Source organism: Sphingopyxis sp. CCNWLW2 (genome assembly GCF_037095755.1).
In the GTDB taxonomy this organism is placed as follows: Bacteria; Pseudomonadota; Alphaproteobacteria; order Sphingomonadales; family Sphingomonadaceae; genus Sphingopyxis.
Genome location: NZ_JBAWKJ010000001.1, coordinates 1,021,470 through 1,078,221, shown reverse-complemented (window position 1 = coordinate 1,078,221; position 56,752 = coordinate 1,021,470). Strand labels below are relative to the sequence as shown.

The 56,752-nt window shown below is 65.6% G+C and carries 49 protein-coding genes and 2 tRNA genes (2 of these 51 only partly in view); 28 read left to right on the top strand and 23 right to left on the bottom strand.

What is annotated here, in order from left to right:
* The 5 genes in view from V8J55_RS04980 to V8J55_RS04960 are tightly spaced (at most 25 nt apart) and all read right to left on the bottom strand, a layout consistent with a single transcriptional unit that may run on beyond the window.
* Positions 1 to 157: the 5' end (the start) of a VOC family protein gene (locus tag V8J55_RS04980; RefSeq protein ID WP_037517288.1), read on the bottom strand. Its footprint begins 227 nt before the window's first position; 157 of the gene's 384 nt are visible here — the first part of the coding sequence; the start codon lies at positions 155 to 157; its stop codon lies off the left edge, out of view.
* A 22-nt stretch (positions 158 to 179) separates the two neighbouring features.
* Complete coding sequence (recJ, locus tag V8J55_RS04975) at positions 180 to 1,949, bottom strand: single-stranded-DNA-specific exonuclease RecJ (protein ID WP_336444607.1); 1,770 nt, start codon at positions 1,947 to 1,949, stop codon at positions 180 to 182.
* A complete protein-coding gene (locus tag V8J55_RS04970) occupies positions 1,946 to 3,460 on the bottom strand; it encodes a PH domain-containing protein (RefSeq protein ID WP_336444606.1) in 1,515 nt (504 codons plus the stop codon). Before V8J55_RS04970 ends, recJ begins: the two co-directional genes overlap by 4 nt.
* Complete coding sequence (locus V8J55_RS04965; protein ID WP_336444605.1) at positions 3,457 to 3,984, bottom strand: PH domain-containing protein; 528 nt, start codon at positions 3,982 to 3,984, stop codon at positions 3,457 to 3,459. Before V8J55_RS04965 ends, V8J55_RS04970 begins: the two co-directional genes overlap by 4 nt.
* A gap of 25 nt (positions 3,985 to 4,009) precedes the next feature.
* Positions 4,010 to 5,971 carry an alkyl/aryl-sulfatase gene (locus V8J55_RS04960; RefSeq protein WP_336444604.1) on the bottom strand — a complete coding sequence of 654 codons (1,962 nt, stop codon included), beginning with the start codon at positions 5,969 to 5,971 and terminating at the stop codon, positions 4,010 to 4,012.
* 65 nt (positions 5,972 to 6,036) lie between these two features.
* Between V8J55_RS04960 and V8J55_RS04955 the strand changes: the two genes are divergently transcribed.
* A complete protein-coding gene (locus V8J55_RS04955) occupies positions 6,037 to 6,525 on the top strand; it encodes a flavodoxin family protein (RefSeq protein WP_336444603.1) in 489 nt (162 codons plus the stop codon).
* Positions 6,526 to 6,629: 104 nt separating this feature from the next.
* A complete protein-coding gene (locus tag V8J55_RS04950; protein WP_336444602.1) occupies positions 6,630 to 7,793 on the top strand; it encodes a serine hydrolase domain-containing protein in 1,164 nt (387 codons plus the stop codon).
* A 136-nt stretch (positions 7,794 to 7,929) separates the two neighbouring features.
* Here the strand turns inward: V8J55_RS04950 and glpX are convergent, their stop codons facing one another.
* Positions 7,930 to 8,898, bottom strand: a complete 969-nt coding sequence (glpX, locus tag V8J55_RS04945; protein ID WP_037517418.1) for a class II fructose-bisphosphatase — start codon at positions 8,896 to 8,898, stop codon at positions 7,930 to 7,932.
* Positions 8,899 to 9,009: 111 nt separating this feature from the next.
* Here glpX and V8J55_RS04940 point away from each other — a divergent pair, with 111 nt between their 5' ends.
* Entirely contained in the window at positions 9,010 to 9,441 is a 432-nt protein-coding gene (locus V8J55_RS04940) for a hypothetical protein (RefSeq protein ID WP_336444601.1), read from the top strand.
* Here V8J55_RS04940 and V8J55_RS04935 read toward each other — a convergent pair.
* Both V8J55_RS04935 and V8J55_RS04930 read right to left on the bottom strand, forming a co-directional pair.
* Entirely contained in the window at positions 9,438 to 10,757 is a 1,320-nt protein-coding gene (locus V8J55_RS04935; RefSeq protein WP_336444600.1) for a homoserine dehydrogenase, read from the bottom strand. The genes V8J55_RS04940 and V8J55_RS04935 overlap by 4 nt on opposite strands.
* Positions 10,758 to 10,987: 230 nt before the next feature.
* A complete protein-coding gene (locus V8J55_RS04930) occupies positions 10,988 to 11,797 on the bottom strand; it encodes a hypothetical protein (protein ID WP_336444599.1) in 810 nt (269 codons plus the stop codon).
* Positions 11,798 to 12,139: 342 nt separating this feature from the next.
* Between V8J55_RS04930 and V8J55_RS04925 the strand changes: the two genes are divergently transcribed.
* The 6 genes from V8J55_RS04925 to V8J55_RS04900 all read left to right on the top strand — a co-directional run bounded on the left by V8J55_RS04925 (position 12,140) and on the right by V8J55_RS04900 (position 16,156).
* On the top strand, positions 12,140 to 12,796 hold the full coding sequence (locus V8J55_RS04925) for an energy transducer TonB (RefSeq protein ID WP_137891529.1): 657 nt from the start codon (positions 12,140 to 12,142) through the stop codon (positions 12,794 to 12,796).
* 58 nt (positions 12,797 to 12,854) lie between these two features.
* A complete protein-coding gene (locus V8J55_RS04920; protein WP_336444598.1) occupies positions 12,855 to 13,667 on the top strand; it encodes a MotA/TolQ/ExbB proton channel family protein in 813 nt (270 codons plus the stop codon).
* Positions 13,668 to 13,794: 127 nt separating this feature from the next.
* Positions 13,795 to 14,316 (top strand): ExbD/TolR family protein, encoded by a 522-nt coding sequence (locus V8J55_RS04915; protein ID WP_093509811.1) that lies wholly within the window; start codon positions 13,795 to 13,797, stop codon positions 14,314 to 14,316.
* Between the two features lie 35 nt (positions 14,317 to 14,351).
* Entirely contained in the window at positions 14,352 to 14,777 is a 426-nt protein-coding gene (locus V8J55_RS04910) for an ExbD/TolR family protein (RefSeq protein ID WP_037517269.1), read from the top strand.
* A 198-nt stretch (positions 14,778 to 14,975) separates the two neighbouring features.
* Entirely contained in the window at positions 14,976 to 15,443 is a 468-nt protein-coding gene (locus V8J55_RS04905; protein ID WP_336444597.1) for a hypothetical protein, read from the top strand.
* 146 nt (positions 15,444 to 15,589) lie between these two features.
* Positions 15,590 to 16,156 carry a superoxide dismutase family protein gene (locus V8J55_RS04900; RefSeq protein ID WP_443030812.1) on the top strand — a complete coding sequence of 189 codons (567 nt, stop codon included), beginning with the start codon at positions 15,590 to 15,592 and terminating at the stop codon, positions 16,154 to 16,156.
* A gap of 91 nt (positions 16,157 to 16,247) precedes the next feature.
* On the opposite strand, the gene V8J55_RS04895 is transcribed toward V8J55_RS04900, so the two are convergent.
* Complete coding sequence (locus V8J55_RS04895) at positions 16,248 to 17,846, bottom strand: spinster family MFS transporter (protein ID WP_336444595.1); 1,599 nt, start codon at positions 17,844 to 17,846, stop codon at positions 16,248 to 16,250.
* A 107-nt stretch (positions 17,847 to 17,953) separates the two neighbouring features.
* On the opposite strand from V8J55_RS04895, the gene V8J55_RS04890 reads away from it, so the two are divergent.
* Complete coding sequence (locus tag V8J55_RS04890) at positions 17,954 to 18,445, top strand: low molecular weight protein-tyrosine-phosphatase (RefSeq protein WP_336444594.1); 492 nt, start codon at positions 17,954 to 17,956, stop codon at positions 18,443 to 18,445.
* Here the strand turns inward: V8J55_RS04890 and thpR are convergent.
* Complete coding sequence (gene thpR / locus V8J55_RS04885; protein ID WP_336444593.1) at positions 18,352 to 18,969, bottom strand: RNA 2',3'-cyclic phosphodiesterase; 618 nt, start codon at positions 18,967 to 18,969, stop codon at positions 18,352 to 18,354. The two genes, V8J55_RS04890 and thpR, sit on opposite strands and share 94 nt — an antisense overlap.
* Positions 18,970 to 19,127: 158 nt before the next feature.
* Here thpR and V8J55_RS04880 point away from each other — a divergent pair, with 158 nt between their 5' ends.
* Together V8J55_RS04880 and V8J55_RS04875 are read left to right on the top strand one after the other, a co-directional pair.
* On the top strand, positions 19,128 to 19,856 hold the full coding sequence (locus V8J55_RS04880) for a Bax inhibitor-1/YccA family protein (RefSeq protein ID WP_037517262.1): 729 nt from the start codon (positions 19,128 to 19,130) through the stop codon (positions 19,854 to 19,856).
* Between the two features lie 75 nt (positions 19,857 to 19,931).
* On the top strand, positions 19,932 to 20,822 hold the full coding sequence (locus V8J55_RS04875) for a DUF2785 domain-containing protein (RefSeq protein WP_336444592.1): 891 nt from the start codon (positions 19,932 to 19,934) through the stop codon (positions 20,820 to 20,822).
* Here V8J55_RS04875 and V8J55_RS04870 read toward each other — a convergent pair.
* Positions 20,819 to 21,460, bottom strand: a complete 642-nt coding sequence (locus V8J55_RS04870; protein WP_336444591.1) for a glutathione S-transferase family protein — start codon at positions 21,458 to 21,460, stop codon at positions 20,819 to 20,821. The two genes, V8J55_RS04875 and V8J55_RS04870, sit on opposite strands and share 4 nt — an antisense overlap.
* A 102-nt stretch (positions 21,461 to 21,562) precedes the next feature.
* On the opposite strand from V8J55_RS04870, the gene V8J55_RS04865 reads away from it, so the two are divergent.
* A complete protein-coding gene (locus V8J55_RS04865) occupies positions 21,563 to 22,324 on the top strand; it encodes a competence/damage-inducible protein A (protein ID WP_336444590.1) in 762 nt (253 codons plus the stop codon).
* Here the strand turns inward: V8J55_RS04865 and V8J55_RS04860 are convergent.
* Positions 22,297 to 23,550 (bottom strand): MFS transporter, encoded by a 1,254-nt coding sequence (locus V8J55_RS04860; protein ID WP_336444589.1) that lies wholly within the window; start codon positions 23,548 to 23,550, stop codon positions 22,297 to 22,299. The two genes, V8J55_RS04865 and V8J55_RS04860, sit on opposite strands and share 28 nt — an antisense overlap.
* Positions 23,551 to 23,610: 60 nt before the next feature.
* On the opposite strand from V8J55_RS04860, the gene V8J55_RS04855 reads away from it, so the two are divergent.
* Complete coding sequence (locus V8J55_RS04855) at positions 23,611 to 24,393, top strand: transglutaminase-like domain-containing protein (protein ID WP_336444588.1); 783 nt, start codon at positions 23,611 to 23,613, stop codon at positions 24,391 to 24,393.
* A gap of 100 nt (positions 24,394 to 24,493) precedes the next feature.
* Here the strand turns inward: V8J55_RS04855 and V8J55_RS04850 are convergent.
* A tRNA-Gly gene (locus V8J55_RS04850) sits at positions 24,494 to 24,567 on the bottom strand.
* A gap of 49 nt (positions 24,568 to 24,616) precedes the next feature.
* Complete coding sequence (locus tag V8J55_RS04845; protein WP_336444587.1) at positions 24,617 to 25,087, bottom strand: Lrp/AsnC family transcriptional regulator; 471 nt, start codon at positions 25,085 to 25,087, stop codon at positions 24,617 to 24,619.
* 97 nt (positions 25,088 to 25,184) lie between these two features.
* Here V8J55_RS04845 and putA point away from each other — a divergent pair, with 97 nt between their 5' ends.
* Entirely contained in the window at positions 25,185 to 28,280 is a 3,096-nt protein-coding gene (gene putA / locus V8J55_RS04840) for a bifunctional proline dehydrogenase/L-glutamate gamma-semialdehyde dehydrogenase PutA (protein ID WP_336444586.1), read from the top strand.
* Positions 28,281 to 28,490: 210 nt separating this feature from the next.
* On the opposite strand, the gene V8J55_RS04835 is transcribed toward putA, so the two are convergent.
* Positions 28,491 to 29,429 carry a tetratricopeptide repeat protein gene (locus V8J55_RS04835; protein WP_336444585.1) on the bottom strand — a complete coding sequence of 313 codons (939 nt, stop codon included), beginning with the start codon at positions 29,427 to 29,429 and terminating at the stop codon, positions 28,491 to 28,493.
* Between the two features lie 158 nt (positions 29,430 to 29,587).
* Here V8J55_RS04835 and gdhA point away from each other — a divergent pair, with 158 nt between their 5' ends.
* The 5 genes from gdhA to V8J55_RS04810 are packed head-to-tail and all read left to right on the top strand — an operon-like array spanning position 29,588 to position 40,661.
* Positions 29,588 to 30,943 (top strand): NADP-specific glutamate dehydrogenase, encoded by a 1,356-nt coding sequence (gdhA, locus tag V8J55_RS04830; protein WP_336444584.1) that lies wholly within the window; start codon positions 29,588 to 29,590, stop codon positions 30,941 to 30,943.
* Between the two features lie 49 nt (positions 30,944 to 30,992).
* On the top strand, positions 30,993 to 32,456 hold the full coding sequence (locus V8J55_RS04825) for a multiheme c-type cytochrome (protein WP_336444583.1): 1,464 nt from the start codon (positions 30,993 to 30,995) through the stop codon (positions 32,454 to 32,456).
* Between the two features lie 4 nt (positions 32,457 to 32,460).
* A complete protein-coding gene (locus V8J55_RS04820) occupies positions 32,461 to 34,434 on the top strand; it encodes a heme-binding protein (protein ID WP_336444582.1) in 1,974 nt (657 codons plus the stop codon).
* 3 nt (positions 34,435 to 34,437) lie between these two features.
* Positions 34,438 to 36,369 carry a hypothetical protein gene (locus V8J55_RS04815; RefSeq protein WP_336444581.1) on the top strand — a complete coding sequence of 644 codons (1,932 nt, stop codon included), beginning with the start codon at positions 34,438 to 34,440 and terminating at the stop codon, positions 36,367 to 36,369.
* 41 nt (positions 36,370 to 36,410) lie between these two features.
* Positions 36,411 to 40,661, top strand: coding sequence for a hypothetical protein (locus V8J55_RS04810; protein WP_336445707.1), 4,251 nt, complete (start codon positions 36,411 to 36,413; stop codon positions 40,659 to 40,661).
* 103 nt (positions 40,662 to 40,764) lie between these two features.
* Here the strand turns inward: V8J55_RS04810 and V8J55_RS04805 are convergent, their stop codons facing one another.
* On the bottom strand, positions 40,765 to 42,858 hold the full coding sequence (locus tag V8J55_RS04805) for a RelA/SpoT family protein (protein WP_037517395.1): 2,094 nt from the start codon (positions 42,856 to 42,858) through the stop codon (positions 40,765 to 40,767).
* Between the two features lie 189 nt (positions 42,859 to 43,047).
* Positions 43,048 to 43,380, bottom strand: coding sequence for a CC_3452 family protein (locus V8J55_RS04800; RefSeq protein ID WP_336444580.1), 333 nt, complete (start codon positions 43,378 to 43,380; stop codon positions 43,048 to 43,050).
* A 125-nt stretch (positions 43,381 to 43,505) separates the two neighbouring features.
* On the opposite strand from V8J55_RS04800, the gene V8J55_RS04795 reads away from it, so the two are divergent.
* The 3 genes from V8J55_RS04795 to V8J55_RS04785 all read left to right on the top strand — a co-directional run bounded on the left by V8J55_RS04795 (position 43,506) and on the right by V8J55_RS04785 (position 46,019).
* On the top strand, positions 43,506 to 44,027 hold the full coding sequence (locus tag V8J55_RS04795) for a winged helix-turn-helix transcriptional regulator (protein ID WP_336444579.1): 522 nt from the start codon (positions 43,506 to 43,508) through the stop codon (positions 44,025 to 44,027).
* Positions 44,028 to 44,091: 64 nt separating this feature from the next.
* Positions 44,092 to 45,216 (top strand): sensor histidine kinase, encoded by a 1,125-nt coding sequence (locus V8J55_RS04790; RefSeq protein ID WP_336444578.1) that lies wholly within the window; start codon positions 44,092 to 44,094, stop codon positions 45,214 to 45,216.
* On the top strand, positions 45,213 to 46,019 hold the full coding sequence (locus V8J55_RS04785; RefSeq protein WP_037517222.1) for a LytR/AlgR family response regulator transcription factor: 807 nt from the start codon (positions 45,213 to 45,215) through the stop codon (positions 46,017 to 46,019). The genes V8J55_RS04790 and V8J55_RS04785 overlap by 4 nt, the downstream gene beginning before the upstream one ends.
* A 39-nt stretch (positions 46,020 to 46,058) precedes the next feature.
* On the opposite strand, the gene ribA is transcribed toward V8J55_RS04785, so the two are convergent.
* The 4 genes from ribA to V8J55_RS04765 form a co-directional block, all read right to left on the bottom strand.
* The gene (gene ribA / locus V8J55_RS04780) at positions 46,059 to 47,114 is read right to left on the bottom strand and encodes a GTP cyclohydrolase II (RefSeq protein WP_336444577.1); all 1,056 of its coding nucleotides are present in this window, start codon (positions 47,112 to 47,114) and stop codon (positions 46,059 to 46,061) included.
* On the bottom strand, positions 47,111 to 47,905 hold the full coding sequence (locus V8J55_RS04775) for an exodeoxyribonuclease III (RefSeq protein WP_336444576.1): 795 nt from the start codon (positions 47,903 to 47,905) through the stop codon (positions 47,111 to 47,113). Before V8J55_RS04775 ends, ribA begins: the two co-directional genes overlap by 4 nt.
* A gap of 356 nt (positions 47,906 to 48,261) precedes the next feature.
* Entirely contained in the window at positions 48,262 to 48,894 is a 633-nt protein-coding gene (locus V8J55_RS04770; protein ID WP_336445706.1) for a LolA family protein, read from the bottom strand.
* 125 nt (positions 48,895 to 49,019) lie between these two features.
* Positions 49,020 to 51,335, bottom strand: coding sequence for an FtsK/SpoIIIE family DNA translocase (locus tag V8J55_RS04765; protein ID WP_336444575.1), 2,316 nt, complete (start codon positions 51,333 to 51,335; stop codon positions 49,020 to 49,022).
* A 125-nt stretch (positions 51,336 to 51,460) separates the two neighbouring features.
* On the opposite strand from V8J55_RS04765, the gene V8J55_RS04760 reads away from it, so the two are divergent.
* On the top strand, positions 51,461 to 52,702 hold the full coding sequence (locus V8J55_RS04760) for an FAD-dependent monooxygenase (RefSeq protein WP_336444574.1): 1,242 nt from the start codon (positions 51,461 to 51,463) through the stop codon (positions 52,700 to 52,702).
* A 96-nt stretch (positions 52,703 to 52,798) separates the two neighbouring features.
* Positions 52,799 to 53,497, top strand: a complete 699-nt coding sequence (locus V8J55_RS04755) for a sigma factor (RefSeq protein ID WP_336444573.1) — start codon at positions 52,799 to 52,801, stop codon at positions 53,495 to 53,497.
* 6 nt (positions 53,498 to 53,503) lie between these two features.
* On the opposite strand, the gene V8J55_RS04750 is transcribed toward V8J55_RS04755, so the two are convergent.
* Both V8J55_RS04750 and V8J55_RS04745 read right to left on the bottom strand, forming a co-directional pair.
* Positions 53,504 to 54,154, bottom strand: a complete 651-nt coding sequence (locus V8J55_RS04750; protein WP_336444572.1) for an LON peptidase substrate-binding domain-containing protein — start codon at positions 54,152 to 54,154, stop codon at positions 53,504 to 53,506.
* Entirely contained in the window at positions 54,154 to 55,065 is a 912-nt protein-coding gene (locus V8J55_RS04745; protein ID WP_336444571.1) for a tetratricopeptide repeat protein, read from the bottom strand. The genes V8J55_RS04750 and V8J55_RS04745 overlap by 1 nt, the downstream gene beginning before the upstream one ends.
* Positions 55,066 to 55,256: 191 nt before the next feature.
* Here V8J55_RS04745 and V8J55_RS04740 point away from each other — a divergent pair.
* The 3 genes from V8J55_RS04740 to V8J55_RS04730 all read left to right on the top strand — a co-directional run.
* Positions 55,257 to 55,331 (top strand) — tRNA-Gly (locus tag V8J55_RS04740).
* A 244-nt stretch (positions 55,332 to 55,575) separates the two neighbouring features.
* On the top strand, positions 55,576 to 56,262 hold the full coding sequence (locus V8J55_RS04735) for a helix-turn-helix transcriptional regulator (protein ID WP_336444570.1): 687 nt from the start codon (positions 55,576 to 55,578) through the stop codon (positions 56,260 to 56,262).
* Positions 56,263 to 56,309: 47 nt separating this feature from the next.
* Positions 56,310 to 56,752, top strand: the 5' portion of a protein-coding gene (locus V8J55_RS04730; RefSeq protein WP_336444569.1) for a class I SAM-dependent methyltransferase. 217 nt of this gene lie beyond the right edge of the window; the window shows 443 of its 660 coding nt (coding positions 1-443); the start codon lies at positions 56,310 to 56,312; its stop codon lies off the right edge, out of view.

Sequence of the window (56,752 nt, the reverse complement as noted above, 5' to 3'; positions counted from 1 at the left end):
CGGGGCCGACGAAGACCTTGGGGCCGGTCGGCGTGCCATAGCCCTTGCCTTCGCTCTGCCGCGCGAATCCGGGATGCCCGAGCACCGCCATGATCGCGTCGTAAAAGGGTTCGGCGCTGGCGAAATCGTCGACGCCGATCGTGGTGTGGCTGTACATCGTTGATCTTCCCTTCGTGCCCTCAGTCGGCCCAGGCTGCGTCCTCGAGGTGGAGTTCGGCGGCGGGGCGGCTGCCCCAGTCGTCGCGTTTCGCGCGGCCCGCGAGCCACAGCTTGCGGCTGCCGCGTGCGTGGAGCAACGCCTGACCCAGTTCGGTCTCGGCGCTGCGGAACGCGACCGCCTTGAAGCGCGCGCCATCGTCGCCCGACACGATCAGGCGGACATGGTCGGTGCCGACGATCCCCGATTCGACGATCCGCACCGGCCCGGTCGCGACGCGCGGCGCGGGCCAGCCGGCGCCATACGGTCCCGCGCTCTCGATTGCGTCGCACCACAAAGGGTTGATCCCGCGCGGCGCGAGCACCGCGTCGATGAGCAGCGACTTGTCGCCGCTCGCGCGCTCGACGTCGGCGGCAAGGCGGTCGTTCAGATAAGCGCCGAGCGCGTCGACCTTGTCCGCCGCCACGGTCAGCCCCGCCGCCATCGCATGCCCGCCACCGGCGACGAGCAGCCCCGTCTCCTTCGCCGCGAGGATCGCGGCGCCAAGGTCGACGCCCGAAATCGAGCGCCCCGATCCCTTACCAACGCCGTCCTCGTCGAGCGCGATGACGATCGCGGGGCGGTGCAGCCGTTCTTTCAGCCGCCCGGCGACGATGCCGATCACCCCGGGGTGCCATCCCTGCCCGGCGACGATCGCGACCGGGGCGTTGCCGCACGCCGCGCTCGCATCGATCGCCTGCTCGAGTACCGCGGCCTCGATCGCGCGCCGCTCCTCGTTCAGCCGGTTGAGTTCGACCGCGATGTCGGCGGCTTCCTGTGGGTCGCTCGTGGTGAGGAGCCGCACGCCAAGGTCCGACTTGCCAACGCGCCCGCCCGCATTGATCCTGGGGCCGAGCGCAAAGCCCATATCGCTCGCGCTCGGCGGCTTGGTGAGGCGCGCGGCGTCCATCAGCGCCGCGAGGCCGGTGTTGCCGCGCCGCGCCATCACCTTCAGCCCTTGTGTCACGAGCGCGCGGTTGAAGCCGGTGAGCCGCGCGACGTCGGCGACGGTGCCGAGTGCGACAAGATCGAGCAGGTCGATCAGCGCGGGCTCGTCGCGGGTGGCAAAGAAACCGCGTGCGCGCAGCGTGCGGAGCAGCGCCGCGCCAAGCAGGAAGGCGACGCCGACCGCGGCAAGATTGCCGTGGATCGCGGCGTCGGGCTCCTCGTCGAGCCGGTTCGGGTTCACCAGCGCGAAGGCCACGGGCAGCGTCGTCGCGCATTGATGATGGTCGACGACGATCACCTCGACCCCCGCCGCCTTGGCTTCGGCAATCGCGTCGAACGCCTGCGCCCCGCAATCGACCGTGACGACGAGTTTCGACCCCGCCTCGCCGATCTTGACGAGCGCGGCGCCCGAGGGGCCATAACCCTCCATCAACCGGTCGGGGATATAGGCGCCCGCGGGCAGCCCGAGCCCGCGCAGCAGCCGCACGAGCAAAGCCGCCGAGGTCGCGCCATCGACGTCATAATCGCCGAAGATCGTCACCGCTTCCTTGCGCTCGACCGCATCGGCAAGCCGCGCGGCGGCGGCATCCATGTCGCGGAACAGCGACGGGTCGGGCATGAAGCCGCGCAAGGTCGGCGTGCGCTGGCGATCGAGGTCGTCGCGCGTCACGCCGCGCGCGAGCAGCAATTGCGTGACGAGATCGTCGGGCGCGAGATTCTCGGCCGCCATGTCGGCGCTCGCGCGCCGCCAGTGCCACGGCTGGCCCTTGATCGAGTGCGTAATGCCCAGCGCCGCTTCGCTCATGGCCGCGCCCTCGCGGCAAGGATGCGGGTGCGCAGCTGCTGCGCGGCGGCGAGCGGGATTGCGGGGATCTCATGCGCGCCAAGCGAACTGCCGCCGGGGACGCCGAACACCAAAGTCGCGAGGCCGAGCGGCCGTAGGATGAAATCGCTCTTGAGGTCGACGCTCTGCACCGACGCGTGCGGCAGCAGCGTCGTCTTGGGCTTCCACGCACCGCGCCGGATCGCGACCTGTTCGCCCAGGTCGGCCCAGCGATGGAAACGGGCGCCGAACAGGGAGCCGGCGCCGATGAGCAATCCCGCCACCGGACCGAGCCATCCGAGATCCTGCCCGAACGAAACGGCGACGAGGCCGCCCATGGTCGCGCCGACCGCGCCGATCAGCCCGCCGAGCGCGACGATGCCGTGGCTCTGCTGCCATGACTGGCCGGCGTCGGGGCGCCGGATCGCGACCTCGTCCAGCACCGGGTCGATCGCGTCGAGCTTCGCAAAGGGAACCACCTGATGGTCATTTTCCTTCCCGCCGTCGCTCGCGAGGCTTTGCAGGCGCAGTTCGTGCCAGCCGAAGCGCTGACGGAACCAGCCGGTGACGAGGATCGCGGCCTGCACGCGCTTCACCGGCACCGCGACGTCGGTGCGCGTCGTGAGGCCCCGGGTGCGGCGCAGCGTGCGCGGCTCGCGTGTCAGGCGGAAATCCCAGTTGGCGAAAAACATCGTCGCGATCCCGCTCGCAAAACCGATGAAGATCAGCGAGATGGCCGCGCCGACGCCCGCGACCCAGCGGTGCGCGATCACCCACTGGTCGAGTCCATAATCCTCGGCGATGTCGATCCAGCCCCTGGGGTTGAAGACGTTGAAATCGAACGGCAGCAGCCCGTCGAAAAACTGCATGCCCGCGCCGACCACCGCGAGCGCGGCGAGCGAGAAGTTGAACAGCCCCGCGAGCAGCAACTGGCGCGGCCCCATCGCAAAGAGCAACCGGTCCTCGGTGGCGGGCGATGCCTCGTGAGCGTCGGTTGCAACAGGGGCCGCCGCTTCGCCGCTGCGATGCACGCGGATCGTCGCGCGCAGCGCCTGCGCCGAATCGAGCGCGATCGCGTCGAGGCTCGCGTCATTCTCCTTGCCGCCCGCGCCGGTCTCGAACCCGACCTTGGCGATGCCGAGCGCGCGCGCGACCAGCCCCTGCTCGATGCTGACGTCCTGGATGCGGTCGAAGGGGATGGTGCGATGCTGGCGCGCGAAAACGCCGCTTTCGATCACGACCTCGTCGTCGCCGACGAGAAAGCGGAAGCGCAGCCAGTGAAACCACGCTGCGAGCAGCGAGAAGAGCAGAAAAGCGCCGATCGCGGGCACGATATACACCCAGTTGCCGGTAAAGCCCAATGCGGCGACCGCGGGCAGGAAGTTGAGCGAGCGCGGCCCGAGCTTGACGACGGCGAGCGCGAGCGTCGCGGGGTGCAGCCGCTGCCAGTCCGGCTCGCTTTCGGTCGCAGTGATGACGGCGCCGTCGCTCATGCGAAATCGGTCTGGATATGCCGGCGGATCGTCTCGCGCATCGCGGCCGCCAGGTCGGCGTGCAGCCCGGGCAGCGTCACCGTGCTGTTATGCGTGCCCGACGTGTGGACGATCAGGTGCGACAGCCCGAACCAGCGCTCGATCGGCCCCTGCCCGACGTCGATATGCTGGACGCGCACAAAGGGCACGATCGTGTCGGTGCGGAACAGCCAGCCGCGCGCGACGCGCAGCTGTCCTTCGCCGATCCTGTACCCCCAGCGCGACACGCGGCGCGAGGGAAAGCTGACGATCACGATCGCCGCGATTACCCACGCGGCGGCGGTGATCAGCCCGTACGGTCCCCCGATATGACGGATCAGCAGCGCGTCGAACACGCTCGCGCCGATCGCGAGCGGGATCAGGTTGAGCGCGGTCGCGATGCGCAGCACCTGCGCATAGGCGGGGTCGACCGGATCGAGCCCTTCGGTGGCGTTGATCGCCTCTGCGTCGAAAGGATCGGTCGGGTGCGCGGGGGTGTCGGTCATGTTCCTCCGATAGTCGGTGGCGGCCCTATGGCACAACCACATTGAAGCGCGGGTCGGCGGGCGGGTGGAGCGCGAACCACGACAGGAACGCCATGCGGTCGCCGTCGATCTTGATCGCGCCCGACTGGAGCAGCGTGGGAAACTGCGCCTGCCCCAGCATCACATCGTCGAGCGTCGCCCGGTTTATTGTGATCGTCGCGGTCGGTGCGGGGTCGGTCATGCCGTACCGCGGCACCTCGACCCCGCCGCCGACGACGATCGCGACCGCTTCCTTGCTGTCGGGCAGGATGAACTGGAAGGTGCCTTTGACCGCGCGCCCTTTCGCAGCGTCGAAGCGCGTCGCGAGCGCGTCGAAAAACACCGCGGTCGGGATCGCGCTGACGAACGACCGGCTCTGGCCGTTGCCCGACAGGCTTTCGACCGCGGTGCCGCGCAGGCTTGCCGCGGCGGCGAGATAATAATTTCGCCACGCGCCTGACTCCGCCTGATAGCCCATCTGGTCATAGGCCGAGGCGAGCGCCGCGCGCGCGTCCTTGTTGTCCGGCTGCGCAAAGACGAGCTTGTTCAAAAGCTCGGCCGCCCAGCGATAGTCGCCCGCCGCGATCGCCGCTTTACCAGCCGCGAGCAATTTGTCGGCACCGCCCGCGAGCGCGACATATTTGGGCGCCGACTGTTCGGGCGGCAGCGGGTTGAAGTTCGCGGGATTGCCGTCCCACCAGCCGAAATAGCGCTGATAGGTCGCCTTCATGTCGTGGTTGACCGTGCCATAATAGCCGCGCGCGCCGAAGTCCGTCGCCTGCCCCGGCGCCTCGGGGGTGACATCGGCAAGCTCGTGGAGCGTCGCGCCGCGGTTGGCGAGGAACAAAGTCCGGTCGTGGACATAACGATAAATGTCGCGCTGGCTGGTGAGCAAGCTGCTGACCTCGCCCGCGCCCCACGTCGGCCAGTGATGCGACGCGAGCGCGACCTCGGCCTTGCCGCCCCAGCGGACGAGCGCGGCGTCGATCACCTTCGACCAGTGCAGCGCGTCGCGCACCTGCGCCCCGCGAAGGGTGAGCACATTGTGCAGCGTGTGGGTGACGACCTCGGTCGTGTGCAAAGCCTTGTACGCGGGGACATAGAAGACGAATTCCGACGGCGCCTCGGTCCCGCCCGCGTCGAGGAATTCGAACGCCAGCCCGTCGATCGTCAGCGTGCCGCCGGTCGCAGCGATACTCTCGGTCGGCTCCATATAACCGATCGTGCCCGACGACAGCTTCGGCCCCAGCCCGGTGTCGACCTGTCCCGTCGGCCCCGGAGCGAGGATCGACCCGAACATGTACAGCGCGCGGCGTCCCATCGCGGTGCCGGCAAGGACATTCTCCGACGTCGCTTCCTCCGAAAAGCCGTGCGGCGCGATGATGCGGATCTTCTCGCGCTTGACCTGTTCGGGGGTGACGATGCCGCCGACGCCGCCGAAATGGTCGCTATGGCTGTGGCTGAACATCACCGCCTTGATCGGCAACTTGCCCGCCTTCGCCTCGACGGTATCGGCGAACAGCTTCCAGCTCGCCGCCGCCGCCTCTTCGGACAGCAGCGGGTCGACGAGTATCCAGCCGCTCTTGCCGCGGATGATCGTCATCACCGAAATATCATAACCGCGAACCTGCCAGATCTTGCCCGGCACGACCTCGAACAGTCCGTGCACCGCGTTCAGCCGCGCCTGCCGCCACAGCGACGGGTTGACCGTATCGGGCGCCGCCTTGGCATCGAGGAAGGCGTAGGGCCGCCGGTCCCACACAATCTTGCCGTCCTTGCCCGTAATCACACCGCCCGGAATTTCGGCGAGCTTGCCGCGCATCACATTGGCCTCGTCGCGCGGGTCATCGAGCGGCAGGCGCGCCGCGATTTCGGCCTGCGCGGTGCGCGTCGCCTCGCTCGCGGCGTCCTGCGCGGCGGCGGCGAAGGGCAGGGTGCCGGCAAGCAGCAGGGCGGTCAGTCGGCGCATGTCATATCTCCCCCATGTTTCGCGGCAGCTTGCGCCGCGTGCCGGTGCTTGGCAAGCTTCGGGCCATGACCGACGCGCCGCACCTCCTGATCGCCTGGCACAGCCGCACCGGTGGCAGCGAGGCGCTTGCGCGGGCTGCGGCCGATGGGGCGGGGGACATGGCGCGGCTGATCGCCGCGGCCGATGTGACGCCTGATGATCTCCACGCCGCCGGCGGCTACCTTTTCGTCGGCCCCGAAAATCTCGCGGCGCTGTCGGGCGCGATGAAGGAGATGTTCGACCGCTGCTATTATCCGTGCCTCGGCCGGATCGAGGGCCGCCCCTATGCGACGATCATCTGCGCGGGCTCCGACGGCGAAAATGCCCAGCGCCAGCTCGACCGGATCGCGACCGGCTGGCGGCTGCGGCGCGTCGCCGATCATATCATCGTCAACACCGATGCGCAGACGCCCGAAGCGATCCTTGCGGCCAAGACGATAGCCCCGGATCGCCTCGCCGAAGCGCGCGATCTGGGCGCGGCCCTCGCCGAAGGATTGGCGGCGGGAATATTTTGAACAACTTTTTCTCGTTTATTGCCGGAGCTTGACGCCCGCGACAGTATTGATACGGCAAGAAAAACGCAGTTGATATACTCCTCAAGCTTTAGGACCATCAAATAATGCTGAATAGAATTTCTGCCGCAATCGGCCTGATTGCGGTCATGGGCGGCCTTGGCGATAGTGTCAGTGCCCGCACACCGTCCGTCGCGGAGGCTGAAAACAAGGCAGCCATTGAACAGCTGGTCCAAAGCGAGATGACTTCTCGCGGCATTCCAGGGCTCCAGTTGACGATCGTGCGGCAGGGCAAGATCCTGTTCACCGGCGCTTATGGCCAGGCCAATATCGAGGCGTCGACCCCCGTCACCGAACAAACCACCTTTCCGATCAACTCGATCAGCAAGGCCGTTGCCGGCGTCGCGGTGATGCAGCTCGTCGAAGCCGGCAAACTTGACCTCGATGCGCCAATAAAAACATATCTCGAAACACTTCCCGAGACGTGGAGCGGCATTACCGCTCGGCAGCTTCTGACCCACACGTCGGGTCTGCCCGAAATCGCGGATGACAATGTTCGGCTGCTCGACGGCGCCGAGCCAGATGCCGCCTGGGCAAAGGTGCAGGAACTTCCCCTGAAACTCTCGCCGGGAACGAAATTCGACTATACCCAGACCAACTATGTCGCGATGGGGAAAATTATCGAGAAGATCACGGGCGAGTCCTACGCTGATTTCGTGCGCGATCGGCAGTTCGATGTCGTGGGGATGAAGCGCACGCGCTTTGCCGACACTACCGGCGCCAAAGCCAAGCCCCAGGCAGCGACGCTCTATACGCATCTGACGCTGCGGATCGAGGGGATGAAGACCGTCGGCGTCGAACGAAGCAAGGTTCCGTTTGCGCGGCACGAACCATGGACAGAAATGGTATTCCCGGCCGGTGGTGTCCGAACGACGTCCACCGATTTGGCAAAGTGGGTCATCGCTCTGCAAAAGCAGAAGCTTGTCAGCAAGGAAGGCCTGCAGCAGCTTTGGAAGCCACAGCCGCAAGCGGACGGCACGTATCGCGGTTTTGGCTCGACCATCAATGGCTATGGATTGGGTTGGCCGTCGGCGCGACGTGCCGATCATCCGGCCATCACGCCGGTCGGCGGAGCCCGCGCCGCCATATTCATCTATCCCGGTGACGATCTCTCGATTGTCGTTCTGACCAACCTGATGGGCGCTTCGCCGGAGAAATTCGTCGATAAGATTGCTGCACGATATATTCCCGGCCTGACCGCCGGGAATTGATGGCAGTCCCCGCGCAAAGGCCGGGCGAAAAGCTGACGCAGGCTGCGTCGTAATATACCGTCATATCGTCGCCCCGGCCTTCGCAGGGGCGACGAATGGTAACGTCGGCAGCGGGCCTCCGCCTGCCGTTTCGCGGTCAGTGCGAGCGATGCTCGCCCTTCACCCAGCGCACCGTGCCCGACGAGGCGCGCATCACCACCGTCTCGGTGGTCATCACGCCGTCGCGGCGGCGCTTGACGCCGCGCAGCAGCGATCCGTCGGTGACACCCGTCGCGGCGAAGATCACGTCGCCCTTGGCAAGATCCTCAAGGTCGTAAACGCGGTCGAGATCCTCGATGCCCCATTTCTTCGCGCGCAGCCGCTCGTCGTCGTTGCGGAAGAGCAGGCGGCCCTTGAACTGGCCGCCGACGCAGCGCAGCGCCGCGGCGGCGAGCACGCCCTCGGGCGCGCCGCCCGAACCCATATAGATGTCGATATTGGTGTCGGGGTTCGTCGTCGCGATCACGCCGGCGACGTCGCCGTCGGGGATCAGTGCGACACCGCAGCCGATCGCGCGCAGCTCGGCGATGATCGCCTCGTGGCGCGGGCGGTCGAGCACGCAGACGATGATCTGTTCGGGCTTGCAGCCCTTTTCGCGCGCGACGGCTTCGACATTCTCGCGCACGCTATTGTCGAAATTGACGATGTTCGGCGAATAGCCGGCGCCGACCGCGAGCTTGTCCATATAGACGTCGGGGGCGTTGAGCAGGCAGCCTTCCTCGGCGATCGCGAGCACCGCGAGCGCGTTCGGGCCGGCCTTGGCGGTGATCGTCGTGCCTTCCAGCGGGTCGACCGCAATGTCGATCTTCGGGCCCTTGCCCGGCGCGTTGCCGACCTTTTCGCCGATATAGAGCATCGGCGCCTCGTCGCGCTCGCCTTCGCCGATGACGATCGTGCCGTCCATATAGAGCGTGTTGAACGCGGTGCGCATCGCTTCGACCGCGGCGGCGTCGGCGGCTTTCTCGTCGCCGCGGCCGATCAGCTTCGCGGCGGCGATGGCCGCGGCTTCGGTGACGCGCACCATTTCGAGCACGAGCACCCGGTCGAGGTTGCTGCTATTCGTCATGTTCGCCACTCTCCGTCTTTACTTGTTCCGCCGCGTCGGCATGGTGGGCGCCATATGGTCGCCCGCGCCACTTGTCGAGAACGCTTCGCCCGATTCGGTGCCGCTTTCGCCATGAGCTGTGTCGTCGTGATGACTGGGGCGATGACCGCGATGGCGCCCGCCGCCGCGCAGACGCAGGGACCGCCCGCGCCGCCGTCGCCGCGCGATGCCGAAAGCGCCGCTGCGAAGGCAAAGGAAATGGTCGACCCGATCAAGCGCTGTAAACCCGCCGAAGACGGTTCGATCACTGTGTGCGGCTCCGACACCGATCTGCACCGCCTGTCGCCCGAACTGCGTGCGATTGCGAACGAAGGCCGCGAGGCACCGCCCAAGCTGCCGCGTGCCGAGGCGACGATGATGATGTGGGACACGCTGCCGCACAACTGGATGTCGCTCGGCGGTCGCATGAAGCGCGGCCCCGAATATAATGCGCTCTATGAAAGCGTGAAGCGCGCGACCGACCCCGAAACCGGCACCCCGCCGACGCCCGAGGAAGAGCCCTAGAGCGCGAGGATCGGCATGTGCATCGGCGCGCCGACGACATGGTCCGACGCGGCGAGAGTGCTCAGCGCCGCATGGATCGTGCTGGCCGGGCCTTCGTGGGTGACGAGTACGATGACGACGCCGCTGCCGTCCTCGCTGCCGCGCTGGATCAGGCTTTCGATCGAGACGCCGGCATCGCGCATCGCCGTCGCGATCTCGGCGAGCACGCCGATGCGGTCCTCGACGATCAGGCGGACATAATGTTTGCCGATCCGCGCGCCGGCGTCGGCGACGGGCGCCTGGTCGAGCGAATCGACCGGCATCGCGAAGGCGGGGCCATATTCGTCGCGCGCGATGTCGATGATGTCGGCGACGATCGCCGATGCGGTCGGTCCCGCACCCGCGCCCGCGCCCTCGAAGAAGAGGCGGCCGACGAAATTGCCCTCGGCGACGACGGCGTTCAATGCGCCGGGGACATAGGCGAGCGGATGGTCGGCGGGGACCAGGCACGGCTGGACATGCTGGTAGAGGCCATTCGAATCGCGCTCGGCCATGCCGATCAGGCGGACGCGGTGGCCGAGCGCCTCGGCCTCGCGAATGTCGGCGGCGATCAGCCCGCGGATCCCGTCGGCGGTCACCGCGCCGATGTCGAGCTTGGTCCCGAAGCATAGCGCCGCGAGGATCGACAATTTATGCGCGGCGTCGATCCCGTCGACGTCGAAGGTCGGGTCGGCCTCGGCATAGCCCTCGGCCTGCGCAGCGCTCAGCGCATCGGCGAAGCTCGCGCCGTTCCGCTCCATCTGCGTCAGGATGTAATTGCAGGTGCCGTTGAGGATGCCATAGACGCGCGCGATCTCGTTTGCCGACGCGCCTTCGCGGATCGCCTTGATCACCGGGATGCCGCCCGCGACCGCGGCCTCATATTTCAGCGGCGTGTCCTTTTCCTCGGCGAGCCGCGCGAGGTCGAGCCCGTGATGCGCGATCATCGCCTTGTTCGCGGTGACCAGCGCCTTGCCCGCGCCGAGCGCATGGCGCGCCAGCGTCAGCGCCGGGCCGTCGGCGCCGCCGATCATCTCGACGATGACATCGACATCCTCGGCCGCGACGAGCGCATCCATATCGTCTTCCCAGCGATAGGGGGTGAGGTCGACGCCGCGATCCTTGTGCCGGTCGCGCGCCGACAGCGCGACGATCTCGATCGCGCGCCCGGCGCGCCGCGCGATCAGGTCGCGGTTCGCCTCGAGCAGCCGGACGACGCCGCCGCCGACGACGCCAATACCCGCGAGCGCGACACGCAGCGGCGGGCGGGGGGCGGTCGGGGCGGAATAAGGCGACATGCGAGGAGCTCCGTATAGACGCGGAGCCGCGCCCCGCCGTTGCGAGCGCCCTATCGGCTTTTGCCATGGAAACAAGCCCGGCGCGGCTAGGGCGCGCCGAAGCTGAGCTTTATCCTGTTATGGAAAGCGGCTCCGGCCCACTCCCCCACCCGGCCTCCCCAACGATAGTAACCTAGGGAGGCCGGGTGGGGGAGTGGGCCGGTGCCGCCCTCGCCGTCAGGCGAAGAAAATCAACCAACCGGCGGCTTGCGCGTGCGCGTGCATTCGCCGAGCGCGCCGAGGATGACGCCATAGTCCGACGCGGCCTTGCGCCGATCCTCGGGGGCGGTTCCCGCCAGCTTGCTCAGCGGCAGCTGGCGCGGCAATCCGCAGGCGAGCCGATACCAGGCGAGCGTATTGCGCGCGGGCACCGCCGCCGACGCGTCGACGATCTCGCCGAACGCCGCCGCCCAGCGCCGTGACCCGTCGGCGGCGGTCAGGATGGTCAGCGACACGGGCTCCCCCGTCCGGGTGTTGAGGAACAGCTGCGTCTCGCCTTCGCCGGGCAAGGTGCCCGGAACGTGGAAGCCGTTCGCGACGCCGGTGATCGCGGGCGGAGCGCCGGGCTTGACGAGTTCGGTCAGCACGGCGCGCAATTGCGCCTCGGTCGCCGGGTCCCACGGCAGCTGCGCATCGGGCGCGATCAGCTGGACGCTGCCGGTGTTGCTGCTTCCCGCCGTCGCCCCGGCGACGGGCCGGGCAAAGAGCAGGACGGGCTGCTTCTTCTTCAGCTTCGCGGGCTTTCCTTTCGCGTCCTGCGGCAAGTCGACGAGGTAGGAGATTCGCGCCGCGAGCGGCCCCGCGCCGCGAATCAGGCTGACAACCTCGGACTCGACATAGAATCGGGTGTGGCCCGCCGCGACTCCGGGTGCCTGGGCCGGTTTGAGCGGCGTGGCCTTATATATACGCGCGTGCAGCGCGATCGGCGCCGCGCTCGCGAGGTCGGCGATGTCGGCATAGCTGTACGGACTGGCCGCCGCCGCCGCCGGGGCCGCCTGCATCGCAGAAACGCCAGGGATTCCAAGAGTTAAGGCGAGAATGCCGGCGATAGCGGCCGGGTGGGGGAGGCGCATGATCGTTCCACTTTCCGTCGTTTATGACACCGGTATCGGCGTTGAAATCCCCATCATGGGACACGGGACATTAACCGCTGATAAAGGGTTTGCGAATGTGCCGCCACCGCGATAGGACGGGCCGCGAAGCGTCCGGCAAAAACATAATAAGCCGAACGTAGCGCCGTCGGGTCTGGCAAAACGCATCGGAAATCATCCGGGCATTTGGCAACCGAACCCGCCGGCAGGGAATTGGTGTCAGGATGATCTAGCAAGGAGCGTCGTCCCTGAATGGCTTATGGTGATAATGTCGACCCTAAAAACAGGGTAGTGGCGATTGTCTTGGTTGGTCTGCTTACAGCGGTTCTGGGCTACGGCCTGGTTAACGGCTTGAATATCAGTATCGTCAAGAAACTCGCCGAAAAATTGGATGTGGTGGACGTAGAAGAGCCGCCGCCGCCGGAGGAACCCCCGCCGCCGCCGCCGCCGGACAATAAATTGCCGCCGCCGCCGCCGGTTGTGACGCCGCCGTCGCCCATTCCGCCGCCGGTGACGACCAACACGGTCCAGTCGGTGCCGAAGGCGCCGCCGACGCCGCCCCCGCCCGTCTATACGCCGCCGGCACCGCCGGCGCCGCCGCCGACGCCTGATCTCAGCGCCGCTGGTACGCCAAAGGGCAACCCGGGCCGCTGGGCGACGAACGACGACTATCCGGCCCGTGCGATGCGCGAAGAGCGCGAAGGCACGACCGGGTTCCGCGTCACCTATGGCGTCGATGGCCGCATCACTTCGTGTGACGTGACCTCGTCGAGCGGCCATGCCGATCTCGATGCCGAAACCTGCAAGCTTATCCAGCGCCGTGGCCGGTTCAATCCGGGCAAGGATCGCGCGGGTAACCCCGTGGGCGGCAGCTACAGCAATCGTATCCGTTGGCAGATTCCGCGCTGATCGCGCGACCGAATCTGTGTTTCGAACTTATCGAATATTTTGAGAGGGATTTTCCAGTATGTTTAATCTGATCGCAAATGCCGCCGCTGCGGCAGCACCGGCCCACGACGCGGGGCTCAGCCTGATGCCCGCCGCGATGTGCGTGAAGGAAGAAGGCGCGAGCCCTTACGGTCTCGTCCCCGCGCTGTGCGAAGGCGGCATCGTCTCGCAGGTCACCTTCCTCGTCCTGCTGATCATGTTCGTCGGCACGCTCTACATCCTGTTCACCAAGCTGTTCGAACAGAATAAGGTGATCAACCAGGGCAAGGCGGTCGATGCCAATTTCTGGCGCGCTCCGACGCTCGCCGACGGCGCTTCGAAGCTCGAAAAGAACAGCGCCTATCGCCAGGTCGTCGAAGACGGTCTGCGCGCCAACGAAGAGCATAACAAGCTCGCCAACCCCGTCGAAGCCCACGACTGGATGCACGGCACGCTCGAGCGTTCGCAGAACCACATCAACTCGAAGCTGAACTCGGGCCTCGCCTTCCTCGCGACCGTCGGTTCGACCGCTCCGTTCGTCGGTCTGTTCGGTACGGTTATCGGTATTCTTCGCGCGCTCGTGAAGATCGGTGCGTCGGGTCAGGCTTCGATCGACACCGTCGCCGGTCCGGTCGGTGAAGCTCTGATCATGACCGCCATCGGTCTGATCGTGGCGGTTCCCGCGGTGCTCGCGTTCAACTGGCTCCAGAGCCGCAACAAGGCGATCGCCCGCCGTCTGTCGACCTTCTCGAACGACGTGCTCGGCTCGATCATGTCGAACGGCCAGGTGAAGCCGGCGTCGCTGACCCCGGCGAAGGCCGCTGCTCCGGCCGCGGCACCGAAGAAGGCCTGATTGGTCTCCTGGATCCCCGCCTTGTCGCCGCGTGGCGAAAGGCGGGGTCCGCTGGACAGGGAAGGCGGGCTCAAGGCACGCCGTCCCGATGTCCGTGACAGAAATTTTGTGACAGGATGCTAATCCTATGGCGATGAGTGTAGGCGACAAGGGCGGCGAAGAAGCCCCAATGTCCGAAATCAACACGACTCCGCTCGTGGACATCATGCTTGTGTTGCTCATCATCTTCCTCATCACGGTTCCCGTGGTGTTGGAGACGGTGAACCTGAAACTGCCCGACGTGGCGTTTGAGGTGACGACGACGAAGCCTGAGAATGTGCTGCTTTCGATCCGTTCGGCTGATACCGACGGCGATGGCGAGCCCAACCCCGAGAGCACGGCGTGTGAAGTATATTGGGGCCAGACCCCGGTGGATTCCAAGCAGTTGCTGGAACGTGGACAAAAGAAGCTCGAGCAGCTGCTCGAAGATATCGGCGGTCCGCAGAATATCACCGAGGAAAACTTCCCCGAAGTGCACATCCGCGGCGACGTCAACACGCCGTACCAGTGCATCGGTGGCGTGATCTACACGATGCAATATGCCGGCTTCCAGAAGATCGGGTTCATTTCGGAACCGGCTCCTGGTTCGGGTACGGTGGGCCGCCTGTAAGGGCGCGCTCCGTTTAGGAACGAAGGAATAATCGCATGTCCATGGCAGTTGGAGATCGGGACGAAAATGAACCGATGATGGACATGAACACGACGCCGTTGATCGACGTCATGCTCGTGCTCCTCATCATGTTCATCATCACCATCCCGGTCCAGACCCACGCGGTGAAGATCGACCTGCCGGTCCCGACCGACAGCCAGAGCAATGTCGACCCCGAAAAGAACAAGGTGATGATCGATCCCGCGGGAACGATCACCTGGAACGGTTCGCCGGTCGACCTCGCTCAGCTGGCGAACTATCTGGAACAGACCAAGGCACTGCCGGTCGAACCCGAGCTGCAGGTTCAGCCCGACCCCTATGCACGCTATATCGTCGTCGACAATGTCATGGCGGTGATCAAGCGCAGCGGCGTCGGCAAGCTGGGCTTCGTCGGCAACGAGCAATACGCCCGCGTCTTCTGATCGTCGATCAGGGCCGTCAGGCAAAAATATGGGGCCGCGAAGCAATTCGCGGCCCTTTTTTTGCGCCCGGCCGATCGGGGTCGAATGGCCGAAGACGACCAATTTTGGTCATAAATCTTGCTACTTGAGTGCCATTTTCTGACATGCTTATGGTATCGCCATGTTTCCTGAAGGCGCATAATAAGAGCGGAATAACCCATGCAGAGCACAGGAGAGGCACACGCTATCAGCCCTCGTCAATCAAGGTTTCCTGCGTTCATAGCAGGTGCCTTGGCGCCTCTGGTGATAGGCGCAGCAGCTATTCTCACATTTCTCATGCTGGCGGCTTCAAATAATGTCGAGTTTGACAAATTTGGCTCGCTGGGATCGCTTGTTCTCTTCCTGCCCGGTACCTTCATAGTGGGCGCAGCGTTTGCTTTTCCCATTTCGTGTGCTCATGTGTTCCTGATGTCATGGCTTTCACGGCAAGCCCCGTGCGTCGATAATGTTTTTTGCTGGTCAATTTTTGGTCCGATATTCACTTTTCCTCTCATACTTCTATTCTGGGATTTTGGCGGCCCAGGCAATGTTCCTGTTTTCCCGTTATTGTTTTTGGCACTAGGCTTGATTGGCGGCGCTGCGGCGGGGATCAAGCGACCCCGTCCTAATTCTCTACACACGGGTTAATAGCTGCCTGCCCGCTTCCTACCCCAAAGCCGACTTATCCCCTTGGAACTCGCGGCAATTGCGGGCATCACCGGCGCAGCGGGATCGAAACGCGCCGTGACGACGTTCTGATTCCGATCCGGATCAAAGGGAGCAGCAAGATGACGATGGGTTCGCACCGTAAACAGATCATGGTCCAGGGGGCCGTTGTCTTCGGGGCGCTCGCGCTCGCCGGCTGCGCCGGGATGGGCAAGAAAGCGACGACGACGCTGCCCCCCGCCGACGCCTATGCCCAGCTTTACGACAATAAGGGCGCCGACCGCGGCCGTGCGGACATCTATCGCGACACGACCGGCCTGCGCGTCGAACTCGTTGCGCGCGGCTTCGCGCCGGGCACTTACGGCATGCACGTCCATGCCGTCGGGCAGTGCAATGCGCCCGATTTCGCGAGCGCGGGTCCGCACTGGAACCCGACGGGCGCCCAGCACGGCCGCGACAATCCGATGGGCGCGCACCATGGCGACCTGCCCAACCTCGTGATCGAGCCCGACCAGATCGGCCGCGCGACGCTGCGCCTCGTCGGCTCGCGTTTCGAGGGCGATGGCGCGCTGCTCGACGCCGACGGCGCGGCATTCGTGATCCACGCCGGTCCCGACGATTACAAGACCGACCCCAGCGGCAACAGCGGCGGGCGCGTCGCGTGCGGCGTGATCGTCAAAGAAGCAGCGAAGTAAGCTCCGCTTTCGCTCCGTTGCTCCCACGGGAGCCGACGGAGGCGGATCTCGAACCTCGATCGACTATCAGGCGGGCGTCTCGACCGAAGGGTCAGGCGCCCGCCGCGCGTTCGGCGATCGTCGCTTCGGCCGCTGGCACCGCGCGATAGGCATAGAGCAGCAGGCCAAGCGCGATCGGCGCGACGCCGATCAGCGACAAGATGCCCGTGCGCAGATCGCCGACCGGTTTGCCGTCGACGATCGTCCCCGCCAGATCCGAAATCTGCCCGACCATATAGGGGCCGAACGACAGGCCGACGAGCGTCGTGCCGAGGAAAAAGGCCGCGGTCGCGGTGCCGCGCATCCGCGGCAGCACCAGATCCTGCGTCGTCGCCGCAGCCGCACCCAGAGCCGCCGCACCAAGCATGCCGGCGAGGAAGTTCATGACATAGAAGAGCGTCGAATTCTCGGTCGTGTAGCCGATCCAGATCGGGATGATCGGGGCGACGACGCCGAAGATGATCATCAGGACGCGGCCCGCCGGATTTTTCGACCGCAGATGATCGGCGAGGCGGCCGCCGAGAATCACGCCGACGAAACCGGCGACCGCGCCGTTCGCGCCGAGGATGAAGGCGAGTTCCTGCTTGGGCAGGCCCAGCACGATTTCGGCATAGGGCGCCGACCAGAAGGCGAGCGCATAGGCGGCGAGGCTGACGAGACCGTAACCGAGCGTCGTGCAGATGAACGCCGGGGTGCCCCAGATCAGCTTGAAGGTCGCGGGGTCATGTGCGCGCAGCGCGCTCGCCCACGAAAAGACCGCATAATAGCCGAGCGCCACCGCCGTCCATTGCGGGAAATTGCCCGTCAGGCGGATCATCCACCAGGCAAAGGCCGCGATCGCGGCGGCAAAGCCGATGTTGATCGCCAGCGCCGCAGGGCCGCGTTTTGCGGCGCCCCACAGCGTCAGCGGCGGCACGATCATCGACAGATCCTTGCCGAACTCGCGAAAGGGGCTCGGGCAGCCCGGGCTCGCGACGCCGTCCATCGCGCCGCGCACCGGTTCGCGCAGGCTGGCGACCCAGAGCGCGAGGAGCAGGCCGGGGATGCCGACCGCGAGGAACGCCGCTTGCCAGCCGACCAGCCCCATCGGCCCGCCCGCAGGGAAATTCCGGTTCCATGCCTCGACGATCAGCGCGCCGATGAACAGTGACACGCCGCCGCCGAGGTAGAGACCCGACGAATAGATCGCGAGCGCGGTCGCTTTCTGCCGCTTCGGGAAATAGTCCGAGATCAGCGAATAGGCGGTCGGGCTCGCCGTCGCCTCGCCGACGCCTACGCCCATGCGCGCAAACGTCAGGCTGAGCTGGTTGTAGGCAAAGCCCGATGCCGCGGTCATCGCCGACCACAGGGTCAGCCCGATCGACAGCAACTTCACACGGTTCCAATTGTCGGCAAGGCGCCCGAGCGGAATTCCGAACAGCGCATAGAAAACCGCGAAAGCCGCGCCGCCGAGGAAGCCCATGTCGCCATCGGTCAGGCCGAGGTCGGCCTTGATATCGACCGCGAGGATGCTGATGATCTGCCGGTCGATGAAATTGAGGATATAGACGACGACGAGCACCGACAGGACGTACCAGCTATATCCGGTGGCTTTCGGTTCGGCCGGAACCGGCGCGTCGGACGTGACATTCTCGCTGGCGGTCTCGGCCATCTGGCAACCCTCTCCCTGACCCATTATCTGTTGTGGCTCATGGCTAGCAGAGCCGGACGAAGGCGCAAGTTGAAAGTCGGTTCAACTTTATGGAGAACATGGTCGATATGCGCAACGATAGACAAATTGCGGGGCCCGCGATCCTCTTCCTCTGCCTCGGCAATATCTGCCGCTCGCCATTGGCCGAGGGCGCCGCGCGCGCGGCCTTTGCCCGCGCGGGCATCGACGCCACGCTCGATTCGGCGGGCACCGGCGACTGGCACATCGGCCGCGCCCCCGATGCGCGTGCGCAGGCCGAAGCGCGCCGCCGCGGCGTCGACATTTCGGCGCTGCGCGGCCGCCAGCTCCGCCGCGCCGATTTCTATGATTTCGACCTGATCCTCGCCGCCGATGCGAGCAATTTGCGCGACGCCCGCGCGATCCGGCCGCCCGACGCGACCGCAGACCTCCGGCTGATGCTCGACCTTCTGCCCGGTCGCGGCGGCGAGGGCGTCACCGATCCCTATTATGGCGAAGACGACGGTTTTGCCGCGACGTGGGAGGATGTCGATGCGGTCGCGGCGGCGCTCGTTGCCGAATTTTCGCCGCCCAAAGGATAACGCGCGACGGGGTGATAGCGCGAGCCGCCATGGCCGAGCTCGCTTTCATACAGCGTGACATGGCTGAATTCGAACGCCGGGCTCGCAAGGTCGCCGTTCAGCGCAAGGAAGGGCGCGACCGGGCCCGAGCCACGGTTCAGCCGCGCGAGCGTGACATGCGGAACAAAGGCGCGCGTTTCGGGCGCGACGCCGACGCGCGCGAGGCGCTGGTCGACCTTGCGGTGCAGCGCCGCGAGCGGCTCGTGCGGCTCGACCCCGGCCCAGATCATGTTGGGCCGGCCTTGCCGTTCGAACAGGCCGACGCCCGCAATCCGCGCCGCAACGCGCGGCGCATGGAGCGCGCCAAGCGCCGCAGCGATATCCTCGGCCGCATGGCGATCGACCTCGCCGATGAAACGCAGGGTCAGGTGGAGCTGCTCGTCATTTTGCCAGCGCGCGCCCGCGATGCCGTGCATCGCGGCGAGCAATATGTCGCGGACCGGGCGTGGCGGGCGCAGCGCGACGAACAGGCGGTGCGTGGACATGGCGGGCAACATAATGGGCGGAGTTTCGGATCGCGACCCCCTAACCGACGGCGAGGCAATAATATTGCTCTTGTCCGGTTTCGCTTGAAACGGGAGGGGAAACGCCCGATATTGCTGCCTACGGCCGGTATGGGCTGGCCGATGATGGAGTAATGACAATGGCGAATTGGAACGACCCCAATATGGCGGCTTCCGGTTTTGGTGCCGGCGCGAACGCAATGGACCAGGCCGTCGATGCCGGCCTGCGGTCGTACATGCTGTCGGTTTACAATTATATGGGCTCGGGCGTGCTGCTGACCGGCATCGTCGCGATGCTGGCGTTCAACAGCGGCTTTACCCAGTCGCTGATCGGCAGCCCGCTGATGTGGGTGGTGATGCTCGCGCCGCTGGCCTTCGTGCTGGTGCTGAGCTTCGGGATCAACAAGCTGTCGACTACGGCGGCGCAGACATTGTTCTGGGTCTATGCCGCGGTGATGGGCCTGTCGATGTCGACGATCTTCCTCGCCTTTACGGCATCGTCGATCGCGACCACCTTCTTCGCGACCGCGGCGGCTTTCCTTGGCCTTAGCCTCTACGGCTATACGACCAAGAAGGATTTGTCGGGTTTCGGCACCTTCCTGATCATGGGTGTTGTCGGTATCCTCGTCGCGATGCTGATCAACATGTTCGTGCAGTCGAGCGCGCTCAGCCTCGCGATCAGCGTGATCGGTGTGCTGCTGTTCGCGGGCCTCACCGCCTATGACACGCAGAAGATCAAGAGCATGTATTTCTATGTTCGCGGGACCGACTTTGTCGGCAAGTCGGTGATCATGGGCGCGCTGACGCTCTACCTCGACTTCGTCAACATGTTCACCTTCCTGCTCAACCTGCTGGGCAACCGCGAATAAGCCGACGGACGACGAACGAAACAAGCGGGCCCGGCGGAGCGATTCGCCGGGCTCTTTCTTTTTTTGGGGGATGGGATGAAATGGTTCGCGGTGCTGGCGTCGGCCGGCTTGATGCTGACGGCGCCGGCGGCGGGGGAGAGCACTGGCGTCTGTACCGTCGCGCGGCCCGCTGGTGACCTGAAGGGCCATGCCGCATCCTTCTTCCCGAAAGCGGGTAATGCCGATCTGGACGCCCTTGCCGCCTGCCTCGGCGATCCCGATCCGGCAATGCGCGACGATTTCGCTTTCACCATGTGGTCCGAAGGGCTGCGCGGCAAATATCTGACGCCCGCGCAGATGCGCTACGCGCTCGGTGTGTTGACGAGGATGGTCTCGGCGCCCGACGATGCCGCGGGCTTTCGCCGACCCTTTGCAGCGCTGACGCTGTCCGAGATCGCGCGCGCCGACCGTGTCGAGGCCTTTCTGACCGAGGCCGAACTTCACGCACTCGCCGAAACCGGGACGACATATCTTCGCGGCGTCACCGACTATCGCGGCTTCATCGCCGGCGAAGGCTGGCGGCATGGCGTCGCGCACGGCGCCGATGTTATGCTCCAGCTGGCGCTCAACCCGCGCTTGTCGCGCGCGGATGCTGACTTGTTGCTCGCGGCTATCGCGGCGCAGGTCGCGCCTCCTGGATCGCACGCCTATGTCCATGGCGAGGCGCGGCGGCTCGCGCGCCCGATACTTTTCCTCGCCAAACGCGCCGACATCGACGATGCCGCTTGGGCGGCATGGTTCCGGTCGCTCCATCCCGATGACGCTCCGCGCTGGAAGGCGCCTTATGCCAGCGAAACGGGATTGGCGGCGGTGCATAACAGCAGTGCGTTCGGCGATGCCGTCTATGTCGCGGCCAGCGAATCGCAGGATCCGCAGGTCCGGCGGCTCGCGCCGTTTGCCGCCGGATTGCTGAAGGCGCTGCCCTAGGCGGGGGCGGTGCCCGCCGCCTGTATCTCGGCGATCAGGCCGTTGTCGATCTCCTTGGCACGCTTGTACGCGGCGCGTGTCCGCAGGGGGGCGACATAGGCCTCGAACGCGGGGCGCGACGCGATCGTGCCGAACTGCAGTCCCCAGTCGATCTGGCTGCCGACATAGACGTCAGCGGCGCTGAAGCGGTTGCCCGCGACGAACGCCTTGCCCGCGACGGCGCTTTCGAGCGCGTCGAGCGCGGCGGGAAGCGAACCGAAACCCGCCATGCGTTGCTGGTCGGCATCGGGCTCGAGCCCGAAATGCTTGGCGGTGATCGCCTGTTCGACGGGCCCCGAAGTGAAGAACAGCCAGCGGTAATAATCGGCGCGGTCGGCCGCATCGGGCGCGAGGCCGGCTTCGGGGAAGGCGTCGGCGAGATAGGCGCAGATCGCCGCGCATTCGGTGATGACCTTCCCATCGTGGACGACTGCCGGGACCTTGCCCATGGGATTGATCGCCAGATAGGCGTCGTCCTTCATAGTCGTTCCATAGTCGAGGATACGCGGTTCATAAGGCGCGCCGACCTCTTCGAGCATCCAGCGGACGATCTGCCCGCGCGACATCGGATTGGTATAGAAAATCAGGTCTTCGGCCATCGCGTTTCTCCCATGCGGTTCGATTCGGATGTGAACATATCAGGAACACCGTCCGGCTGCCAGCGGGCTTGTTTTGTCACCATTCGCAGCTAAGGCAAGGGCATGAGCGACGAACGCATCTGGACCGCCGCCGTGCTGGTGATCGGCGACGAGATTCTCTCGGGCCGCACGCAGGACAAGAATGTGTCGCAAATCGCGACCTGGCTCGACGTGCAGGGCATTCGCCTGCGCGAAGTGCGCATCGTCCCCGATGTCGAGGAGGAGATCGTCGATGCGCTGAACGCGATCCGCGCGCGTTACGACTATGTTTTCACCACCGGCGGCATCGGCCCGACGCACGACGATATCACCGTCGATGCGGTGGCGAAGGCGCTTGGTGTCGGGGTCATCATCCACCCCGCCGCGCGCGCGATCCTCGAAAATTATTACACCGCGCGCGGCAGCGAGCTGACCGAGGCGCGGCTGCGCATGGCGCGCGTGCCCGACGGCGCTGACCTGATCCCCAACCGCATGTCGGGCGCGCCGGGCATCCGCATCGGCAATCTGTTCGTGATGGCGGGGGTTCCGCACATCACCGCGGGCATGCTCGACGCGCTGACCGGCGAGCTCGAGGGCGGCGCGCCGCTCGTCGCGCAGACGATCGGCGCGTGGGCGCCCGAAAGCGAGATCGCCGACCTGCTGCGGCAGGGCGAAAAGGACCATCCGGGGGTCGCGATCGGCAGCTACCCCTTTTTTCGCGACGGCAAGATCGGCGCCAATTTCGTCATCCGTTCGATCGACGGCGAACAGGTCGCGGCGTGCGTCGGGGCGCTCACCGCGGGCTTCGAAGCGCTCGGCTATGCGGTGACCGACGGCGGCATCTGATCGGCGGCATCATCGTCGCTTGTCCGCGTCGCGCGCGGCAGGCGGCGGAGCATCAGGATCGCGAGCAGGCCAAAGATCGCCGCGACGACGAACGCTGCGCCGGGGAAATGCACCGGCGCGCCGTCGGCAGTGAAATAGGCCATCGTCCCGGTGAGGAGCAGCGGCGCAAATAGCTGCCCAAGCCCCATCGCCATCGCCGAAATTCCCTGCACTTCGCCCTGCGTTTCGGCAGTTGCGCGGCGCGACATCATCGCCATCAGCGACGGCTGCACCGGCGCCTGCAACGCGACAGGGATCAGCAGCAGGAAGGCGCCGATCGTTGAGGTGGTGAAGGCATAACCAACATAGACCGCGACCGCGACGAGGATGCCGAGCGTCGCCGCGTCGCGCTCGCCGAAGCGCGCGACCGCGGGGCCGACGACGAAGACCTGGCCGAGCGCGATCATCACACCGACCGCGGCGAGGCTCGCGCCGATCATCCCCGGCGTCCAGCCGAGCTGCGCGATGCAATAGAAGCTCCACGTCATCGGATAGACGAGGCTCGCGATCTGCCACAGCACGAGCACCCCCGCGACGCCGTCCATGCCGGGCAGGCCGCGCATCGTCTTCCACGCGCCGAGCGGATTGGCGCGGCGCCAGTCGAACGCGCGGCGGCGTTCGGGCGGCAGCGTCTCGGGAAAGATGAAATAGCCATAGAGCATGTTCGCCGCGGCAAGGATCGCCGCCGCCACGAACGGCGCGCGCGGGCTGATCTCGCCGAGGAAGCCGCCGAGCGCCGGCCCCGCAACGAAGCCGATGCCGAACGCCGCGCCGACGAAGCCGAAATTGCGTGCGCGCTCTTGCGGCGCGGTGATGTCGGCGATCGCCGCCTGCGCCGCGGCGTAGCTGCCGCCGAAAATGCCCGACAGCGCGCGCGCGACGAACAGCCACGGCAATGTCTCGACGATCGTCAGCAGCGCATAATCGACCGCGAGCCCGCCGAGCGCGAGCAGCAGCACGCGCCGCCGCCCGAAATGATCGGACAGATTGCCGAGCACCGGCGAGGCGAGGAAGGTCGCGACCGCCATGACGAGGCCGATCCACGCGCCGACCTCGATCGCGTGCGGCAGATCGATCTCGCCGACCTCCATCACAAGCTGCGGCAGCACCGGCATGATGATGCCGAAACCGACCGCATCCATGAAGATCGTCGCGACGATGAACGGGATGGTCCGCGCCGGCGTCACTTGCTCTTTCTTTCTGCTGTCCCTAGCGCCACCGAACCCTCCTTCATGCGTTGCCGATAGATGAAACTCGAAATTTCCGCCTCCCTAAATTACCGCCTGTCCGAACCCGTCGACCTGATGCTGCAGATCGAGGCCGCGAACGGGCACGGCCAGCGCGTCCTTGACGCGTCGCTCGACGTCGGCACCCCCGAATTTATCGCGCGCGTCCCCGCGGCCGACGGCATCTGCGAGCCGATCTGGCTGCGCGCCGAGGGGAGTCTCCGTGCCGAATATCGCGCGCGGGTGGAGATCGACCGTCCCGACACCGACTTCCGCTCGCTCGCCGCGGTGCCGCTCCACCGGCTTCCGGCCGGGGCGATCCCCTATCTCAACGAGTCGCGCTATTGCCCGTCGAACAAGTTCCACGCCTTCGTCGAGCGTCGTTTCGGCGACCATGAGGGCGGCGCGAAGATCGGCCGCATGCGCGACTGGATCGAAAGCCGCTTTACCTATGTCTCGGGATCGAGCGATGCCGAGACGGGCGCGCTCGACAGCTTCGTCGAACGCCGCGGTGTGTGCCGCGACTATGCGCATGTGATGATCGCGCTCGCGCGCGCCGCGCATATCCCCGCGCGCATGGCGAGCGCCTATGCGCTCCGTGTCGCCCCGCAGGATTTCCACGCCGTCGCCGAAGTCTATCTCGACGGCGACTGGCATCTCGTCGACGCGACGGGCATGGCCCGCGCGTCCGAAATGGCGCGCATCTGCGTCGGGCGCGATGCCGCCGACATATCTTTCCTGACGGCGTATCGCGATATCGCGTTCGTCAGCCAGTCAGTGAAGGTGGAGCGCGTCGAGGGTTGAAGGGCCCGTCGTGGCGAAGCCACACCGTCGATCCTCGCGGTGCAAAGTCGGCCGAGCTTTGCTGATCGCGATCTAGCGTGGCCTAATTTCTGCGAAAGCCTGGAGCGGGTGAAGGGAATCGAACCCTCGTCGTAAGCTTGGGAAGCTTCTGCTCTACCATTGAGCTACACCCGCGTGGCCTGCGCGATTGGCACAGGCGCGCGCGGCGGTCAATCTCTTGGCGTTAGCGCGCCGATTCGCAGATCGTCTCCATCGCGACGAAGGTCGACGTGCTCGCGACATGCGGCAGGCTCGAAATTTTCTCGCCCAGCACAATCCGGTAACGCCGGATGTCGGGGGTGCGGACCTTGAGCAGATAATCGAAGCTGCTCGCGATCATGTGGCATTCCTCGACCTCGGGAATCTGCCGGACCGCATTATTGAACTGCTTGAGCGCTTCCTCGCGCGTGTCCGACAGCTTGACCTCGGTGAAGGCGACATGGTCGAGCCCGACCTTCGCCGGATCGACGATCGCGCGAAAGCCGACGATCAGCCCGCTGTCGACGAGGCGCTTCACGCGTTGCTGGCATGGCGTTTTCGAGAGGCCGACCTGTAACGCAAGCTCGGTAAAGGTGATCCGCCCATCGCGGCCCAGAATCGCGAGAATCTTGCGATCAAAATCATCCAGTTCGACTGTCGATGAGGTATTTTTCATGCATATCGACTAGGATTGATCCAAAACTTGGTCAATTCATATATCGAACCCGCCAAAACAAGTCGGATCGACTTACGGCAATATGGTATCAGGCGACATGACCCAAAGCCCCGACCGCGCGCCCATTCGTGCCCTCGCCCGCCGCAGCGAATCCGACATCGTCGCCGAGCTGCGTAGCGCCCTTGCCACCTCATCGGCCAGCGTCGAAGCCGTGACGCGGCGCGGGCTCGAATTGATCCGCAAGGCGAAGGCCGAGGGCGAGCGCGAGACGCTCGTCGCGCAGCTGATGAACCGCTATCGCCTGTCGACCGAGGAAGGCGTCGTGCTGATGTGCCTCGCCGAGGCGCTGCTCCGCGTGCCCGACAACGCGACCGCCAATGCGCTGATCCGCGACAAGATCGCCGGGCGCCACTGGAAGGATGGCGAGGATGAGGACAGCCCGCTGATCGTCGCGCTGTCGTCACGCGGGCTTTCGCTCGGCTCGGCGACGCTGATGCTCGACGCGATGGGCAGCCGGGCGAACCCGCTGACGCTCTTGAAATCGATGGTCCGCCGCTCGGGCGAGCCGGTGATTCGGCAGGCGGCGCTCGCGGCGATGAAGATGCTGGGTCAGCAGTTCGTGATGGGCGAGACGATCGACGCCGCGGTCAAGCGCGCCGACAAGGAAAAATCCGAACTCGCGAGCTTCGACATGCTCGGCGAAGCCGCGCGCACCGCCGAGGATGCGCAGCGCTATTTTGAGAGCTATGCCAATGCGATCGCGCGTATCGGCAAGGGTGCGAAGCCGGGCGACCCGCATGCCAACCACGGCATTTCGATCAAGCTCTCGGCGCTCCACCCGCGTTACGAATATCTCCAGCACGCGCGCGTGATCGGCGAGCTGGTGCCGAAGGTGATCGAACTCGCCAATGCGGCGCGCGCGCTGAACATCCCGCTGATGATCGACGCCGAGGAAAGCGACCGGCTGGAACCGCATATGGACGTGTTCGCGGCGCTGATCGACGCGGGGATCGCCGACGGCTGGACCGGGCTCGGCATCGTGATCCAGGCGTATCAGAAGCGCGCGCCGGCGGTGATCGACTGGCTCGCGAACCGTGCGCGGACGCGCGGGGTCAAGTTGTCGATGCGACTCGTCAAGGGCGCCTATTGGGATACCGAGATCAAGCGCGCGCAGACACTGGGGCTCGGCGATTTCCCGGTGTTCACGGCAAAGCTGCACACCGACCTCAACTATATGCGCTGTGCGCAGTTGCTCCGCGATTGCCAGGATTGCATCTATCCGGCGTTCGCGAGCCACAATGCGATGACGCTCGCCTTTGTGTCCGAATTGTTCGCGGGTGCCGACTACGAGCTGCAGCGGCTGCACGGCATGGGCGAGGGCGCCCACGACGCATTGGTCGCGCTGTTCCCGCCGCCGCGCCCGGTGCGCGTCTATGCGCCGGTGGGGACGCACCGCGACCTGCTCGCCTATCTCGTCCGTCGCCTGCTCGAAAATGGCGCCAACTCCAGCTTTGTGCATCAATTCTCGGACCCCGGTGTTACCGCCGAACAGCTTGCGGTCGATCCGCGCAGCGTCGCGAGCGCGGCGTCGTCGAACATTGCGTCCGGTCTCGGCCTGTTCGACCCCGTCCGCCGCAATTCACGCGGCTATGATCTGGGCGAGCCGGGCGTGCCCGAAGCGCTGGTGTCGGCGATCGGCGCGGCGCGGCGGGGCGACCTTGTCGCGGCGCCGATCGTTGGCGGTGCCCCGCGAAAGGGCAAAGCCGAAGCGGTGCGCAACCCCGCAACGGGCGCGGTTGTCGGGCAGGTGATCGAGGCCGACGCCGCGACGGTCGCCGATGCCGTCGCCGCAGCGCAGAAGGCGCACGGCGACTGGAGCCTCGCGGGCGGCGCTTTCCGCGCCGAGCGGCTCGAGCGCGCCGCCGACCTGCTCGAGGAGCATGACGCGCGCTTCCTCGGCCTTGCGATCGACGAGGCGGGCAAGACGCTCGTCGATGCGATCGCCGAGGTTCGCGAAGCGGTCGATTTCCTCCGCTATTATGCCGCGCAGGCGCGCGCCGATTTCACCTACCCCGTCGCCCTCCCTGGTCCGACCGGCGAGCGCAACGAGCTGATGCTCGAAGGCAAGGGCGTGTTCGTGTGCATCAGCCCGTGGAACTTCCCGCTCGCGATCTTCCTCGGGCAGGTGTCGGCGGCGCTCGCCGCGGGCAACAGCGTGCTCGCCAAGCCCGCCGAACAGACCCCGCTGATTGCGCACGCCGCGGTCGAGCTGCTGCTCGAAGCCGGCATCCCCGGCGATGTGCTTGCGTTTCTGCCCGGCCGCGGCGAGACCGTCGGCGCGGCGCTCACGAGCAACAATGACATTATCGGCGTCGCCTTCACCGGATCGACCGAGGTCGCGCGGATGATCAACCGCAGCCTCGCCGGGCGCGACGGCCCGATCGCGACGCTGATCGCCGAAACAGGCGGCGCGAACGCGATGATCGTCGATTCGACCGCACTCCCCGAACAGGTCGCGCGCGATGCCGTCGCCAGTGCCTTCCAGTCGGCGGGGCAGCGCTGTTCCGCGCTGCGGCTCCTCTGCGTGCAGGAAGATGTCGCCGACACGATGATCGAGATGGTCGCGGGCGCGATGGCCGAACTCAATATCGGCGATCCGTCGATCCTCGCGACCGATGTGGGTCCGATCATCGATGACGAGGCGCGGGCGAACATCGCCGCCTATGTCGCCGAAGCGCGCGCCGCGGGCCGCGTGATCGCCGAAGCGGGCCGCACGAACCTGCCCGCCGACGGCCATTTTGTGCCGCCCGTGGCGATCCGCCTCGACCATGTCACCGACCTGAAGCGCGAGATTTTCGGCCCTGTGCTGCATGTCGCGACGTGGAAGGGCGGCGAACTCGACCAGCTCATCGATGCGATCAACGCCTCGGGTTACGGCCTGACGCTCGGCGTTCACACGCGCATCGACGGCGTGGCCGCTCACATTGCTGCGCGGGCACAGGTCGGCAATGTTTATGTGAACCGCAACCAGATCGGCGCCATCGTCGGTTCGCAGCCCTTTGGCGGGCGCGGGCTTTCGGGGACGGGTCCGAAGGCCGGCGGGCCACATTATCTGCACCGCTTTGCCGAGGAAAAATCGATCTCGACCGACATCACCGCGGCGGGCGGCAACGCGGCGCTGATGGCGGGTTAATCCTGCGCCGGCTGACGGGCGGTGGCTTCAGCGAGCTGCGCATCGGCCGACCGGCTCTGACCACGAGGCCCGATACAGAGTGGACAACTGTCCCGGGCAAATACGTCCGAAATCGTCTCGCGGCAAAAAGCCGCGGCGACCCTATGTTATGGTTGCCCCCCGCAGCGATGACGGCGTACCGCTTCGCCGCGCGCGCGCCAATGGGTAATTTTACGCACCCGGCACGCCGAGCAGCTGCGCCTGCGCCTTCAATCGTCCCGCCGCCGCCGGGTTGACTGCAATGCCATCCTTTAGCGCCTGCGCGGCCTTTGCGGTTTCGCCGAGCGTCATGCGGCTACGCATCAGCATGATCCAGCGGTCGACGTCGGCGGGATTGGCCTTGAGCTTCGCCTCGAGCCCGCTCACCATGCCCTGTATCATCTGGTCCTGCTGTCCCTTGGGGAGCTGCGACGCCGCTTCCATATCGGCGCGGCTCGGCCCCGGGATCGCGCGTGCGGCAACCGGCATTTCATCGGCGGTCAGCGGGCGTGCCGCTGTGCTCGCGAGCCGTGCCGCGACGTCGATCTTGTGGATCTGCCCGACCTGCTCGATCGTGCGGCGGAGGTCGGCCTCCCATGGCGCCCCCTGCGGCGTGTCGGCGAGCAGCGCGAACCAGTCTTCGATCGCGCCCTTGTGATCGCCGCCGATATCCTTCTTCACCGCGAGGAAATAGCGCGCGCGCGGGTCCTTGGCGTCGAGCGCGATCGCCTTGTTGAACGCTTCGAGTCCGGCGGCGGGCATCGGGTCGCTGTCGCTTCCCATCACCCGCGCCTCGCCCAGCGCCGACCAAAGACCCGCCGATTCGGGCGAAAGCGCGACCGCTTTCTCATACGCCCCGGCCGCACCCGCGAAATCGCTCATGTCGAATCGCGCCGCGCCGAGCGCGGTCCACGCTTCGGCGCTGTTCGGCTCGCGCCTCGTGCGCGCTTCCAGCTCGGCGAGTTGGTCGGACGGCGCGCCCGTGGCCTGCGCCACGGGATCGGAGACCGAGGGCCCGGAATCGCGCCAGATCGCATAGCCGATGGCGGCGGCCAGCAGAATGAAGGCGGCGATCAATATCGTCCGGTTGGTGCTCGTCATGCCGCCGGCCATCTTGTTGCTCTCGCTCATTTTTGCCCCTCTTGTGCGCGCCGCGAAAAAATGCCGCCTGTGCGCGCAGTCATATTGCCTTTGCTTGGCGATGGTGTAGCCTTTGGCATACAAGGTCGGTCAACGATAAAATCGTCAGGGGTCGCACCGGCTTTCCCAGTCATACAGGGGAGGGGTGCATGGCAGTTTCGGATCACGTCGACTTTTCGACGTTCATGGAAGGCGTGAAAAAGCGCAACCCGGGTCAGCCCGAGTTCGTCCAGGCGGTGCAGGAAGTGTCCGAGGACATCTTCGATTTCATCGCCGACAAGGAAGAATATCACGCGCAGCAGATATTGCGGCGGATCGCCGAGCCTGACCGCGTCGTGTCCTTCCGCGTCTGCTGGGAAGACGACAACGGCAATATCCGCGTCCAGCGCGGCTGGCGCGTCCAGAACAACAACGCGATCGGCCCGTACAAGGGCGGCATCCGCTTCCACCCGAGCGTTACCGAAAGCGTGCTCAAATTCCTCGCGTTCGAACAGACGTTCAAGAATGCGCTGACCGGGCTGCCGATGGGCGGCGGCAAGGGCGGTTCGAACTTCAATCCCAAGGGCAAGAGCGTGCGCGAGATCATGCGCTTCTGCCAGAGCTTCATGACCGAACTCTATCGCCACATCGGCGCCGACATCGACGTGCCCGCGGGCGACATCGGCGTCGGCGGGCGCGAGATCGGCTTCATGTTCGGCCAGTATAAGCGGATCACCAACGAATTTACCGGGGTGCTGACCGGCAAGGGGCTCGAATGGGGCGGCTCGCTGATCCGTACCGAGGCGACGGGTTATGGGGCGGTTTACTTCCTCGCCAACATGCTCGCCGCGAAGGGGCAGGATCTGGTCGGCAAGACTGCGGTCATCTCGGGATCGGGCAATGTCGCGACGCACGCGGCCGAAAAGATCGTCCAGCTTGGCGGCAAGGTGCTGACGCTCTCGGATTCGGGCGGCTTCATCCACGACCCCGACGGCATCACGCAGGAAAAGATCGACTGGGTGAAGGCGCACAAGACGCACCGCCGCGGCCGGATCGAGGAATATTGTGATGAATTTAAGGGCGCGAGCTTCACGCCGGGCAAGACGCCGTGGGGCGTGAAGTGCGATGTTGCTTTGCCGTGCGCGACGCAGAATGAGCTGCTCGGTGACGACGCCAAGACGCTGGTCAAGAATGGCTGCATCGCGGTCAGCGAAGGCGCCAACATGCCGACGAACCTTGAGGGCGTGCATGTCTTCAAGGATGCGAAGATCATGTTTGCGCCGGGCAAGGCGGCGAATGCCGGCGGCGTCGCGGTGTCGGGACTCGAAATGAGCCAGAACAGTGGGCGCCGCGCCTGGAGCGAAGGCGAGTTACAGCAGATGCTCAAGGACATCATGGACGGCATCCACAAAAGCTGCCTGACCTATGGCGATGCGGGCGACGGCTATATCGATTATGTGAAGGGCGCCAATATCGCAGGATTCAAGAAGGTTGCCGACGCGATGCTGGCTTTCGGGGTGGTGTAATTCGGCTCAAGGCGTAAAAGCGCCGGGTTGGGGAAAAGGGGTTCTGCGGATGATGACGCACGCTGGAAAGGAGCGCGGCGATCGGCCTTGGGCGGCGTTTGCCGCCCTTGTGCCCACGCGCGCGGCGTTGGCCGCCTTGGCGGCGATGCTGCTCGCGCTCACCATTGCGGCGTTCGTCTTCGCTCCCCCTGCCCGCTCGCAGGGGGAAAGCGGCGCGCGTTACACCGGCGTCGCCTCGTGCGCGGGCTCAACCTGTCACGGCCGGATGGAGGGCGACGGCACCGTCGTCCGCCAGGACGAGCTGATGAAATGGCAGGAGCCCTCGACCCCCGGCGGCGCGCACAGCCGCGCGTGGGCGGTGCTCAGCAACAACCGCAGCCAGTTCATCGCGCGCAATCTGGGTATCGGCGACCCCGCGAAGGCGCAGATGTGCCTTGGCTGCCACAGCACCGCGGGCACGGCGCGCGCGGTCCCGGCCGAAGACGGCGTTGGCTGTGAATCGTGCCACGGCCCCGCGGGCGGCTGGCTCGCGAGCCATTATGCGGGCGTCGGAACGAACGCCGATCCCGACCGCGAAATGCGCCAGAAGCATCTCGCTAACCTGTCGGCGGGGCTGAAAAAGCTCGAGGATCCGGTCGTCCGCGCGGGCGTGTGCGTCGATTGCCACTTCGGTTCGGCCGCCGACGGCCAGTTCGTCACGCACCGCATCATGGCCGCGGGTCACCCGCGCATCGCCTTCGAGCTCGACCTCTTTTCGTCGCTGCAGGCGCATCATCAGGAAGATGCCGACTATGGCTGGCGCAAGTTCGGCGCCCCGAACCGGCGTACCGACCACGTTCAGATGTGGGCGGTCGGACAGGCGACCGCGATCGAACGCAGCCTCGCGCTGTTCCAGACGCGGCGCGGGACCGAGGGCATGTTCCCCGAATTTTACTTCCTCGACTGCCACAGCTGCCACCGCCGCATCTTCGATCAGGCGAAACCCGTGCGCACCGGGCTCGACAATCCCGGCCGTGCGATCCCCGAGGGCATGCCGCCCTATAATGACGAGAATCTGATCATGCTCGCCGCCGCGGCGCGCATGGCGTCGCCGGCGCTCGCCGACCAGCTCGCGGCGCGCGCCACGGCGTTCCACAAGGCGATGGCGACCGACCGGCAAAGCGTGGTCGCCGCGGCGGCGCAGCTCTCGCAGACGGTCGCGGCGCTCAAGAGTGCGTTCGCCTCGCGTAATTTCTCGGGCGCCGACGCCTTTGCGATGGTCGACGCGATTTCGGCAAAGGCGATCAGCGATCGCTACACCGACTATTCGGGATCGCAGCAGGCCGTGATGGGCGTCGACACCTTGCTCAACGCGATGGTGTCGTCGGGCCGCGTCACCGTCGGCGCTGCGGCGGGTATCCGCGGCGACATCGACCGCGCTTATGCTTCGGTCAAGGACCCCAACGCCTACAAGCCGTCCGAATTCCAGGCGTCGTTCGGCAGCGCGGTGCGCGCGATCGGGGCGCTGCGGTAAGATCATGCAAAGCAGAACGCATCTTTTCCGTTCGGCCGCCTTTGCCGCGATGGGCGCGTTGCTGCTCACTTCGTGCGGGGGTGGAGGCGGCGGTGGCGGCACGCCAACCCCGACACCCACGCCCACACCGACACCCACGCCGACGACGGTCTATACCCCGCCCGCCGCCGAAGCGCTGACCACGGCCGACGTCGAGCGCGTGCTTGCGCAGGCGATATCGGAAGCGCAGGCGCGCGGGCTTCCTTCGGTGATCGCGGTGACCGACCGCGTCGGCAATGTCCTCGGCGTCTTTCGCATGACCGGCGCGCGCGCGACCGCGACCACCGCGCCCGCGCCCAATGGCGTGAATATCGACGCGCAGAATGTTCCCTTCCCCGCCGAGGGCGGCGCGATCGCCAAGGCGGTGACCGGCGCGTACCTCTCGAGCGGGGGCAACGCTTTCTCGACCCGCACCGCGAGCCAGATCGTGCAGGAACATTTCCCGCCCGCTCCGGGCGTTACGGCCGGGCTTGAAAGCGGGCCGTTGTTCGGGGTGCAGTTCAGCCAGTTGCCGTGCAGCGACCTCTCGGCGCGTTTCGGTGCGCCGGGCGCGGCGGCGCTGATCGGCCCCAAACGCTCGCCGCTCGGCCTCGCCGCCGATCCGGGTGGATTGCCGCTCTACAAAAATGGCGTGCTCGTCGGCGGCATCGGGGTGATGGGCGACGGAGTCTATGGCAGCGATGCCAACATCCTCGATATCGACAATGATCCCGAGGAATTCATCGCGCTCGCCGGCACGCGCGGGTTTGAGGCGCCCTCGACGATCACGGCCGACAAGATCACCGTCGACGGGACGAGCCTGCGCTTTTCGGATGCGACCTTTGCCGGGGTGATGTCGAGCGGCGGCGCAAGCTTTGCCAGCCTCAACGGCGCCGCGGGCAATCTCGTCGCGGTGATCGGCTATGCCAATGCCGCGGTGACCGCGGGGATCGCTTATGGCAGCGAGGCCTCGGGCATCCGCGCTTCGACGCCGGCCGAATTTTCGAACCGCGACGCGTTCGTCCTGACCGACGGCAGCGGCGCCAACCGCTATCCGCTGCGCGCGGGCACCGACGGCGCGACGAACAGCGCGCCGCTGACGCAGGCCGAGGCGCGCGCGGTGCTCGAGGAAGCGTTCACGGTGATGAGCCGCGCGCGCGCGCAAATCCGCCGGCCGCTCGACAGCCGCGCGCAGGTGACGATCAGTATCGTCGATACGCATGGATCGGTGCTCGGCATCGTACGCTCGCCCGACGCGCCGATCTTCGGCACCGACGTGTCCTTGCAAAAAGCTCGCACCGCCGCTTTCTTCTCGGGCGCGCAAGCGGGTGCGGAACTCGGCGCCAACGCCAGCGCCGACGTGCGCCAGTTCGTCACCGCAACACGCACCTTCCTGAACAGCCCCGCGGCGCTCACCGGCAACATCGCCTATGCCGACCGCGCGGTCGGCAATCTCGCGCGACCCTATTTCCCGGATGGCGAGGTTGGCCGCCCGCAAGGGCCGCTGTCGCGCCCGATCGCGCAGTTCAATCCCTTTTCGACCGGGCTGCAATCGGCGCTGATCATCGGCAATCTCGGCGCACACCTCGGTTTCGTCTCGGGCGCCAGCCCGACCGACACACCAGCGCGCTGCACGACTCTGCCCGACGTCGCGGCGGGGCAGAACCGGCTGCAGAACGGCATCCAGATCTTCCCCGGCTCGGTCCCCATCTATCGTGGTAATCAGCTGGTCGGCGCGATCGGGGTGTCGGGCGACGGTATCGACCAGGACGACATGATCAGCTTCCTCGGTGCGCATAATGGCGGTGCGCGCGTCGGCGGCATCGGCAATGCGCCGGCCGCGATCCGTTCGGATACGGTTGTCGTTACCGTCGGCGCCGGAGTGCGTCTCCGTTACATCAGCTGCCCGTTCGCCCCGTTCCTCGACACGGCGAACCAGAATGTCTGCGACGGGCTATAGGCGATGATGACGGGGGGCAGCCTTTGGCCGATCATCGCGACGCTCGCGGCGCAGGGCGCGCCGGGGGCCGATGTCACGCCGCCGCCGCCCGCGCCCGAAGGGCCCCCGGTCGCGGGCGACGCCGCCCCCGCCGAGCAGCCCGTCGAAGAGCTGATCCCGCCGCCGCCGCCCGTCGACTGGCAGGAGGTGGTCAAGGACGACCCGATTACCGAGATCATCGAGGGCCGCCGCCGCCCTGGGTATCGCCCCGATCTCCCTGATGCGCTCAGCCAGGACAATGTCGGCGCGCTGCGCCCACCGCCGCCGCAAGCCTTTCCGGGGATGGAGGATCAACTCCCGGTCCCCGACCGCTGGCGTCTCATCGAAACATTGGGCGTGGTCAAGGAACGCTGGTTCGACCCCTATAACCAGAACACCTACAAGGGCGACCGGGCGATCGATCGCAGCAAGGTCAAATGGCTGCCGATCAAGGGCGACGACTGGTTCATCGTCGCCAATGCGGTGTCCGACACGGTGTTCGAACCGCGCACCTTCCCGATCCCCGTCGGCGTCCAGACGACCGAGCGGCCGGGCAGCCTCGACGTTTTCGGCAAGGACCGCAGCTTCGTCTTCGCGCAAACCTTCATCGCGGGCGCGGCGCTGATCAAGGGCTCGACCGCGTTCAAGCCGCCCGACATCGAATATCGCGTCACGCTCGCCTATCAGGCCAATTATGTCGACGTGCCCGAACGGCGCGTGCTCGACGTGCGCCCGTCGAAGGCGAGCCATCGTTATGACAGCTTCCTCGGCGTGCAGGAGCTTTTCGTCGACAAGCATCTCGGCAACACGTCCGACCGCTATGATTTCTATTCGATCCGCCTCGGCATCCAGCCGTTCCAGAGCGACTTCCGCGGTTTCCTGTTCAACGACAGCCAGCTCGGCATCCGCCTGTTCGGCAACCGCGACAACAATCGCTTCCAGTATAATCTCGCGGCCTTCTGGCGGCTCGAAAAGGACACCAACTCGGGGCTCAACGACATCACCCAGACCCCGCGCAGCGATTTCATCTTCACGGGCAATCTCTATCGGCAGGATTTCCCGGTCGTCGGGCTGACCAGCCAGGTCAGCGTGACGTACAATATGAACCGCGAAAAGAATGACGTGCAGATCGACCACAACGGCTTTCCGGTGCGGCCGGCGCTGCTCGGCGACCTGCGCGGGCGCGAATATGACGTCGTCTATCTGGGCTACAGCGCCGATGGCCGGATCGGCCGGATCAACGTCACCGCGAGCTTCTATGCGGCGCTCGGCGAGGACCGGAACAGCTTCTTCACGAGCAAGCCCGCCGAAATCCGCGCGGGTTTCGGGGCGGTCGAGCTGAGCTACGACCATGACTGGATGCGCTTCCGCCTCTCGGGGCTCTACGCGACCGGCGACGGCGATCCGTATAACAACACCGAAGGCGGCTACGACGCGATCTTCGAAAATCCGATCTTCGGCGGCGCCGACACCAGCTACTGGATTCGCCAGACGATCCCCTTCGCGGGCGGCGGGCGCGTCATCGCGATTAGCGGGCGCAACGGCATCTTGAACTCGCTCCGCTCGTCGAAGGAAGAGGGGCAGTCGAATTTCAACAATCCGGGCACGGTCTTCGTCGGCGCGGGTGCCGATTTTGACCTGACCCCCGAATTTCGCGTCAGCACCAATTTCAACCATCTGTGGTTCGAAAATACGTCGAGCCTGCAGGCGCTGCGCACCGAAGGGTCGATCCCCAAGGATATCGGATTCGACCTTTCGGTCGCGACGATCTGGCGGCCGAAGGCGACGCAGAATATCGTCGGGCGCCTTAGCGGCGCGGTGCTGCTGCCCGGCAAGGGGTTCAAGGATCTGTTCGACAACAAGCAGAAGAACGACGCCTATGTGTCGATCCTCGCCAATGTGATCGTGAGTTTCTGATCGTGACGCGCAAACTCTTCGCCCTGCTCGCCTTTTTGACGATGTGCGCGGCCTTCGGTGCGAGCGTTGTCCGCGCAGCCGAGGAGGAAAAGCCGCTCAAGATCGAATATCGCTTCACGCCGCCGGCGCCGCGCGAGCAAAGCGATGCCGATGTAACCGCCAAGTCGGACGGCTGTTACAGCTGCCACACGCGCACCGACCAGCCGTCGATGCACGCGACCCCCGCGGTGAAGCTCGGCTGTACCGATTGCCATGGCGGCGACGCGAGCCAGCGCGGTACGCCGAGCCTTGGCTATCAGCATCCGACGAACAAGGCGGTGATGAAGCTCGCGCATCCGCAGCCGACCTTGCCCGGCGCCTGGCACGACAGTTCTGCGAACCCGCAGCGCAGCTATACTTTGCTCAACAAGGAATCCCCCGAATTCATCCGTTTCGTGAACCCCAGCGACTATCGCGTCGCGCGCGAGGCGTGCGGCGCGTGCCACCTCGAGGTGATCGAGGCGACCGAGCGTTCGATGATGTCGACCGGCGCGATGCTGTGGGGCGGCGCGGCGTATAACAACGGCATCGTTCCCTACAAGAATTACATCTTCGGAGAGGCTTATACGCGCACCGGCGAACCCGCTTGCATCCTGTCGCCCTCGTCGCGGCTGACCGCCGAGGAATATAAGGAGGCGTGCAAGCCAAGCTTCGGTTTCGACAAGATATTGACCGACGAAGAGAAAAAGCGCGGCGCGCTCGCCAAAATGTATCCGCTGCCGCGCTGGAGCGTGCTGCCGCCGGGCGACGTGTTCCGCGTATTCGAGCGCGGCGGGCGCAACATCAACACGCAATTCCCCGAAATCGGCCTGCCGAACCCGACTGGCAGCATCCAGCGGCTCGAGGAACCGGGCCGTCCCGATCTCAAGCAATCGAACCGCGGTCCTGGCACGGGCCTGCGTGTCTCGATCCCCGTGCTCAACATCCACAAGACGCGCCTCAACGACCCGCTGTCATGGTTCATGGGGACGAACGACCAGCCCGGCGACTATCGCCATTCGGGCTGCTCGGGCTGTCACGTTATCTACGCCAACGACCGCGAGCCGCGGCACAGCCTGGCCTACGCCAAATTCGGCCGCGACGGCGAAACGGCGACGGTCGACCCGACGATTGCGGAGAAAAAATGGAAGCCCGAGGGCGGACATGGCGGCGATGCGCATGGCGCCGAGGATGGTCATCAGGCCGGTGGCGGTCACGGCGCGCTGATCGACCCGGCCGACCCCGAGGTTCCGGCACGCCCCGGATCGCCGGCGCGCGGTGAATCGGGCCACCCGATCAGCCACGCCTTCACGCGCGCGATCCCGACCTCGCAGTGCATGTCGTGCCACATGCATCAGCCGAACATCTTCCTGAATTCGTACCTCGGCTACACGATGTGGGACTATGAATCGGACGCGCCGCAGATGTGGCCGGGGCCGGACAACACTGCGCCGCGCCCGCCGGGGATGAGCGACGAGGAGTATCAGAAGAAATATAAACAGCAGCGCTATCCCACCGCGGCCGAGGTGCATCAGGTGCTCGAACGTAACCCCGAGGGTGCGGCGACGCGCGGGCTGTGGGCCGATGTCGAGTTTCTGCGCGACGTCTATGACGTCAACGACAGCAACAAGGATACGCAGTTCGCCGACTATCACGGCCATGGCTGGAACTTCCGCGGCATCTTCAAGCGCGACCGGAGCGGCAATCTGCTGACCGCCGACGGCAATATGGCGACCTACGGCACCGACACCGCGAACATCATCGATCCGAAGGACCCGGAAAAATGGCGCAAGAGCTGCAGCCATTACACCGATCCGAAGGAGCGCGACCTGTGCCTGTCGAGCGCCGATCCGGGACGTCCGGGCATCGAGGGCAAGTTCGTGCCGCCCGGGCTGAACCCCGGCAAGGCGGTCCATATGATGGACATCCACGCCGAAAAGGGCATGCAGTGCGCCGACTGCCACTTCGCGCAGGACAGCCACGGCAATGGCTATATCCAGGGCGAGGTCGCGAACGCGGTCGAGATCAGCTGCAAGGACTGCCACGGCACCGCCGATGCCTTCCCCAACCTGCTGACCTCGAACGTCGCGGCGCGGCCGCAGGGCAATAATCTGGCGCTGCTGCGCAACCCCGACGGGCGGCGCCGTTTCGAATTCCAATATAATGACGATGCCGAAGTGATCGGCCTCATCCAGCGTTCGATCGTCGATCCGAAGCTCGAATGGCAGGTCAGCCTCGTCAAGCAGGCGGTGACCCCGGGCCCGCATTTCAACGCGAAAGCGGCGCGCGCGAAGCTGATGGCGCGGTCAGGCTCGGAGGACGGCAAGTTCGAATGGGGTCCGGGGGTTGGACGCGAGGACCGCGCGCACGGCGACGACAAGATGACCTGCTTCACCTGTCACCTGTCGTGGACGACGAGCTGCGGCGGCTGCCATTTGCCGATCGAGGCGAACTGGAAGACCAAGATGCACCATTTCGAGGGCGAGGAGACGCGTAACTTCGCGACCTACAACCCGCAGGTGGCGCGCGACGAAATGTTCCAGCTTGGCCGGCATCAGCTCACCAAGCCCGGCGAGCCCGGCCCGAACGGCGAAGCGCGCGGCATCATCACGCCCGTCCGCTCGACCTCGGCGCTGGTGCTGTCGTCGACCAACATCAACCGCGAGCGAATCTATGTGCAGCAACCACCGATTTCGTCGGCAGGCTATTCGAGCCAGGCGTTTGCGCCGCACTTCCCGCACACCGTCCGCCGCTCCGAAACCAAGCAGTGCAGCGACTGCCACCTGTCGGCCGCCGACGACAATAATGCGATCATGGCGCAGCTCAATCTGCTCGGCACCAACTTCGTCAATTTCGTCGGATTGAACGTCTGGTCGGGTCAGGAAAACAGCTTCCAGGCGACCCGCGTCACTGAATGGGACGAACCGCAGGCGGTGATCGGCAGCTACCTCCAGAAATATGCCTATCCCGACTATTGGAAGCTGCACGTCGAACAGAATGGGCGCGAGCTGAAGAACTGGGTGCGCGGCAAGATCTTCGACAAAAAGGGTTCGGGCGAAACGCATGCGCTCGAGGAATTCGCCAATATCGTCCAGGGGACGAGCGGCCGCGTGAACTGCCTGCAACAGCGCGGCGAATATATGTTCGTTGCCGAGGGCAAGGGCGGCTTCCGCGTCTATGACGTCGCGTCGATCGGCAACAAGGGCTTCTCCGAACGCATCATCCGCGCGCCCTTCTCGGCGCTCGGGCACGACACGCATGTTAAGACGAAGAATGCGACCTGCATGGCGCTCGCGACGACGCAGCCGGTCAGCGTGTCGCGCAACGAGAATATCGTGAAGAACTTCCCCGAAAACCACGAACAAGTGATGCACGATATCTACCGCTATGCGGTGATCACCGACAGCGTCGAAGGGCTGGTTCTGGTCGACATCGACACATTGGCCGACGCTGAATTCCGCAACAACAAGTTCAAGCGCGCGCTGACGTGGAACGAAGGCAATGTGCTGGCGGGCGCGCGGCATGTGACGCTCGCGGGCAGCATCGCCTATGTCACCACCGACGCGGGGCTCGTCGTGCTCGACCTCTCGACCCCGCTGCAGCCCAAGGTCACCGCGCAGCTGCCGCTGACCGATGCGCGCGCGAGCGCGGTGCAGTTCCGTTACCTCTGGGTCACCGATGCCGAGGGCGTGAAGCTGTTCGACGTCACCAATCTCGCGCAGCCGGTCGCGGTGCCGTCGGGCACGGTGCGGCTCGCCAACGCGCGGAAAATCTACCTGGCGCGGACGTACATGTATGTCGCGGCGAAGGCCGACGGGCTCGTCATCGTCGATGTGACACGCCCTGCGGCGCCGATCGTCTGGCCGGGGCTGACCTTCGGCGGCCTCCTGAACGATGCCGAGGACGTCATCGTCGCGTCGACCAATGCCTCGCTGTTCGGTTATGTCGCCGACGGCCGGAACGGGATCAAGGTGCTTCAGCTGACCAGTCCTGAGAATCCGGGTCTCTATGGCTTCTCGCCGAAACCGACCCCCGAGCTGATCGCCTGGGCGAAGACGCCGTCGCCCGCGCTCGCACTGTCGAAGGGACTCGACCGCGACCGTGCAGTCGACGAGACCGGCGGCCAGATGGCGGTGTTCGGCCGTGTCGGCTCGCGGCCGTTCACCCGGCCCGAGATGGAGAAGCTGTTCCTGAACAGCAAGGGCATGGTCTACAAGGTCAGCGACGAGGTCGACCAGAATGCCTGGCGGCCGCCGTTGCTTTACGCGAACTGATGAATCGTCGCCCCCGCGAAGGCGGGGGGCCGCTGGCTGCTTTACTCGGCAGCGTTCCGTAAACCGACTGCGGCCCCCGCCTTCGCGGGGGCGACGGGATGCTCTACTGCCGCTCGGCCTGCACTACCGTGTCCGACGCGCGCAGCGCTGACAAGATGCGCATCACATGCTGGACGTCGCGCACCTCGACGACGACGTCATAGGTGTGGAAGCCGCCCTCGCGGTTCGACAGGCGCAAATTTGTGATGTTCGCCATATTGGCGGCGAGGATGCCCGACATTTCGGCGAGCGTGCCCGGTTCGTTGAGGATGACGATGCACAGCCGCGCATTGCCGCCCTCACTGTCTTCCTGCCAGCGCAGATCGATCCAGTCGGCGTCGATCCCGTCGGCAAGGCGGGGGCAGTCGATGACATGCACCTCGATCCCCTCGCCCGGCCGCGACAGGCCGACGATGCGGTCGCCCGGGACGGGGTGGCAGCAGTCGGCAAGCTGATAGGCGACACCCGGGGTCAGCCCGGCGATCGACACCGCCGCGCCTTGCACGAGCTTGCCCGGCTTGGTCTTCATCTCGGCGGTGATGCCGGGGACGAGCGCTTCGAGTAGCGCATTGTCGGTGATCCGCTGCTTGGCGATCGCGACATAGAGCGCGGTGTCGTCGTCGAGCTTCAGCCGCTCGCGCGCCGCGATCCGCGCCTTGTCGCCGACCTTGTTCGGCAGGCGAAGCGCGATCTCGTCGTACATCTTGCGGCCGAGCGCCGCGAGTTCGACCTTTTCCTTCGACCGGACATGGCGGCGGATCGCGGCGCGCGCCTTGCCGGTGACTGCGAAGCCCAGCCACGCGGGCTGCGGCGTCTGCTTGTCGGACGAGAGGATTTCGACCGTGTCGCCATTGTTGAGCTGCGTGCGCAGTGGCACCAGCCGCCCGTTGACCTTCGCGCCGACGGTGCGGTCGCCGAGCCCGGTGTGAACCGCATAGGCGAAATCGACCGGCGTCGCGCCCTTGGGTAGCTGGTGCAGGCTGCCCTTCGGCGTGAAGGCGAAGATGCGGTCCTGATACATCGCGATGCGCGTGTTTTCGAGGAACTCCTCGGGGTCGTGCGTCTGCTCGAGGATTTCGATCAGATCGCGGATCCACCCCGCCTGTCCGTCGGGAACGGCGCCGCCCTGTTTATACGCCCAGTGCGCGGCGAAGCCGAATTCGGACTGCTGGTGCATGCCGAGGCTGCGCAGCTGGATTTCGATCCGCATATTCTGCTGGTGCATGATCGTCGTGTGCAGCGATTTGTAGCCATTGCGCTTCGGGGTCGAGATATAATCCTTGAACCGGCCTGGCACCATTTTCCACTTGCGGTGGATCAGCCCCAGCGCGGCGTAGCAATCGGCGTCGGTGGGCGTAATGATGCGAAAGGCGATGATGTCGGTCACCTGTTCGAAGCTGACATGCCGTTCCTGCATCTTGCGCCAGATCGAATAGGGATGCTTCTCGCGCCCCGACACCTCGGCCTCGATCCCGTTTTTCGCGAGCAGCTCCTTGAACTCGCGGCTGATCGCCGCGACCTTGTCTTTGCCGCCTGCGGTCAGCTTGGCGAGGCGGCCGGTGATCGTCGCATAGGCTTCGGGCTCGAGCTCGCTGAACGCGAGCAGCTGCATCTCGCGCATATATTCGTACATCCCGATCCGCTCGGCGAGCGGGGCATAGATGTCCATCGTCTCCTTGGCGATGCGGCGGCGCTTCTCGGGATTCTTGATGAAATGCAGCGTCCGCATATTGTGCAGCCGGTCGGCGAGCTTGACGAGCAGAACGCGAATATCGTCCGACATGGCGAGCAGGAATTTGCGGAGATTCTCGGCGGCGCGCTCATTCTCGGTCTGCGCCTCGATCTTGCTGAGCTTGGTGACACCGTCGACGAGGCGGCCGACGTCGCTGCCGAACAGGCGTTCGATCTCCTCGGGCGTCGTCAGCGTATCTTCGAGCGTGTCGTGGAGCAGCGCGGTGACGATCGTCTCGGCGTCGAGATGGAGGTCGGTCAAAATGCCCGCGACCTCGACCGGATGGCTGAAATAGGGATCGCCCGACGCACGCTTCTGGCTGCCGTGCTTCTGGACGGTAAACACATAGGCGCGATTGAGCAGCGCCTCGTCGACGTCCGGATCATAAGCGCGCACGCGCTCGACAAGTTCATATTGTCTCAGCATCGCAGCCAATGTCGTTCATGCAGGCAATATTGCAATGCGAAATTTGCTTGCGCGGAACCGCCGACATTCAGCAACTTTGATAAAGCCGGTTGGAAGCATCGTTCGCGGTGCCGGGAAGGGCGCGGAAAAGTCGCCGCGCCCCGCCCGCGAGGGGACGAAGCGCGGCGGCTTTCCGAGGCTTTTGGCCAGTTATTTTGTGGCGTTGCAGCGTGCGAGGTCGTCGGCTTCGAGTGCCTTGCCGCCTGCGCTGAAGCTCGTCACGGGACCGGCCGCCTTCGCAAGCGCCGAGCACATGATCAGCGGGCGGCTCGTTCCCTGGCCGGCGACACAGCTGGCGTCCTTGCACGCCCAGACGACATCGCGCGCGACGAAGCGCACCTGCGGCGCCGGGCTGGCGAGTTCGGCGCGATAATAGGTGCCGCCCGCGGCGGTGGCGGCCGATGCGAATGCGAGCCCGCCGAACAGCGCGGTGCCGGCGAACGCGAAAGAAGGGGTGCGGGGAGAAAGCTTGAATATGGGCATTGGGACCTCCTGTTTTTGCGCAACCAAAAGGTTGCGAAGCGCTACCTAGAGTTTGAGTTGCGAATTGCAACGGAGGCCCTATATTTTTTTGACGGATATGCCGATTTTACGTTAGGGCTTGGGTCATGGGAAAATTACGCGAACTGCTGAACGACATGGACGGGGGCAATTGCGCCCTGCCGCTGGCTCTGGAAGCAATGGGCGAGCGATGGTCGTTTATGATCCTTCGCGCGGCCTTCAACGGCGTCCATCATTTCGAGGAGTTCCAGCAGGAACTGAACATCGCGCGCAACATCCTGTCGAACCGGCTGTCGCGGCTGGTCGATCATGGCATTATGGCGCGCGAAGTGATGGCCGAGGACCGCCGCAAGGTTCAGTATCAGCTGACCGAAAAGGGCATCGAGCTGCTCCCCGCGATGATTGCGCTGCGCCAATGGGGCGAGAAATGGGGCGCGGGCGTGCCGTCGACCCCGGTGCTCGTCGATGCGCGCGACGAACAGCCGATCGGCCCCGTCACGCTCACCGCGCACGACGGCCGGGTGATCGGGTATAAGGAATTGCTGTGGAAGCATCGCGCGGAACTGCAGCCGCTTGGTCAGGCGCGCGTGCGCAGCGACGGCGGGCTGGCATCGGTAGCCGCCGAATGATCGGCTGCGCCGGTTTCCGATATCGCCCGCGCGGCGACTGACCATCGCCATCGCACAGACGCCCATGCCGCTTTTCCGACTGTCCTCGCCGGGCCCCTTTTTCGACAATAAGGTCCGCGCCTTCTGGAACCTGCAGATATTGGGCTGGGCCGCATGGCTCGGCCTGCGCGGGGTGTCGGGGCTCGCCAATGGCCAGGCCTTCACCTTCCTGATCCCCCAGACGATTTCGGCGATTACCGGCTTTTCGCTGACGCTGATCCTGTCGGCCTGTTACCGCGCGCTGATCAACCGCCGTCCGCTTTTGATGTGGGGCGTCAGTTTCGGGCTTGCCGGGATCGCGACCGCGCTCTGGGCCTTTATCGACGCGTGGGTCGCGCAAATCCAGAATCCGGCGAGCGAGGCGGGCTTCACCAGCCTGCTCCTCGGCGCGATGTATATCGACGCGACATCGCTCGCGGCCTGGTCGGCGCTCTATTTCGCGATCAACTATTTCCTTCAGCTTGAGGAACAGAATGACCGCGTCATCCGCCTCGAGGCGCAGGCGGCGTCGGCGCAGCTCGCGATGCTCCGTTACCAGCTCAACCCGCATTTCCTGTTCAACACGCTCAACAGCATTTCGACCCTCGTGCTCCTGAAACAGGCCGAGCCCGCCAATGCGATGCTGTCGCGCCTGTCGGCGTTCCTCCGCTACACGCTCGCGAATGAGCCGACCGCGCAGGTGACGCTGGCGCAGGAGATCGAGACGCTGAAGCTGTACCTCGAAATCGAGAAAATGCGCTTCGAGGAAAGGCTGCGTCCGCATTTTGCGATCGATCCGGCGGTCGCGCGGGCACGTTTGCCCTCGCTTTTGCTCCAGCCGCTCATCGAAAATGCGATCAAATATGCGGTGACGCCGCAGGAAGATGGCGCCGATATCACGCTGTCCGCACAGTTGGCCGGTCAAAATGTTCGGATTACCGTGTCCGACACCGGCGCGGGATTGTCAGCCGACCGCACGGACCCCACCACAGGCATTGCAACGGAATCGACTGGCGTGGGTTTAGCCAATATCAGGGACCGGTTGGCGCAGGCTTTTGGCGACCAGCACCGGTTCGACGTCCATGTGGGCGCTGAGGGCGGCTTCACGGTGGTAATCGAGTTTCCGTTCCAGCCCGATGGGCAAATGACGATTGGAACCGAGAGAACATGACGATCAGAACCATCCTGGTGGATGATGAAAAATTGGCCACCCAAGGCCTGCAACTGCGGCTCGAACCGCACACGGACGTCGAAATCGTCGACACCGCGCAAAATGGCCGCGAAGCCATCCGAAAGATCAAGACCCACAAGCCCGATCTGGTTTTCCTCGACATCCAGATGCCGGGTTTCGACGGCTTTTCGGTGATCCAGGGATTGATGGAGGTCGAACCGCCGCTGGTGGTGTTCGTCACCGCCTATTCGGATCACGCCATCCGTGCGTTCGAGGCGCAGGCGGTCGATTATCTCGTCAAGCCGGTCGAGCCCGAGCGGCTGGCCGATGCGCTCGACCGCGTCCGCCAGCGGCTCGCCGAAAAGCGTGGGGTCGCTGAAGTCGAGCGCCTCAAGACCGTGCTCGCCGAAGTCGCGCCCGAAGCGGTCGAGGATTATGACGCCGAGGTCGCCCCCGATACGCACGCCGCCGATCGCTATGAAAAGATGATCAACATCAAGGATCGCGGCCAAATCTTCCGCGTCGACGTCGACAGCATCGAACGCATCGACGCCGCGGGCGACTATATGTGCATCTACACCGCCGACAACAGCCTGATCCTGCGCGAAACGATGAAGGATCTGGAAAAGCGGCTCGACCCGCGCAACTTCCAGCGCGTCCATCGCTCGACGATCGTGAACCTGTCGCAGGTGAAGCAGGTCAAGCCGCACACCAACGGTGAATGCTTCCTCGTACTCGGATCGGGTGCGCAGGTGAAGGTCAGCCGCAGCTATCGCGACGTCGTCGCGCGCTTCGTGCATTGATTTGATGAAGGCGCCGGCATCGTCCGGCGCCTTCTTCGTTTAGAGCTGGTGCCCCGTGCGGTCGCGTTTCGTGGCCAGATATTGCTCGTTATATTTGTTCGTCGGCAGCGCGAGCGGAATGCGCTCGACCACCTCGACGCCTTCCTTCTCGAGCCGCGCGACCTTCTCCGGGTTGTTGGTCATCAGCCGGATCCGCGGGATATTCAGCAATTCGAGCATCCGCCCGGCAATCGCGAAATCGCGCGCCTCGACCGGAAAGCCGAGCCTGAGGTTCGCATCGACCGTGTCATAACCCTGATCCTGCAGCGCATAGGCGCGCAGCTTGTTGACGAGGCCGATACCGCGGCCTTCCTGCCGGAGGTAGAGCAGCACGCCCCACGGCGCGTCCGCCATCGCGTGGAGCGCGGCGTGGAGCTGCGGCCCGCAATCGCATTTGAGGCTGCCGAGCACGTCGCCGGTCAGGCATTCGCTGTGTAGGCGAACGACGGGCGGATTGCCGTCGCGTTTGCCGATGACGAGCGCGACATGGTCCGACGCTTCTTCGGGCGAGCGGAAGGCAATGATTTCGGCGCTTTCGCTGGCTTCGACGGGAAGGCGCGCGCGCGCGGCGATCTGAAGGCGCGCCGGGTCGAGCAGCGCAGCGACGTCGTCGACACTGCACTCGGTCTCAGCTTCGCCAGTCGCCTCGCGCACAAAGAAAGCAGGGAGCAGTCCGGCGTGACGCGCCATGGTCATCGCGGCGGTCGCTGCCGCTTCGCCGCCCGTCGCGATGGTACGAAAAGGTCCTTTGAGCGGGTTCGCAAGATCGAGCGCCGGATCGGCGATCGCGAGCGCCGCGGTGACCGTATCGCCGGCACTCGCCAACCGGACTGGACCCGGCGTCGCGGCAACGCGCTGATTGGTCAGCTTGAGCGTGACCGCGCGTTCGCCCGAGAGCAGCAGGTCATGGTTTCCAAGCTCGGCAAGCGCCTCGTCGCGTGCGCTTTCAACCGCGAGCAGATCGAGCGACCCGTCCGCGCCAACCACACGAAACGGCCAGCCGCGCCGCAGCGCGTCGATGGCGCGCGCCGCCCGACGGGCGCCGGCATCGCTCAAAAATCGAACTCGGTGATCAGCGGGATATGGTCCGACGGCCGTTCCCAGCTACGCGCGGGCTGGACGATGCGGTGCGACACCGCCTTGGGCATCAGATCGGGGGTGACCCACATATGGTCGAGGCGGCGGCCGCGGTTCGACGCTTCCCAATCCTTCGCGCGATAGCTCCACCAGGTGTAGAGTCGCTCCGGCGCCGGGATGAAGTGACGCCCGAGGTCGACCCAGTTCGATGCCGCCTGCAGCCGTGCGAGCGTTTCGACCTCGATCGGGGTGTGGCTGACGACGTCGAGCAGCGCCTTATGGTTCCAGACGTCGCTTTCCAGCGGTGCGACGTTAAAATCGCCGGTCAGAACCGTTGGCGCATCGACAAGGGCGCTCGACCATTCGGTCATGCGGCCGAAGAAATCGAGTTTCTGGCCGAATTTCGGATTGAGGGTGCGGTCGGGAATGTCGCCGCCCGCGGGGATATAGACATTGTCGAGCCGCACGCCCGACGGCAGCGTCACGCCGACGTGGCGCGCCTCGCCATTCGCCTGCCAGTCATATTTGCGCACGTCGGTCAGCGGCAGTTTGCTGACGATCGCGACGCCGTGGTGCATCCGCTGGCCGTGGGTGACGATATGCTGATAACCCAGCCGTTTGAACATCTCGGGCGGGAACAGCGTGCATTCGACCTTCGTCTCCTGCAGGCAGAGGACGTCGGGGGCTTCTTCGCGAAGGAATTTTTCGACGATGCCTATCCGGGCGCGGACGCTGTTGATGTTCCACGAAGCGATGCTGGTGCGAGTCATCCGGCGGCTCTATCGGTGCGCGCGGGGGGGCGCAACGTCCCAAACACCGGATAAATTAAACCCCCGTCCCAGGGGCGGTGGAACGGGGGTTCAAGGTCAGCGTTCGTCACGCTCTTGAATGAAGATGCCTGGCAACCCGGTGGGGCAACAGGGGGAAACCCAAATCCGGGGGCCGTGTTGGCGCCTTCGAGAGATGAAATAGACGGTCTTCCCTGTCGCCAAGCTGAACGAAAATGGACGGCTCCGCGCCGTTTTTGCAGTTCGTCGATGCGGGGCGACGGTTGGTCCGGAAAAATGGCGCCGAATCCGTTTCGCAGATTCGGCGCCATGATTTTGAAAGCCGCGGCCGGGTTGAGTCAGCCCGCGCGACCGCGCTGCTTGGGACGCGGATCGGTCCATTTGAACGCCGAGTCGGCGACCGCGACGTTGAATTTCTGATTGGTGAGGTCGATCCGCGTCCGGTTGTTCTGCGAATCAAGCGCGACCCAGCCGCGCAGGCGCAGCCCCGCGGGCGCCGAGCCGTCGCGGACGAATACCATGGTAATCGTACCATATTCGGGGCGCTTGGGATCCTTGACCTCGACGCTGAGCACGTCGTTGCTCCCAGTCGGCAGGACCTTGGCATATTTGGTGAGGTCACGGTCGGGGTCGAGCAGCGCGCCGAGCGGCGAATTCTTCACCGGCCAGCGCTGCACCTGCTTCACTTCATAATCGATCATCGTCAGCGAACTGCCGTCGCCGACGATCAGCAAAGGCACGTCTTTCTGATACTGGAACCGGATCTTGCCGGGCCGTTTCAGCGTCAGCTTGCCGCTCAGCCGCTGGCCGTTGCGATCGGTCTGCACGAAATCGGCGGTCATCGAGCTGGTCGACTTGAGATGCGACTGCACCGACGACAGCGCGCTCGCCGATTGGGCGATTGCGGGCGCGCCGATGGCGAGGCCGGCGGCGGCCAGCGGCGCGAGCGTCCAGGCAGCAAGGCGGGTCATATTCGTCTTCAGGGTCATCTGGCTCTCATTTTCAAACATAGGGGCCGGTCATCGCAGGCGGGCATTGAACCCGCGCTGAACCTGTCGTTAGACGCTGTTCAAGTCGTGAGGCCGGCAATGGTTCCTCACCTTTGCTGGCCGTACTGGTCGGTGAGCACGTCGCGGCGGCCGACGTGGTTGGGCGGACTCACCAGCCCCTCCTCCTCCATCCGCTCGATCAGCCGCGCCGCGCTGTTGTAACCGATGCGCAGCTGCCGCTGCAGCCAGCTCGTCGAGGCTTTCTGGCTTTCGACGACGATCTGGCAGGCCTTGGCGTACATGCGGTCCTCGGCGCTGTCGCCGCCCGCGGGGGCGCCCTCCATCGCGAAACCGCCATCCTCGGGGTCCTCGGTGACGCTTTCGACATAGTCGGGGCGACCCTGGCCCTTCCAGTGATCGGCAACCGCGCGGACTTCGTCGTCCGAAACGAACGGCCCGTGGATACGCGTGATCTGCTTGCCGCCGGGGACGTACAGCATGTCGCCCTTGCCGAGCAGCTGTTCGGCGCCCGCTTCGCCAAGGATCGTGCGGCTGTCGATTTTCGAGGTGACGTTGAAGCTGATGCGCGTCGGCAGGTTCGCCTTGATGACACCGGTGATGACATCGACCGAGGGGCGCTGCGTCGCGAGGATCAGGTGAATGCCCGCCGCGCGCGCCTTTTGCGCGAGCCGCTGGATCAGGAATTCGACCTCCTTGCCCGCGGTCATCATCAGGTCGGCGAGTTCGTCGACGACGACGACGATCTGCGGCAGCGGCGCATAATCGAGCGTCTCTTCCTCATAGACCGGCTGGCCGGTGTCGGGATCATAGCCCGTCTGGACGCGGCGCCCGAGCGACTTGCCCTTGGCGAGCGCACCGCGCACCTTGTCGTTGTAGGAGGCGAGGTTGCGCACCGACAGCGACGACATCATCCGGTAGCGGTCCTCCATCTGCTCGACCGCCCATTTCAAGGCGCGGATCGCCTTCTTGGGCTCGGTGACGACGGGAGCGAGCAGGTGCGGAATATCGTCATAGACGCTGAGTTCCAGCATCTTGGGGTCGATCATGATCATCTTCACCTGGTCGGGGCCGAGGCGATAGAGGAGCGACAGGATCATCGCGTTGAGGCCGACCGATTTACCCGACCCCGTCGTACCCGCGATCAGCAAGTGTGGCATCGGGGCCAGGTCGGCGATCATCGCGTCGCCGCTGATATTCTTCCCCAGGATGATCGGCAGCGCGCCGGTCTGGTCCTGAAACAGTGCGCTGCCGATGATTTCGTGGAGCACCACCGATTCGCGATGCGCGTTGGGCAGTTCGATGCCGATCACGGTGCGCCCGGGGATCGGCGCGATACGCGCCGACAGCGCCGACATGTTGCGCGCGATATCGTCGGCGAGGTTCGACACGCGGCTCGCCTTGGTGCCGGGCGCGGGCTCGAGTTCGTACATGGTGACCACCGGGCCGGGGCGCACCGCGGTGACGACGCCCTTGACCTGGAAATCCTCGAGCACCGATTCGAGCAAGCGCGCGTTGCGTTCGAGCCCCGCCTTGTCGATCTGCCCGGTCGGCCCCGGCGGGGGCGGCGCGAGCAGGTCGATCGACGGCAATTGGTAATTGGTGAACAGCTCGGTCTGCGGTTTCGGCTTGAGTTTCGAGGGCGCGGTGCGCTCCGCCGGGTCGGCGATTTCGGGCGGGGCGCGGTCGCTCGGCTCGGCAACCGCGCGCGGCCGCACGACCCGATCCATCAGGTTCGGCGCCTTCACCTCGTCGCTTGGCACCCGCGCGGGTTCGACAATGCGGCTGCTGCCCTCGACCGCGGGCAGCTTGAAGCGCGACGCCCATCCCTTTTCGAGCCGCAACGCGCGCCACGCGAGCCACAGGCCGAGCCCGACGAGCAGCAGGATCGTCGCAAAGCGGATCAGCGCCGCAGCGGGCTCGCCCGCCTGCGCGAACAACGGCGCGATCGCGCCGCCGATCAGCAACGCGATGATCCCGCCCCAGCCCGCGGGCATCGGCGCGTTCGTCGCGGGCGACCAGAGTTCGGCGCCCAGCCCGACGAGCAGGATGCCGATGAAGCTGTAGGCAAGCTGGCGCGGCCAATAGGGCTGCGCCTCGCCCGTCCACAGCCGCCACGCGATGATGCCGAGCAGCGGCAGCAGCAGGACAATGGGCGCCCCGCCGATCGACAGGCCGAGGTCGGCAAACCATGCGCCCGCACCGCCCATCCAGTTGGCGGCGGTGCCGTGGGCGGCGGTGTTCAGCGCCGCATCGGTGCTGTCATAGGTGACGAGCGCGAGGGTCAGGAAGAGCGTGAACAGGCCGAGCGCCACCGCCGCGGCGATCACGAGCGATCGCGCGATGCTTTGGCGGAAAACCGTGCGCCAATCGGCCTTTGCGGGTGCGGCCTTGCGGCTAGCCATGCTCTTTTTCCGGTCCCTGTCAGTTAACCACGGCGATATGCGCATGGGGCGGACTCGTCGTCAAGCACGGCCCCGCGCTCGCCCACAGCCTTTCCAACCGCCCTGCCGCACGCTAGGGCAACGGCATGAGTGAAACGCTGCGCAGCGATGTCCTGATTTCGGGTGGCGGCCTTGTCGGCCAGGCGCTCGCCCTTGCCCTTGCCCACCATGGCCTGTCGGTCCAGATCGTCGATCCCGCCGACCCGGTGACGACGATCGCGCCGGGGTTCGACGGCCGCGCCTCGGCGATTGCCAGCGCGACCTGGCAGATGTTCGAAGTGCTGGGGATTGCCGATCGCCTTGCCGGGCATGGCTGCCCGATCCGCGCCATCAAGGTGGGCGATGGCGCCCCCGATAGCGGCCGCGGCGGCGAACTCGACTTCGTCACCGCTGACGGTGATCCGCCGCTCGGGACGATGGTCGAGAATCGCCAGCTCCGCCTCGCGCTTGCCGCTTTGCTCGCTGACGCGCCGCTCGTCCGCCTGCTGATGCCGGCACAGGTCGTGTCGCGCGAGATAGACGCGCATGGCGTCACGCTGACGCTCGCCGACGGGAAAAGGCTCGCGGCGCCGCTGCTGATCGTTGCCGAAGGCCGCCGCTCTCCGACGCGCGACGCCGCGGGGTTCAGCATCGCGAACTGGTCGTACCATCATCATGCGATGATCGGCGCGGTTGCGCATGAAAAGCCGCACGGCAATGTCGCGCATGAAATCTTCTACCCCTCGGGCCCCTTCGCGCTGCTGCCGCTCGTCGATGACGAACGGGGGCGCCACCGTTCGGCCTTCGTCTGGACGGTCGCCGAAAAGGACGGTCCCGGTTTCGCCAAGCTCGGCGAGCGCGGCTTTATCGCCGAATTGCAGAAGCGCGCCGGCGGGGTGCTTGGCGCGATGGAGCTGGTGGCGCCGCGGATGACCTATCCGCTCGGCTTCCACCACAGCGCGTCGATCGTCGCCGACCGTATCGCGCTCGTCGGCGATGCCGCGCACGGCATCCACCCGATCGCGGGGCAGGGGCTCAACCTTGGCCTGCGCGACGTTGCCGCGCTGACCGAAGTGCTCGTCGAGGGCGCGCGGCTCGGGCTCGATCTTGGCGATGCGGCGCTGCTCGCGCGCTATCAGCGCTGGCGCGGGCTCGACAATATGATGGTCAGCCTCGCGACCGACGGGCTGACGCGGCTGTTCGGCATTCCGGGCCGCACCGCCGCCGCGGTGCGGCGCACCGGGCTCGGCGCGGTGCAGCGGATGCCGATGCTCAAACGTTTCTTCATGGACGAGGCGCGCGGCGAGGCGGGCGATCTGCCGCGCCTGCTCGCGGGCGCCGAGGTCTAGGTATTACTACCTAGGGCGCCGGCAGCGCGGCGCTAAGCATGACATCCTATCCCTGAGCGTGCGGTAACCACGCCGCGGCAGGATGGGGGCGGGGCCATGTCGGCAAAAAGCGACGCGTTCGAAGCAGCGGTGACGGACTATATTCAGGCGCGAACCGCGCTCGACGCGGTGCCGGGGGCGCGGACGCGGGCTTTGACCGACCGCAGCTTCGCCCGGCTGGCGGCGCTCGCCGCGCCGCGTATCCGCTATTTCACGCGAAGCTATGGGCTGATCGATGTCGCCGAGGATGCCGCGCAAGTGTGCGCGATCGCATTGCATCGCGCCGCCGAACGCTATGATCCGGCGCGGGCGCGCTTCACCACCTATGTGAACTGGCAATTCCGCGCCGAACTGCAGGCGCTGCGGCACCGGCTTCATGGCGACCAGCGCTGCGCCGGGCGGCGGCATGTCACCGCGACGCTATCGCTCGACGCGTTGCAGGAGGAGGGCGCCGACGCGTGGCTGACCGATCCGGCGGCCGAAAATGCGACCGAACAGGGCGCGGCGGACAATCTTGCCGCGCTTCTGGCCGACCGGCTGGTCGAGGAGTGGGCGAGCCGTCGCCGCGCCAGGCTCGGCGCATCGCGCGGCGATGAAAGCCGGATGGAAACCCGGCTCGCCGCCGAAAAGAAGCTCGTTCGGCACCATCTGATGGTGAGCGACGCGGCGGAACGGCTGCGCGAAAGCGACCGGCATGTCGTACGCCGGGCGCTTGCCGACATCGTTCATCATGCGCCCGCCCGCAAACTTAACTGAACGCATCTATTGCAGCGTGGCGCGGCCGTCGTCGCCGTCGAAACGGCCGAAAAATTGCATCAGCTGAACGACGAGTTCGGCGCGCGCGTCGATCGGCGTCGCTTCGAGCAGCGCCTGCTTCGCGGCGGCATCGAACGGTGCGACCTGCGCGATGCCGTTGACGAGCGTGGCGTCGTCGAGCTGGCCGACCGAATCCCAGTCGACGACATAGCCCTGCCGCGCCGCAAAGCGCTTGGCCTCGCGTTCGAGGCTCGCGCGCTCGATGCTCGCGAGCACCGCCTCTTCCTCGGCTTCGAGTTCGATCTCGGCCTCGACCTGCCGGAACGGCGTCGTGACGTCGAGTTCGCGGCGGACGCGAAAGCGCGCGACGCCTTCGAGGACGAGGTTGAAGCGCCCCTCGTCGAGCGCCTCGACGTCGACGATCCGGCCGACGCAGCCGACGTCATAGAGCGCGGGCGGTTCGCGATCCTCTTCGCCGGGAAGCTGGCGCGGCTGGATCATCCCGATCTGCCGGTCGCGCGCGAGTACCTCCTGCACCATCGCCGAATAGCGCGGCTCGAAGATATGCAGCGGCAGGTGCAGCCCGGGGAAAAGCACCGCGCCGGTGAGCGGAAAGATCGCGATCCGCTGGATAGTCAGGGGCGCGGTTTCGCCCATCAGCCGAACAGGATCAGCGACAGGCGGCGGCGCTGGGCGGCGACCCACGCATCCTCAAGGCCGACGGCTTCGAACAGCGAGAGCAGCTTGGCGCGCGCGGCGTCCTCGTTCCATTCGCGATCGGCGGCGACGATGTGGAGCAGATTGTCCGCGGCGGCATCGCGCTGACCCGCGCCGATCTGCGCGCTCGCAAGGTCGAAGCGTGCCTGATGGTCACCGGGATTCGCGGCCACCGCAGCCTCGAAGGCGGCGAGCTCGCCGGCGTCGGGGGCATCGGCGGCGAGCGCAAGCGCGCTTTTCGCCTGCGCGATCGCGGGATCTTCGCCGATCTCGGCCGGAACGACATCGAGCGCGGCCTGCGCCCCCTCGATATCGCCCGCAAGCACAAGCGCGCGAATCAGCCCGCCATGCGCCGCGGCATTGTCGGGCGCCATGTCGATGATCTGCGCAAAGACGCTTGCGGCGCGCGGACCGTCGCCTTCGGCCAGAACGCTTTCGCCCATTTCGATCAGCGGGGCGATTTCGATCGCGCGCGCGGTCGCCTCGCTCTCGATCGGCAGCTGCGCGAGCAGCTGGTCGAGAATCGCCTTGAGCTGGCTTTCGGTGCGTGCGTTGGTCAGGTTGGCGACCGGCTGGCCCTGGAAGATCGCATAGACGGTCGGGATCGACTGGACCTGGAACTGGCCGGCGATGAAGCGATTCGCGTCGACGTCGACCTTGACCAGTACGACGCCCTTGTCGGCATAATCTTCGGCGACCTTTTCGAGCACCGGGCCGAGCTGCTTGCACGGTCCGCACCATTCGGCCCAGAAATCGAGGATGACGAGGCTGGTCATCGAGGGTTCGACGACGTCGCGGCGGAAGGCTTCGACGGCTTCCTTTTCGGTGGGATTCAGACCGAGCGTGGCCACGCAGATATGCTCCTGTTTTGATTTGCCGTCGCTTCTGCGCCGGCGGAAAGACTCTTGCCCCGCTTATGTGGGATTTGCGGGCGATATGCCAACCCTTCGGAGAAAATGCACAATCAGGGGTTGCCGAGTCAAAAAGCCGGTGCTAATCGCCCGCCTCACCCGCTGGAACCGACCGGTTTCCAGCCGCCAGAGCGGGCGTAGCTCAGGGGTAGAGCACAACCTTGCCAAGGTTGGGGTCGAGGGTTCGAATCCCTTCGCCCGCTCCAGTTTTCTTCCTAAAATCAGCGATTTAGTGAGGCGCGGATCGCGTCGTCACTGATGGCGAGCGCGTGGGGACGGGGCCTTGTCTCCATATTGTCACCAGCTCCAAGCGAGGATCCGGATGGGTCGGCGGTATCTCGCGTAGGTGCCGACACGGGGCTGCTCCCGGCGGCGATCCGGTTCGAATTATCCCGTCCGCGAGACAATCGACGAATGACGGCGCCGGATCGCCGCGTTAGCCTGCCGCCGATGGCGAAGAATTTCTGGCAGGGCGCCTTGCGCATCGAGGGCGAGACGGCTTGGTGGTCGGGCACGATCGGCGATGCGATTCCCCATCGTCATTTTGCGGCCCAGGCGGTCTTCGCGGATTCGCCCGTGCGCGCCATCGGTAGCGACGGCCGCGAAATTTCGGGCACCTGCCTGTTGATCGAACCCAACGCCCGGCACCAACTGCTCCCGTCCGCCGGTGCGGATATCTGTTTTGTCGAACCGACCGCCGGCTTCGGTCCGCCGGACAAGCTGCGAGATCGCATCGAAGTAGGCCGGTTCCAGATTGTGCCGGGCGCTGCGACGCGTCCCTTCTGGCAAGACTGGATGACGCGCGCCCCGCGGCGAAGCATCGACACGCGCATCTCGGACATGATTGCCACGATCGAACAGCGCCTCCCGCTCGGCACGGTTCGTCTGTTCGATGTCGCCGCCGGGACGCGGCTTTCGGTCGGTCGGCTTCGGCACCTCTTCGCTTCCGAGATTGGTATGCCGTTCCAACGCTATATCCTGTGGCGGCGCCTGAGCGCGGCGTTCGAGGGGCTGCTGGCAGGATCGAACATCACCGAGGCCGCCCATGGAGCCGGCTTTGCCGACGCCGCGCATTTTGCCCGGACGATCAAGGCCATGTTCGGCATCCGCGCCAGCGACATCATTCTGGAGCGATAGCCGCATCGTTCAAGCGTACCGGTCCCCGCGGGGCTAGTGTCCTGATCATGGCAGACACAAATCGAGATTTCGTGCCCGCGCTGGGCAAGGCGGGCAATATCGAGCGATATGATGCGGTGCTCGCCTTGATGACGCGCGAGAAGAGGTGGCGGGGCGAGCTGGTGAAGCTCGTCGCTCCGGGGGCCGGCGAGACGATCGTCGATATCGGATGCGGCACCGGAACGCTTGCGATAGCGCTGAAGGCGGCGGCCCCGACCAGCATCATCTTGGGCGTCGATCCCGATCCGGATATACTCGACATCGCCCGCAGAAAGGCAGGAGAGGCGGATGCGGACATCCTCTGGTTCGAGGCGATGGGCGATGCGCTCGATCCAATCGGCCCGCTCCAGCAATGCGACAAGATCGTCTCGAGCCTCGTGCTCCATCAATGCCCGATGGAGGTGAAGGAAGCGATCGTCGGTCAGATGTGGCGGCTGCTGAAACCGGGCGG

Excerpts from the sequence above, each read along its gene's own strand:
- recJ (WP_336444607.1), bottom strand. The coding sequence starts at position 1,949 with ATGAGCGAAGCGGCGCTGGGCATTACGCACTCGATCAAGGGCCAGCCG.
- V8J55_RS04970 (WP_336444606.1), bottom strand. The coding sequence starts at position 3,460 with ATGAGCGACGGCGCCGTCATCACTGCGACCGAAAGCGAGCCGGACTGG.
- V8J55_RS04965 (WP_336444605.1), bottom strand. The coding sequence starts at position 3,984 with ATGACCGACACCCCCGCGCACCCGACCGATCCTTTCGACGCAGAGGCG.
- V8J55_RS04960 (WP_336444604.1), bottom strand. The coding sequence starts at position 5,971 with ATGCGCCGACTGACCGCCCTGCTGCTTGCCGGCACCCTGCCCTTCGCC.
- V8J55_RS04955 (WP_336444603.1), top strand. The coding sequence starts at position 6,037 with ATGACCGACGCGCCGCACCTCCTGATCGCCTGGCACAGCCGCACCGGT.
- V8J55_RS04950 (WP_336444602.1), top strand. The coding sequence starts at position 6,630 with ATGCTGAATAGAATTTCTGCCGCAATCGGCCTGATTGCGGTCATGGGC.
- glpX (WP_037517418.1), bottom strand. The coding sequence starts at position 8,898 with ATGACGAATAGCAGCAACCTCGACCGGGTGCTCGTGCTCGAAATGGTG.
- V8J55_RS04940 (WP_336444601.1), top strand. The coding sequence starts at position 9,010 with ATGAGCTGTGTCGTCGTGATGACTGGGGCGATGACCGCGATGGCGCCC.
- V8J55_RS04935 (WP_336444600.1), bottom strand. The coding sequence starts at position 10,757 with ATGTCGCCTTATTCCGCCCCGACCGCCCCCCGCCCGCCGCTGCGTGTC.
- V8J55_RS04930 (WP_336444599.1), bottom strand. The coding sequence starts at position 11,797 with ATGCAGGCGGCCCCGGCGGCGGCGGCGGCCAGTCCGTACAGCTATGCC.
- V8J55_RS04925 (WP_137891529.1), top strand. The coding sequence starts at position 12,140 with ATGGCTTATGGTGATAATGTCGACCCTAAAAACAGGGTAGTGGCGATT.
- V8J55_RS04920 (WP_336444598.1), top strand. The coding sequence starts at position 12,855 with ATGTTTAATCTGATCGCAAATGCCGCCGCTGCGGCAGCACCGGCCCAC.
- V8J55_RS04915 (WP_093509811.1), top strand. The coding sequence starts at position 13,795 with ATGGCGATGAGTGTAGGCGACAAGGGCGGCGAAGAAGCCCCAATGTCC.
- V8J55_RS04910 (WP_037517269.1), top strand. The coding sequence starts at position 14,352 with ATGTCCATGGCAGTTGGAGATCGGGACGAAAATGAACCGATGATGGAC.
- V8J55_RS04905 (WP_336444597.1), top strand. The coding sequence starts at position 14,976 with ATGCAGAGCACAGGAGAGGCACACGCTATCAGCCCTCGTCAATCAAGG.
- V8J55_RS04900 (WP_443030812.1), top strand. The coding sequence starts at position 15,590 with ATGGGTTCGCACCGTAAACAGATCATGGTCCAGGGGGCCGTTGTCTTC.
- V8J55_RS04895 (WP_336444595.1), bottom strand. The coding sequence starts at position 17,846 with ATGGCCGAGACCGCCAGCGAGAATGTCACGTCCGACGCGCCGGTTCCG.
- V8J55_RS04890 (WP_336444594.1), top strand. The coding sequence starts at position 17,954 with ATGCGCAACGATAGACAAATTGCGGGGCCCGCGATCCTCTTCCTCTGC.
- thpR (WP_336444593.1), bottom strand. The coding sequence starts at position 18,969 with ATGTCCACGCACCGCCTGTTCGTCGCGCTGCGCCCGCCACGCCCGGTC.
- V8J55_RS04880 (WP_037517262.1), top strand. The coding sequence starts at position 19,128 with ATGGCGAATTGGAACGACCCCAATATGGCGGCTTCCGGTTTTGGTGCC.
- V8J55_RS04875 (WP_336444592.1), top strand. The coding sequence starts at position 19,932 with ATGAAATGGTTCGCGGTGCTGGCGTCGGCCGGCTTGATGCTGACGGCG.
- V8J55_RS04870 (WP_336444591.1), bottom strand. The coding sequence starts at position 21,460 with ATGGCCGAAGACCTGATTTTCTATACCAATCCGATGTCGCGCGGGCAG.
- V8J55_RS04865 (WP_336444590.1), top strand. The coding sequence starts at position 21,563 with ATGAGCGACGAACGCATCTGGACCGCCGCCGTGCTGGTGATCGGCGAC.
- V8J55_RS04855 (WP_336444588.1), top strand. The coding sequence starts at position 23,611 with ATGAAACTCGAAATTTCCGCCTCCCTAAATTACCGCCTGTCCGAACCC.
- V8J55_RS04845 (WP_336444587.1), bottom strand. The coding sequence starts at position 25,087 with ATGAAAAATACCTCATCGACAGTCGAACTGGATGATTTTGATCGCAAG.
- putA (WP_336444586.1), top strand. The coding sequence starts at position 25,185 with ATGACCCAAAGCCCCGACCGCGCGCCCATTCGTGCCCTCGCCCGCCGC.
- V8J55_RS04835 (WP_336444585.1), bottom strand. The coding sequence starts at position 29,429 with ATGAGCGAGAGCAACAAGATGGCCGGCGGCATGACGAGCACCAACCGG.
- gdhA (WP_336444584.1), top strand. The coding sequence starts at position 29,588 with ATGGCAGTTTCGGATCACGTCGACTTTTCGACGTTCATGGAAGGCGTG.
- V8J55_RS04825 (WP_336444583.1), top strand. The coding sequence starts at position 30,993 with ATGATGACGCACGCTGGAAAGGAGCGCGGCGATCGGCCTTGGGCGGCG.
- V8J55_RS04820 (WP_336444582.1), top strand. The coding sequence starts at position 32,461 with ATGCAAAGCAGAACGCATCTTTTCCGTTCGGCCGCCTTTGCCGCGATG.
- V8J55_RS04815 (WP_336444581.1), top strand. The coding sequence starts at position 34,438 with ATGATGACGGGGGGCAGCCTTTGGCCGATCATCGCGACGCTCGCGGCG.
- V8J55_RS04810 (WP_336445707.1), top strand. The coding sequence starts at position 36,411 with ATGTGCGCGGCCTTCGGTGCGAGCGTTGTCCGCGCAGCCGAGGAGGAA.
- V8J55_RS04805 (WP_037517395.1), bottom strand. The coding sequence starts at position 42,858 with ATGCTGAGACAATATGAACTTGTCGAGCGCGTGCGCGCTTATGATCCG.
- V8J55_RS04800 (WP_336444580.1), bottom strand. The coding sequence starts at position 43,380 with ATGCCCATATTCAAGCTTTCTCCCCGCACCCCTTCTTTCGCGTTCGCC.
- V8J55_RS04795 (WP_336444579.1), top strand. The coding sequence starts at position 43,506 with ATGGGAAAATTACGCGAACTGCTGAACGACATGGACGGGGGCAATTGC.
- V8J55_RS04790 (WP_336444578.1), top strand. The coding sequence starts at position 44,092 with ATGCCGCTTTTCCGACTGTCCTCGCCGGGCCCCTTTTTCGACAATAAG.
- V8J55_RS04785 (WP_037517222.1), top strand. The coding sequence starts at position 45,213 with ATGACGATCAGAACCATCCTGGTGGATGATGAAAAATTGGCCACCCAA.
- V8J55_RS04775 (WP_336444576.1), bottom strand. The coding sequence starts at position 47,905 with ATGACTCGCACCAGCATCGCTTCGTGGAACATCAACAGCGTCCGCGCC.
- V8J55_RS04770 (WP_336445706.1), bottom strand. The coding sequence starts at position 48,894 with ATGACCCGCCTTGCTGCCTGGACGCTCGCGCCGCTGGCCGCCGCCGGC.
- V8J55_RS04765 (WP_336444575.1), bottom strand. The coding sequence starts at position 51,335 with ATGGCTAGCCGCAAGGCCGCACCCGCAAAGGCCGATTGGCGCACGGTT.
- V8J55_RS04760 (WP_336444574.1), top strand. The coding sequence starts at position 51,461 with ATGAGTGAAACGCTGCGCAGCGATGTCCTGATTTCGGGTGGCGGCCTT.
- V8J55_RS04755 (WP_336444573.1), top strand. The coding sequence starts at position 52,799 with ATGTCGGCAAAAAGCGACGCGTTCGAAGCAGCGGTGACGGACTATATT.
- V8J55_RS04750 (WP_336444572.1), bottom strand. The coding sequence starts at position 54,154 with ATGGGCGAAACCGCGCCCCTGACTATCCAGCGGATCGCGATCTTTCCG.
- V8J55_RS04735 (WP_336444570.1), top strand. The coding sequence starts at position 55,576 with ATGGCGAAGAATTTCTGGCAGGGCGCCTTGCGCATCGAGGGCGAGACG.